Raw genomic sequence first — 56,062 nt, forward strand, 5'->3', positions numbered from 1 at the left:
TCGACCATGATCGCGCTCGCCCGGCGGATCGACATGTTCGTGCCGACGCTCGAAGCCTTCGTCGAAGGCGATCCGGCGGCGCTGCTCCTCGTCGAATTCGCCGACGAGGCGGACGAGAACGAACGCAGCATCGAGGCGCTGCGGGACGTCATGAGCGATCTCGGCTACGGCTTCGGCAAGGGAGGCGAACAAGAAGGCGGCGTCGTTGCGGTCAAGGACGCCAAGCTGCAGGCCGCTATCGCCGACCTGCGCGCCTCGGGCCTCAACATCATGATGTCGATGAAGGAAGCGGGCAAACCGGTCTCCTTCGTCGAGGATTGCGCGGTGCCGCTGGAACATCTCGCCGATTATACCGATCGGCTGACGGCGATCTTCGAGCGCCATGGCACGCGCGGCACCTGGTACGCCCATGCCTCCGAGGGCTGCCTGCATGTGCGGCCGGTGCTCAACGTCAAGCTGGACAAGGACGTCGCCACCATGCGGGCGATCGCCGAAGAGGCCTTCGCGATGGTGCGCGAATACAAGGGCTCGCATTCCGGCGAACACGGCGACGGCATCGTCCGCTCCGAGTTCCACGAGGTCATGTTCGGCTCGCGCATCGTGCGCGCCTTCGAGGAGGTGAAGACCGCTTTCGACCCGTCTGGGCTGCTCAATCCCGGCAAGATCGTCCATCCGCCGAAGATGGATGACCGCGGCCTGATGCGATACCCGCCGGGCTACGCGGTTGAGGACATCACGACGGCCTTTGACTGGTCGGCCTGGCCCGGAGCGGCCGGCGGTTTCCAGGGCGCCGTCGAGATGTGCAACAACAACGGCGCCTGCCGGAAGATGGCTGGGGCCGTCATGTGCGCGAGCTACCGCGTCACCCGGAACGAGAACGACGTGACGCGCGGGCGTGCCAACACCCTGCGCCTGGCGCTGTCGGGGCAACTCGGCCCCGATGCGTTGGCCTCCGACGACATGGCCGAGACGCTCAAGCTCTGTGTTTCCTGCAAGGCCTGCCGCCGCGAATGTCCGACCGGCGTCGACATGGCCAAAATGAAAGCGGAAGTGCTCTACCAGCGCGGGAAGGCCAAGGGCTTTTCGCTGAAGGATCGATTGATCGCCGAGCTACCGCGTTATGCGCCGGTGGCTGCGCGGCTGACGGGATTGCTGGCGCTGCGCGATCGCATTCCCGGGTTTGCCGCGCTGTCGGAGCGCTTGTTCGGTTTCTCCCGCCGCAGGACGCTTCCGATCTTTCGGCGCGATTGGTTCCGCGACGGGGAGGGGGATCGGGGCGAGCCGCTGCCGCGAGCGGGCGAACGTGGTGTGGTTCTTTTCGCCGACACCTTCGGCCGCTGGTTCGACCCCGAGACGCTGCGTGCTGCAGTGAAGGTCCTCGAAGCAGGCGGCTACAGCGTTGCGACCGCCAGTCTCGGCATTGGCGAGCGGCCGCTGTGCTGCGGCCGGACCTACCTCGCGGCGGGCATGGCGGATCGAGCCAGGGAGGAGGCGCGGCGTACGATCGCAGCGCTGCTACCGCATGTGCGGGCGGGGCGGACGATTGTCGGTCTCGAGCCGTCCTGCATCCTGACGCTGCGCGACGAATTCTTGGCGCTGGTGCCCGGAGAGGACGCCGAATCCGTTGCCGCCGGCGCGATGCTGTTCGAGGAGTTTCTGGTCCGCGAAAACCGGGCTGGCCGCCTGTCCTTGCCGCTCGGACTGCTGGACCGAAAGGCCTACCTGCACGGACACTGCCACCAAAAGGCGTTCGGCGCGATGTCGGCGGTCGAAGGCGCGTTGCGGCTGATTCCGAACCTCGATCTTGAGGTGATCGAATCTTCATGTTGCGGCATGGCCGGCGCTTTCGGCTACGATGCCAAGACGATCGACGTGTCGTTGGCGATGGGCGAGTTGTCCTTGTTGCCAGCCGTGCGAAGTGCGTCGGAGGATGCGATCATCGTCGCGGACGGCACCTCCTGTCGCCACCAGATCACCGACGGTGCAGGCCGAAAGGCGGTTCATGTCGCCGAGGTTCTCGCCGGCGCGCTGGACCGGCCGCTCGCGGCGGCGTAGCAGCAGACATCCCGTCCGCCGTGGGCTGCGGTGGGACCGAGATCAAGCGCGACGGCCTGTTGGCGGATCGCTATACTGACGCAGGACAATGAGACATGAGCCTTGCCGACCTGAACCCCGAAGGCTTCCTGACGCGTCCCGCGCTGGCGGTCGAACTGACCGACCGGATGCGGCGGATGATCATGGAAGGCGAGCTGAAGGGCGGCGAGAAAGTGCCTGAGAAAGCACTGACCGAACGTTTTGGCGTGTCGCGCACGCCGGTTCGTGAGGCCTTGAAGGTTTTGGCGCACGAGGGGTTCGTGCAACTCGTCCCGAACCGGGGTGCCGTCGTGGCGCGGCAGACCCTGTCGGAACTGGCGGAACTGTTCCCGTTGATCGCGGTGCTGGAAGGCCTGGCCGGCGAACTGGCGGCCGAACGAGCCTCGGATGAGGATATTGCGGCGATCGGCGAACTGACACGCCGTCTTCGCGAAAGCCACGAAATGCAGGATCGCCCCACCTATTTCGAGATCAACCAGGCGATCCACGCGGCCATACTCACGGCCGCCGGCAACCCCACTCTCATCCAGCATCACGCCATGGTGGCGCGGCGTGTCTACCGGGCGCGCTATCAAGCCAATCTGACACCCGAGCGCTGGCTCGCCGCGACGCGGGAACACGAGGTCATCCATGCCGCGCTTGCGAGGCGGGACGCCCCTCTTCTCGGCCGTTTGATGAAGGAGCACCTTCAGTTCAAGCTCCAGACCCTGGTGGCGATAATCGACGAATGAACCACCTCGGTCAGCTGCTCGCCCGAGCGGGTGGTGGCTGTGATACGGCCGACTTGGCGCCGAGCCGAATTCTAGCCATGAAGCATGCTATGCTGATCTCGTCTGGGGTTGGGGGGGCTCAGCCTATCCCTCGACGGATTTTTTGGGTAAGAAACTCTTAATCCTTTAAATTTCCACTGCGGGTGGATGGTTGTTATGGCAAGTTCAAGTCACGTCTCTCGAATGCTTTTCATTCGAGGTATAGCCTTAGTCCATGATGCCGTCATGGGAGGCGCGGCGCTGTTTCTGGCTCTGGTCCTGAGGCTGGATCTGGATAGGGTCCTTTCCAACCTGCTGGAATATGGCCTTGCGACGCTTGTTTTTGGCGCAGTCGTTGGCATCGTCGGATTCGTGCTCGGGATGAACCGGGGGGTCTGGCGCTACGCCTCGCTCCCGGATCTCGTGGCGATCATCAAGGCGGCTACAATCTCGGTTGCGATTTTCATCGTCGCGCATTTCCTGCTGGTGCGGCTGGAGGCGATCCCGCGCTCGTCGATGATTATCGCATGGGCGTTTCTGATCGTCTTGCTGGCGACGCCACGCGCCGTCTATCGGGTCTATCGCAACTGGCGGGATACGCGCCGCGCCCGGGACAGGGACGGCGGCTCGGCCAAGCGCGTTTTGCTGATCGGCGCCGGCGATAACACCGAGACATTCTTGAAGACCATCGCGGAACGAAGCGGACAATCCTTCGATGTTCTGGCGATCATCGACGAGCGGGGACGCCGCACCGGCCGGTTCATTCGCGGCGTTCCGGTACTGGGGGGGATGGAGAAACTGCCGCAGATCATCCGGCGGTTCGATCGACGGGGGCGCCGGCCCGAAGCCTTGATCCTGACGCGAACGCGCGAGGACTTCGAGCGCCACGCGCGGATTCAGGATTTGATCGACATCGCCAGCGAGCATCGTCTGGAGATGCTGCGCTTGCCCAAGGTTCTCGACCTGCGCGAAGTCGGCGCGGAAGTGGAAGTCCGCCCGATCAAGCTGGAGGATTTGTTGCAGCGCAAGCCGCTACGCCTGGACGTTCCGAAAATGGCGACGATGATCAAGGGCCAGAAGATATTGATCACCGGAGCGGGCGGTTCGATCGGATCGGAACTCGTCCGTCAGATCGTCGCCCTGGAACCGGCCAGCCTGATCCTTGTGGATGCCAGTGAGTACCTGCTTTACGCGATCGACGGCGAACTGCGTCGAGGCAACCCCCAATACGCCCTGCATCCGCTGTTGTGCAACGTGCGTGAGAAGGAGGCGATCGCCCGCATTGTCGATGCGCACCGGCCGGACGTCATTTTTCACGCCGCGGCACTGAAGCATGTTCCGATCGTCGAAGCGCAGCCGCTCGAAGGACTGTTCACCAATACCATCGGGACCCGCAACGTGGCGGAGGCCGCGATGCGCGCCAAGGTGGGCGCGGTGGTCATGGTCTCGACTGACAAGGCCGTCAATCCGGCGAATGTCATGGGCGCCAGCAAGCGCATGGCGGAGATGTTCTGCCAGGCGATGGATCTGGGTTCCGATAAGGCCGGAACGCGTTTCATCACCGTCCGCTTCGGCAATGTCCTTGGCTCGGCCGGCTCGGTCGTTCCGCTTTTCGAAAAGCAATTGAAGGCCGGTGGGCCGCTGACGGTCACCCATCCGGAGATCGAACGTTACTTCATGACGATACCGGAAGCCTGCCTTCTGGTGCTGCAATCGGCCGCCCATAGCCTGGAGGACCCCGAGGAACGGGGGCGGATCTTCGTGGTCGACATGGGTGCCGCGGTGAAGATCGCCGATCTCGCGCGCAATGTCATTCGTCTCTCCGGCTTGCGGCCGGATATCGACGTCAACATCGTCTATACGGGCTTGCGGCCGGGCGAAAAGCTTTATGAGGAGCTGTTCGATTCCCGCGAGACGTTGGCGCAGACGGATATCGACGGAATTCTCGTGGCGTTCCCGCGCGCAATCGAGCGCGGCGTCATCGTGCGTATCTTCGACGAGATGCGGCGTCTGATCGACGTCAATGACGTCGCGGGAGCCCTGCGTCTATTGAAGGCGACCGTCACCGAATTCAGCCCCGGCAAGGAGGTGCTCGCCATGATGCAGGGCGGTCCGCAGGTGCACCCGGCCGAACACGTCGCTCTCACCGCTGCCGGTTACGACAAATCCGACCTTCACGATCGTTGAGGCCGGGTTCATCGCCGGGGGGCCGCCGAGACCTGCGCGGTTCTCTCTACTCCCGGCGGGCGACGGGATTTCGTCCGATATCGAAATAGGCAAGCCCGGCGGCATCGGTCACGCTACGCTCGTACATGTTGCGTCCGTCGAAGATCACCTTGTCCTTCAACAGCGACGCGATTTCGCCGAAATCGGGGCTGCGGAACTCGCGCCATTCGGTCACGATGGCAAGGGCATCGCTCCCCTCCAGAGCATCGGCGGCGCTGGGACACAGGGTGAGCCGCGAAGCATCCGCGAAAATCTGCCGTGTCTGTGTCATCGCCGCTGGATCGTAGGCGCGCACCTGAGCGCCATGGGACAGCAAGTCCGCCACCAGTACGCGACTGGGCGCTTCGCGCATGTCATCCGTATCGGGCTTGAATGACAGCCCCCAGAGCGCGATCGTCTTGCCTTGCAGATTCGTCTCGCCGCCGTAAAAGGCGGCGAGCTTTTCGAACAGCGCGTGCTTCTGGCGTTCGTTGGCCTCTTCTACCGCCCGCATGACGCGCAGCGGCACGTCACGGTCCGTGCCCATGCTGATCAGCGCGCGCGCGTCCTTGGGGAAGCAGCTACCACCATATCCGCAGCCGGGATAAAGGAACCGAAGGCCGATGCGGGGATCGCTTCCGATGCCGCGCCGCACCGCTTCGATGTCCGCTCCCACGGCTTCCGCAAGGTGCGCCAGTTCGTTCATGAAGCTGATGCGCGTCGCCAACATCGCATTCGCCGCGTATTTGGTCAGTTCCGCACTCCGCGGATCCATGACGATGATCTTGTCCTGGCGACGATTGAGAGGCGCGTACAGGTTGCGCATGATCTCGGTCGCCCACGCATCGGAACTCCCGATGATGATGCGATCCGGACGGGTGAAATCCGCGATGGCAGCCCCTTCCTTGAGGAATTCAGGGTTGCTCACCACCGAGAACTCCACATCGACGCCACGGGACCGGAGCCTCGCGGCGATCACCGCCTCGACCTTCGCCGCGGTCTCCACCGGAACCGTCGATTTGTTGACGATCACCGCTTTTTGCGTCAGCCGATCGCCGATCGCCGCGGCGGCGGACAGGACATGGCGCAAATCGGCGCTGCCGTCTTCGTCGGGAGGCGTCCCGACGGCTATCAGGAAGATGTTGCTGCGGCCGACGGCTAGGTCGTAATCGGTGGTAAATTCCAGCCGTCCGGACTGTCGGCCGCGCTGCAGCAGCGGCTCCAGACCCGGCTCGAAAATCGGCACCTGGCCGCGTCGCAGCATGTCGATCTTGGCGGGGTCGGTGTCGACGCAAATGACCTCGTTGCCGAGATCGGCAAAACAGGCGCCGGCCACCAGCCCGACATAGCCGCTACCAATCACCGTGATCATCATGCGCTATGTCCAAGTCCAGGGTTCAAGGCGAGCCGAAAAAAGAGCCTCCCGGATAAACAGCCCGAAGGCTCGAAGGGCAACAGAAAACATACTTCCGGCCGGACGTCCCGGAGTCTCGAATGAGCCCATTCATCGCGATGCGACGAAGGGATTGCAGTGGGTAATACCAACCTGCGGGACCAGCCTGCCGTGTCTCGACCATCGGCGCCACATATGGCAGCGCCGGGCCGGCGGACTGGCCGTGCCGGCTTCCTTGCAGCGGAGGTGGCAACAGGTTAGTCCTCCGCCTGGGTGTTCGGACTTGCCAAGGTTGGTGAGGACAGCGCTTGGCTCATTCGTTTTCGCGCTTTACAGGCCGCGTTGCGTGAATTAGAGCGGCTTTGAATAAATAGCGCAGCGGAATTTCCCTCACGATAGCGCCCAGTGGCCGTTTCGATGGAAAAGCCTGAGAGCGCTCATAGCCGCAGACCAAGGTCGATGAAGGGAAATGAACGGCGCCGTTCGTGCCAGGTCGGCCGAGGCGGAATGTTTGGTTCTTTGGGGCCATGTCCTGCTTGTCCGCCATCTCATTTTTGAATTATCCAGGTCCGTTTTGAGAGGCGTAGGCTTTTAGGCCCGTCTTTTCTTGTCCAATACCGAAGAAGGTTCGAAAGCTGGCATGACTTCGCGTGACTTCCTGAATCCCGTCCCCGACCTCGACGGAAAATCCATTTTGATCACGGGTGGAACGGGCTCGTTTGGCAAGAGCTTCGTGAAGACCGTGTTGGCGCGCTACAAGCCGCGCCGTATCGTCGTTTTTTTCGCGCGACGAGCTCAAACAATACGAGATGAATCTCGAGATCAGCGACCAGGAATATCCGTGTCTTCGCTACTTCATCGGCGATGTGCGTGATCAGCCGCGTCTCGAAATGGCGATGTCTGATATCGACTATGTCGTCCACGCCGCCGCGCTGAAGCATGTGCCGATCGCCGAATACAACCCATTCGAATGTGTGCAGACGAACATCATCGGCGCGGAGAACGTCGTTCGCGCGGCGATCAACAAGAACGTCAAACGGATCGTCGCGCTGTCGACCGACAAGGCCGCCAACCCGATCAATTTGTATGGGGCGTCCAAGCTCGCCTCCGACAAGATTTTCATTGCGGCGAACAACATCGCCGGCTCGTCCGGGCTTCGACTTTCAGTCGTTCGCTACGGGAACGTCATGGGATCGCGCGGCAGCGTGTTGCCGTTCTTCCGCAAGCTCGTCGCCGACGGAGCCGATTTCATCCCGATCACGCACCCGGACATGACGCGGTTCTGGATCACCCTCGAGCAGGGGATCAACATGGTCCTTTCCTCCTTCGAGATGATGAAGGGCGGCGAGATTTTCGTGCCCAAGATCCCGTCGATGAAGGTCACGGATCTGGCCAAGGCGATTGCGCCTGGGCTGCCGCAAAAGATCGTCGGCATCCGGCCCGGCGAAAAGCTGCACGAAGTGATGGTCACCGGCGATGATGCCCGGATGACGGTCGATCTGGGCGATCGCTACGCGATCCTGCCGACCTACCGTTTCTGGGCCGGCGACGAGCAACTCTATCCCGACGCCGACAAGGTCGCCGAGGATTTTGCCTATTCCAGCGACATCAACGACGTGTGGCTCGACGAGGCGGGCTTCAACGAGGTCGTTGCGAAGGCCGGAATCTGACCTGATGGCGGAGGCGTTTCTTCCCTACGGGCGGCATTGGGTCGACGACGAGGACATTGCCGCGGTCGCAGATTGCCTGAGAAGCGACTGGCTGACGACGGGGCCTCGGGTCGAAGCCTTCGAAAAGAGCTTTGCCGAGGCCGTCGGCTCCCGTTTCGCACTGGTCTGCGCCAACGGAACTGCGGCGCTGCATCTGGCGGCCCTGGCTGGCGGCGTAGATAGCGACGACCTCGGCATTGCGCCGACGATGTCGTTCCTCGCCTCGGCCAACGGGATGCGATACGCGGGCGCCGAGATCGTCTTCGCCGATGCCGATCCGGATACCGGACTGGTCACGCCTGAGAGTCCGTTTCGAAACTCACTGCGGCGGGTTCAAAGGCCCCTCGGATGGTCGCTCCGCAATGACATGATACCCGATTTCCGCGGGTTTGGGCGTCCCGGGTGAACCATGGAGGCTGGTCTTGGCAGGGTTTCGAAACGGCCTCTAAGACCTTCCGCGTAGCTATCGACAAAGCCGGAAAGCCGGTCAAGATGGCGGTCGTCGTACATCTCAACGGCCAACCGGTGGATATGCCCGAGATTGGCCGGATCGCCAACGAAAACGGCATCATGCTGGTTGAGGACGCCTGTCACGCCCTCGGCGGAAGTTACCGCGAGGAGAATGGTTCTGCGGCATTGATCGGCGCCTGCCGACATTCGGCGATGGCGGTGTTTTCGCTTCATCCGGTCAAGACGATCACCATGGGCGAGGGCGGGGTGATCACCACCAACGACGAGGCGCTCATCGAGCGGCTGCGCCTGCTGCGTGGCCATGGGATGGTACGCGAGCCGTCCCAGTTCAAGAATGCCGACATGGCATTCGGGCACGGCGGCGCACCGAACCCCTGGTATTACGAGATGCAGGAGTTGGGTTACAATTTCCGCGCGCCCGACTTCGCCTGCGCGCTGGCGCAATCGCAGCTCGCCAAGCTCCCGATGTTTGCCGAACGCCGGGCGGCAATCAAGGCGGAATATGATCGTCTGTTTGACGGTTTCGGGGATCTGGTGCGCCCGCTTGCGATCGCATCCTCTGTCGATCCTGTCCTGCATCTCTACCCGCTGTTGATCAACTTCGAGGCACTCGGAAAAGATCGCGGACAGATCATGGGCGAGTTGCGCCAGCAGGGCATCGGAACCCAGGTCCACTATATCCCGATCCATCGGCAGCCCTATTACGCCGAGCGCTATGGCGCTCTCGATCTGCCGGGGGCCGATAGCTACTATGCCAGGGCCCTCTCGATTCCATACTATCCGATGATGGAGGTTGAGGATGCCCGGCGCGTGGCGGAGGCTGTGAGGAATGTTCTCCGACTCAACAGCTGACCATAGCGATCCTCAAGCGAACGGCGCATCGCGGCTCGGTCTGGGAACCGTTCAGTTCGGCGTCGACTATGGCATCACCAATGCGGCCGGCAGGGTAGCCATCGACGAAGCGCGCGCGATCATGAGAACCGCCGCGTCCTGCGGTATCGGCCTGATCGACACCGCCGCGCTCTATGGCGATAGCGAGACCGTCATCGGTGCCGCCACGGAAACGCGTTCCTTCGCGATTGTCACCAAGACGAGCAAGGTGGCGGATGCGGCAGGTCCGGATGCGGCGGCCGATAGCATCGCGCGCCGTTTCATCCAATCCCTGGAGAACCTGAAGGTTGAGCAGGTGCATGGTCTTCTCATTCACGACCCCGCCGACCTTCTCGGCCCCTTCGGCGATGCCGTGTGGCGTCGCATGGACGAGATCAGGCAGAGCGGCCGGGCGATGAAGATCGGAGTTTCGGTCTATGATGGGGTCGAGATCGACCGGATACTCCAGCGCTATGACCCCGACATCGTGCAACTGCCGATCAATGCGGTCGATGGTCGCCTGGACGAGGGCGGTCAGCTTGACGCGCTGGCCCGTCGCGGCGTTGAGGTCCACGCCCGATCGATTTTTCTGCAAGGCTTGTTGTTGCAGAAGCCGGAGGATATCCCGGCCAAGTTCGGGCCGCTCCGTGACGCCGTTACGGGACTGCGCGCAACCTTTGCCGAAGCGGGGTTCGGTCTGAGAGTCCGTTTCGAAACTCACTGCGGCGGGTTCAAAGGCCCCTCGGATGGTCGCTCCGCAATGACATGATACCCGATTTCCGCGGGTTTGGGCGTCCCGGGTGAACCATGGAGGCTGGTCTTGGCAGGGTTTCGAAACGGCCTCTGATAGAGGGACTGATCGCCGGTGTGCTCTCGCATCCGGCCATCAGCCGGGCGATCGTGGGAACGACGAGCCGGCGCGAACTGCTTGAGATCGCTGCCGCCGCTTCAGGAGTCACGCTCGAACGCGCCGATCTGGGTCCCTTGGCGGATCACCGATCCGCGTGTCCTTAATCCTGCCATGTGGGCCGCGCTTTAGGGCGCCCGACAATGCCGAATGGAGTTGAAATGACCGAATTGCGGAAATGCGGCAGCTGCCTTCTGCCAGAGACCTACGAGACGATCGAATTTGATACGAAGGGCGTGTGCAACGTCTGCCGCGGCAAGGAGCATCGCGACGAAAAGATCGACTGGACCGCGCGCAAGCATCAGCTGGACGAACTGATCGAGCGGCATCGCGGCAAGTACGACTACGACTGCATCATTCCGTTCTCGGGCGGCAAGGATTCGACCTATACGCTCTGGTATTTGATGAAGGAATACAAGATCAAGCCGCTGGTCGTCCGCTTTGACCATGGCTTCATGCGCGAGACGCTGATCGAGAACAACACCCGCACCTTCAAGAAGCTCGGCGTCGACGTCCTGAACTTCACACCAAACTGGCGCGTGGTGAAGCGGTTGATGCTGGAATCGCTCCGCCGCAAGGGCGATTTCTGCTGGCACTGCCACACCGGCATCTTCTCCTACCCGATGCATATGGCCATCAAGTTCAACGTGCCGCTGGTCTTCTGGGGCGAGCCCTCGTCGGAATACACCCAGTATTACGACTATGCCGAGGACGAGATCGAGCAGGTCGACGAGACGCGGTTCAACCGCTTCGTCAATCTCGGCATCACCGCCGAGGACATGTACGGCATGATCAAGGGCGATTTCGATCTCGATCCGCGTGACCTGCTTCCCTACACCTATCCGAAGTTGCGCGATCTTAAGCGGCTTCGTTACGAATCCGTCTGCCTGGGCTCCTACATTCCCTGGGATGTGAAGAAGAATGTCGGGCTAATCCAAGAAGAACTCGGCTGGAAGGGCGATCAGGTCGAGGGCATGCCGTGGGAGGAATATCCTTACGAGAAGATCGAATGCTTCATGCAGGGCATGCGCGACTACATCAAATATCTCAAGCGCGGCTATAGCCGGGTCAGCCAGATGGTCGCCCTCGACCTGCGCAACGGCCGCATCACCAAGGAGCGCGGCCAGGAACTCGTCGACAAGTTCGAAGGCCGCAAACCGCCGTCGCTGGACATTTTCCTCGAATATGTCGGCCTGGATCAGAAGGAATTCGACGAGATCGTGTCGCACACTGTGGTGGCGCCGCACGAGCCCAATTTCGGCCAGAACGAATGGGCGCCGAAGACCTGGGACTACGACAAGTGGTATCGCGAGGGCTGAGGCCAGAGCGAGGATACCATCTTCTGAAAGCTCGCAGTCTGACAACGGCCACTTTTCGATGAAATCCATCCGTTCCGACAAATCCTCGGAACGGATGTCATGCCGACGTGCTTGCAACACGGCATCGAGATGTCTCTCCAAATCTATTCAAGATTTCAGGATCGACGGATTATGCTGAAGTTGTTACCGGGAAGAGCATGACGCGATCGACGAACCCGCAGCGAGCGACCATCAGACTGCTGACCGCGGTCCTGGTGACGCTGACGGTTTTGTTGTCGCAGTTCGCACCTGCGGGAGCGGCTCCGACCTATCGTCACGTTGCCTCCTGGAGCGCCGCCCTTTCCATCGACGGCGATCAAGGACACGGCGTGACCAACTCGGCGGTGTCCCTCGCCGGCGAGCATGGCGCGACGGACAGTTCATGTAGTAGCGACTGTCCGGTCAAGTACGTTGCTATGGCTTATGGAGCGACGGGCGCCGAGCGGCCCAAGGCTCGCATTCCCTCTCATGTCGCGGTGCTGATCGGACAGCCGGTCGACACGGGCGTCGGACCTCCACGCGCCTGACATCTCGATGCCGCCTCCTGTGGCCATGTCGCATCCGATCGCTTCCGATGACTCTCGGTTTCAAAGCCGATCTTCCTGAACGCGGTCCGACGCTGGATTCCGGTCGGCATCCCTGAACCTTCGACTATCAGCACTCCTTCCAGATCCGCGCGGTGCAGACACCGCGTGGCGGAAAATGCTTCGGCCGATAACGGCCGCAGATCGGAAGGGCACATCCCAAGTGAGTAACGAGGAACGACCTATGTTGAACAAACTGATCATCGCCGCCGCTTTCGCATCCACGGTCATTGCCGCCCCGGCGTTTGCCGGCGGAACGCATGCCGGCGGTGACAACAAGGAAATGGCCGTCGGCAAGCCCGGCAAGGTCGACGCTGTCGACCGGACCATCGAAATCACCATGCTGGAGACCGAGGACGGCGACATGATCTTCGAGCCCTCCAGGATCGAAGTGACGAAGGGTCGGACGATCCGCTTCACGATCGAGAACGAAGGCGTGCTCGAGCACGAGTTCGTCATCGGTACGCCGAAGGCGAACCAGAAGCACAAGGGCGAGATGGCCATGTCCGCGGACATGAAACATGCCGACCCCAACGCCATCCGGTTGGACGAGGGCGAGGACGGCGATATCGTCTGGACCTTCACCAAGACCGGCAAGTTCGAGTTCGCCTGCCTGATTCCGGGGCATTACGAAATGGGCATGCACGGTCCGTTGATCGTCGCGGCGAAATAGGCTCGCGCCCGCTTCGGCGTTGCGCGGCCCAGGCCGGCCGACGCCGGACGCCGCGCAAGAAATACCGCGGGCCCGGTGGATTCTCCGGCGGGCCCGCGGTTCAAAAGGATCGCCAGTCTGCAGCGGTCGCCGAATTATCACGCAGCGTTGTATTTCCGCGCCTTCAATTCGACGGGATGATGAATTAGACACTGGCTATGATGCGGTTCTTGTTGACGCTCCTTTTGATTTTGCCGATCTTGCTGACGCCCGCCTATGGCATGGTGCAGGCACCGGCGATCGATATCTCGATCCCGGAGGCGAGCGGCGCGACGGCGCGCGCGTGGAGCAATGCGGGCAAGCGTTGCGGCATGGCGGCGAAAGGCCAGCAGTCCAGCCGCTGTGTCGTCGATCTGATCGCTATTCTCTCGCCCGCCGTCTTGGCCGCCGGCAGCGATCGCGCCTTTCACAAGCGAACTGTCGATCTCCAGGGGCGATCACGGACGCCGCGTCCCCTGACGAAACCGCCTAGAGCCTGATTCTCGCCGTCTCCGGCCGATCGTACTCGGCCGCAAATTCTATTGAATCAGGATTATCCCTATGCTTACACGACGCGCTATCCTCGGCGCCGGCCTGTCCGCGACGGCATTGGCTGTCAGCGGCTGTGTCACCTCGCCGCCACCGGTTGCGCCGGCCCCGAAACCCGCCCCGGTTCCGGCCTATCCGCTTTCCTACGGGCCAATCTCCACCGAGCCCTATCCGATCCCGGCGGTTCCACCGGGTGTGGTCGCGCCGCAATATTGGCGTCAGCTCGTCGACGACCCCACGGGAGAGGTTCCCGGAACCCTCGTCGTCGATCCAGGCGAGCGCTTCCTCTACCTCGTCCAGGAGGGCGGGAAGGCTTTGCGCTACGGGGTTGGCATTGGGCGTGCCGGCTTTGCCTGGTCGGGCAAGGCGACGATCCAGTACAAGCGCCACTGGCCGACCTGGACGCCGCCGACGGAGATGATCGCCCGCCAGCCGGAACTGGAGAAATATTCCGCCGCAAATGGCGGCCAGCAACCCGGGCTGGACAATCCGCTCGGCGCGCGGGCGCTCTATCTCTTCCAGAACGGCAGGGACACGCTGTACCGCATCCACGGTTCGCCGGAGGCCAATTCGATCGGTCGCGCCGTGTCTTCCGGCTGCGTCCGGCTGCTGAACCACGAGATCATCGATCTCTACGACCGCGTGCCCGAAGGTACGACGGTGCTGGTTCGCGCGGCGAAGGAACCGGAAGGGCTGGTGTGATGGCGCACCTGCTCCCATGGCATGGCGCCGAAGCGGTCGGCCGCTTTGTCTGGTGGTTTGCCCGATGATGCGGTGGGGGCTCATTCTAGCCGTGATCATTGCGGCGGGAGTCGGCTTGTGGACCGTCATGGCGCTTCCTGGCGTCGGGGAGGCGGGGCTGTTGCGCCCTGCTGACGCGGCCGTGGTGGCGCAAGGGCAGTCGCTCTACGCGGCGAACTGCGCCTCCTGCCATGGGGAGAATCTGAAGGGGCAGCCGGACTGGCGCTCTCCCGATCCCGACGGCCTGATGCCGGCGCCGCCGCATGACGACAGCGGTCATACCTGGCACCATGACGACGAGACCCTGTTCCGGCTGACCAAGCTGGGGCCGGCGGCTATCGTCGGGGGTGACTATGAGTCGGCGATGCCGGCCTATGAGGACATGCTGAGCGATGAGGAGATCATCGCGGTGCTCTCCTATCTCAAGTCGACCTGGCCCGAAGAAATCCGCACGCGGCACGATTCGTTGAACGCCGCGCGGGCGAAAAGTAAATGATCGACGGTGGGCATCCCCGACTGGGGTGCCCGCAGTTCATGTTATAATTTGCGCCGCTCTCCTGGGCGCCGCGCCGCTCCGGCCGATTTCTTATGCCGCAACGGCCTGAATCTTCGAGGATACCCATGATCTCCCGACGCCGCTTCATGCTGGGTACGGCTGCTCTCGCCGGATCGGCACTCACGCCGGCCGCGATCCGTGCTGCGTCCGCGGCCGAACCCTTGCCGGAACTGCGCGCGGCTCCTGGAGTGGCGCAGCTTCTGCCCGCCGACTCGTTCGGTCCGACCAAGGTCTGGGCCTATAATGGCGCCACACCGGGCGAGGCGATCCGCGTCAAGGCCGGCGAGCGGGTCCGACGCAGCCTTGTCAACGACCTGCCGCAATCGACGGCCGTGCACTGGCATGGCATCCGGATCGACAACGCTATGGACGGCGCCGCTGGCCTGACCCAGGATGCGGTCCCGGCGGGTGCCCGCTTCGACTATGACTTCGTCGCGCCGGACGCCGGTACCTTCTGGTATCACAGCCATGACCGTTCCTGGGAGCAGATGGCGCGTGGCCTGAGCGGCCCGCTGATCGTCGAGGAGCCGGAGCCCTGGCGCGGCGCCGATCGCGAATTGACGTTGTTCATCGATGACTGGCGACTGACCAAGGACGGCATGTTCGACGAGGAAAGCCTCGGCAGCCTCATGGATTGGGGGCATAGCGGGCGCGTCGGCAATGTGGTGACGGTCAATGGCACCGTCGGACCCGAATTGCCTGTCAGGGCCGGCGAGCGCATCCGGCTGCGCCTGATCAACGGTGCCAATGCCCGCATCCTGGGGGTCTCGCTCGAAGGGTTTGCCCCACGCCTGATCGCCGTCGACGGTCATCCTGTCGCGCCACGCGGGCTCAAGGACGACGTGGTTGTCCTCGCTCCGGCCCAGCGGGCCGACGTGGTCATCGATTGTCAGGCCGAACCCGGCGCGCGCGTTCCCATCAAGGTCTATGCGGACCGGGCCTGGATCGATGCCGCCGATCTCGTCTATGGCGATCAGGCGGCGCTGCCCGCAAAACCGGGCGACATCCAGCCGCTGGCGGAAACCATGCGCCACGCGCTGGACATGGACAAAGCCCTCGACGTCCGGCTCGACATGTCAGGCGGCGCCATGGGCTCGATGGAACGGGCGATGGTCGGGGGACGTGAGCGCGGTTTCGAGGAGCTGGTGAAGCTGCGACGCGTCTGGGCCTTCAATGGCGTGGCCGGCGACATGGACGAACCGCTGTTTCGCGCCTCGGCAGGGCAGACGGTCAAGCTGACGATCTTCAACGACACACGCTGGCCGCATGCGATGCATCTGCACGGTCACCACTTCAAGGTGCTGACCCGCGACGGCAAGGCCGATCCGAATGGCGATTGGCGCGATACCGTGCTCAACGCGCCGATGGAGACGATTGAGATCGCGCTTGAGGCGTCCAATCCGGGCAAATGGCTTTTGCATTGTCACATGCTCGAACACCAGGTCGCCGGCATGAAGACCTGGTTCGAGGTGGCATAGACGCTTGCCCCGCCATCGGCTCGGAGAGCGCCGCGCCGGCTTCCGGCAAGGGGCCGCGCGCGTTGAATCCGCCGCTTCACCCGACTGATGAACGGCCGATCGAGAAGGTTGCGCGGTTCTCGATCGGGTTTTCCGCGCTGATCAACGGCCGAGTTTTGCCCGCGCCTTCTCGGCGACGGCGGCCGCGGTGATGTTGAAGTGTTCGTAGACGTCGGGGCCGGGCGCTGATGCGCCGAAAGTCGTCATGCCGACGACATCATCCTCGCTCTCCACATAGCGCGCCCAGCCGAACGGGCTGGCGGCTTCGACGGCGACGCGGGGCGCCGAACCGAGCACCTCGTCGCGATAGGCTTTGGGCTGCGCCTGGAACAACTCCCAGGAAGGCATCGACACGACGGCGGCGTTGATGCCGCTGTCGGCGAGAAGCGCCTTGGCCTCCACGGCCAGACCCACTTCGGAGCCGGTGGCGAGGATCGTCACGTCGCGCTTGCCGTCAGCCGCGGCGATGACATAGGCGCCCTTGGCCGAGCGGTTCTCCTTGGCCCCGTCCGCCCGCAGCGTCGGCACGCCCTGGCGCGTCAGCACGAGAGTCGAGGGCGTGGCCTTCGCGGTCAGCGCCAATTCCCAGCACTCGGCCGTCTCGACCCCGTCGGCGGGGCGGAAGACATTCATGTTCGGCATCGCCCGCAGCGAAGCCAGATGCTCGATCGGCTGGTGCGTCGGGCCGTCCTCGCCCTGGCCGATCGAATCATGGGTCATGACATAGATCACCGGCCGGCCCATCAGCGCCGACAAGCGCATCGCTGGGCGGGCGTAGTCGGTGAAGCAGAGGAAGGTGCCGCCGAAGGGCACGAAGCCGCCGTGTAGCGACAGGCCGTTCATCAGCGCGGCCATGCCGTGCTCGCGCACACCGTAATAGATGTAGTTGCCGGTGTAATCCTCGGCCGAGATCGGCTTGGCCGCTCCGGCCTTGGTCAGGTTTGAGCCCGACAGATCCGCTGAGCCGCCAATCAGCTTCATCGATTTCGCGGTCAGGGCGTCGATCACCGTCTGGCTGGCCTTGCGGGTGGCGACGCTCTTTTCCCCGGCAAGCTGGATCTTGACCTCGGCGAGGATCGCGGCCGCGTCGCCGTCGAACCCGTCCGCCATCACGCGCTTCCAGTCGGCGGCCTTTTGCGATTCCGCCTTGGCCAGACGATCGGCCCAGGCGTCGGCCTCGGACGCACCGCGCCCGCCGACCGCTTTCCAGAAATCGGTGACGTCGTCGGGCAGGACGAACGGTTCGTGGTTCCAGGACAGGGTGTCGCGGGCATAAGCGATGCCCTCGGCGCCGACCGGCGAGCCGTGGATGCCTGAGGTGCCGGCCTTCTTGCCGGCGCCGTAGCCGATCGTCGTGCGGCAGGCGATGAGTGTCGGGCGATCCGACGTCCGCGCCGCCTCGATGGCTTCCGCGACGGCGTCCGGATCCTGGCCGTCGGCGGCCAGCGTGTTCCAGCCGGCGGCCTCGAAACGCTTCTGCATGTCCTCGGAGGTCGACAGGTCGGTGGAGCCGTCGATGGTGATGTGGTTGTCGTCCCACAAGACGATCAGCTTGTTCAGCTTGAGGTGGCCGGCGAGCGAGATCGCCTCCTGGCTGACACCCTCCATCAGGCAGCCGTCGCCGGCGATCGTGTAGGTGTAGTGCTCGCAGAGGTCCGACCCGAAGCGGGCGTTGAGGATGCGCTCGCCGAGCGCCATGCCGACAGCGGTGGCCAGGCCCTGGCCGAGCGGTCCGGTGGTCGTCTCGATACCGGCGCCGTGGCCGAATTCGGGATGGCCGGCGGTCTTCGAGCCGATCTGGCGAAAGCGCTTCAATTCGTCGATGGGAAAGTCTGCGTAGCCGGTCAGATGCAGGACCGAATAGAGCAGCATCGAGCCGTGGCCGGCGGAAAGGACGAAGCGGTCGCGATCCGGCCAGTCGGGGCGGGCGGGATCGAATTTCATGAACCGGCTGAACAGCACCGTGGCTGCGTCCGCCATGCCCATTGGCATGCCGGGATGGCCGGATTTGGCTGCCTCCACCGCATCCATCGACAGGAACCGGATAGCATTCGCCATGTGGCGGAGGGTGGTGGCGTCCGTGGCCGCGGCCATCTCGGCTGAATCCTGCATCGGTCTCTCCTTGTGGAATCCGCTGGAGCGGCTTCGCGGCTCGTTCGTCCGGCCGGGGGGCTTCGCATGCACACCGCAGCCTTGCTGCATCTCAAGAGCGCCAGCAGGTGAGGGGGTTGAGACATCGGCCCGCCGGCGACAGCCTGCCTCCGCCACCAGAGCGCAGAAGACCTAATGCACGGCCTGCGCCCGTTTTTCAATTCCAGGTGCCGCTAAATATTGATCATGCGAACACTAAAAAAACTTGTGATTACATGCCCTCTGCGCCTCGGCGGCTTGCGATCGAACAGGTCGGCGCGACCGATGGCGAACGGAATTCCGATCGACAATCGAGGGGCCGGTCGCGATGTTTTCACGCCATCGCAGGCGGCGCTTCGGCGGTTCGCCAGAAGCCCTCTACGCATCGGCCCATGTGCCCAATCGGTGGCTGCGCGGTCGGACGTCAAATCGGCTTTCGCACCTCCGAACCACCCAACCAAAACGTAGCCGGCTATATTTGTTGAAACCGAATGCCCGCTCGTGCGTTAGTGCAGACTGGGAGCTTCCGGGGGCGGCGCCTTTTCTGAGTTTGGCGGGCGTCCGTGTCGAATAAATCGTACGATCACCGCGTGATGATCTTGGGAAAAATCGATCTGCGTGAGTGAAGCGCAAACTATGGTGCCGCGTAAGGGGGTCTGCCGACGACGGGGCGGAAACAACGCGAGCGCCGTGGGCGGCAGAGTATATCGCTGAATGAAATCTTTGGAATTTGAACGCCTCTTCGAGGCCCTCCCCAGTCCTTATATGGTGCTGGATTCAGACTTGCGTTACGTGGCCGTTAACCGCGCCTACGAGAACGCCGTCATGCGAACGCGCGCGGATTTGGTCGGAGAGAAGCTCTTCGACATGTTTCCCAATGAAGGCGAAGGCGGGCGCCGATTGACGGCCTCCTTTGATGAGGTGCTCAAGAGTGGGGCGCCCGATACGATCGCCTTTATTCCCTATGAAATTCCCCGCCCGGCGGAAGCCGGGGGTGAATTCGAGCAGCGCTACTGGACGGCGACGCATACGCCGCTGAAGAACGTTGAGGGCAAGGTCGAATTCATCATCCAGAATACGATCGACGTGACCGAGATCGTTCGTCTCAAGGAGGCCAGTTCTGTGCCGTTCCGGGCGGTTCCCAGCGAATTGGCACTGCTCAAGCACGCACAAAACGTCGAGGAAGCCTATCAGACATCGGTCTCTCAGGCCGAGGAATTCCGGGGCTTGTTCCGGCAGGCGCCGGGCATGATCGCGGTGCTGCAGGGACCCGATCACGTCTTTACCTTCGTCAATGACAGCTACTCCCGCTTCATCGGCGGGCGCGACACCATCGGTCGCTCGGTCCGCGCCGCCATCCCGGAAATCGAAGGGCAGGGCTTCTTCGAAATGCTGGATGAGGTCTACAGCAAAGGCCGCAGCTTTTCCGGCGAGGGCGTCAGGGTGATGATCCGCTCCCAAGAGCAGGCTGAACCCATAGAGTCCTTCATCGACTTTTCCTACAACCCGATCCGCGATGCTGCCGGAGAGATATCCGGTGTCTTTGTTCAGGGCTTCGACCGGACTGAATCGATCCGCGCGGCGCAACGCCAACGGGTTTTGATCGACGAACTGAACCACCGTGTGAAGAACACATTGTCGACCGTGCAGGCGATGGCGCGGCAGAGTTTTCGAAATATCACCGACCCGGAGGAGGCTCGTTATGCCTTCGAGGCGCGGATCATGGCGTTGAGCCAGGCGCACGACGTCCTTTCGGCGCGTCGCTGGGAGGCTGCGGGCCTGTCTGTGCTGCTGCGCCAGGAACTCGCCGGCTTCGATCCCGCGCGGGTTCGTATGGTGGGGCCTGAAGTCCATTTGACGTCGAAATCAGCCATCGCCCTTGCCATGGTCTTTCACGAGCTTGCCACGAACGCCAACCGTCACGGGGCGATGGCGACCGCCGCCGGCACGCTGGAGGTGGAATGGACTGTGTCGGAGCGAGGAGCGAGGCGTCATCTCGCCGTGACCTGGCGGGAAGCCCTGGAAGACGCACCGGAGCGCGAACTGACCTCCGGCTTCGGCGTCCGCATGCTGAGGCGGATTATCGAGGGCGAACTCGCTGGTACGCTTTCTCTTGACCTTGGCAATTCCAGCCTCATTTGTCGCTTCGATGTCGCCCTCTCCGAGGTGGACGAATTTGAAATCTCAGCCGCGTAATGGATCTCGTGACATGAAGGGCCTGAAGATCTTCGTCGTCGAAGACGAGAGCCTCGTTGCCATGCAACTGGAAGACATGCTGTTCGACCTGGGTTGTGAGGTTGTCGGTCTCGCGATGCGCCTCAACGGCGCCCATGAGATGATCGACTCCGGCATAAAGGTCGACCTGGCGATCCTGGACGTCAACGTGGCGGGAGAAAAAGTCTATCCTGTCGCCGCACGCTTCCGCCAGGCCGGGGTGCCGATCGTCTTTGCCACCGGCTATGGCCGCGCCGGCATCGAGGAGGAATGGCAGAGCTGCCCCGTGTTGCAGAAGCCCTATACCGAGCAGCAGATCGAAACGTCGATCGGCTCGGCGCTGGCGTAACGGCCAAATGGCCTCTCTATTCGTCGCTCGTCCCGGTCAGGAACATCACCAATTGCCGCTCGCTCATCCCGAGACTGGCGACGCGCGCATTGGGCCTGGCCTTGCGGGTGGCCTCGCGCCGTTCGGCGTCGACCATAAGCAGCAGCTTCGTGCCGCTCGTCGCAAGCGCCCCCGACAGCGTGGCGTCGAGTTCGCCTTGACCTTCCAGAACGACGACGGCGAGGGCGAAATCGCGGCGGGACATGCGGTCGAGCGCGACCCTCTGGCTCTCCGCGATGGTCGCGCGGGCGCCGGCGCGCTCCAGCGCGTTCGCGGTCTTCAGCGCCCGGTCCGCGTCGCCATCGCAGATCAGCACGTCGCGGCCGGCCAAAAGGCTGGCCCAGGAGAAGTTGTCGAAGCTCTGAAGTCCTGTCGTCATCGCTCCATAAGCGCATCGACCGCCGACAGCCGCAAGCCAGCGGCACGGCCCGGTGCCGGCCGCATCGGGATTATTTCCTCTCGCACCGGATCGATGCGCGTCGCTATTCGTTGATCGGCGGCGCGCTGGTCTCAACCGCCGTCGAACAGGGACAGCCCCGGAAGCCACGGATTTTCGCATGGACGTTTTCGTCAAGACCCTGATGGACAGCCTCGGTGCCTTCGGCATCGCCCTGTTGATGTTCCTGGAGAACGTCTTTCCGCCGATTCCGTCCGAGTTGATCATGCCCTTGGCCGGCTATCAGGCCGCGATCGGCCAGATGTCGATGGTCACCGTCATCCTCGCCGGGACGATCGGATCGCTCCTCGGCATCATTCCTTGGTACTACGCCGGCAAACTGATTGGCAAACGCCGACTGAAACGTCTCGCGGCGCGTCACGGTCGCTGGCTGACATTGTCGCCCGAGGACGTCGACTCCGCCGACGCCTGGTTTCGTCGTCACGGCTATTCGGCCGTCCTGTTCGGCCGCCTGATCCCCACCGTCCGCACGCTGATATCGGTGCCCGCCGGGATCGCAAAGATGTCGCTGCCGATCTTTCTCCTGCTGTCCGCGATCGGCAGCGCCGTCTGGACCAGCCTGCTGGCGGGCGCGGGCTATCTGCTGGGAAAAAACTACGAGGCGGTCGAAGCCTATGTAGGTCCCGTGTCCAATGTCGTATTGGGTCTGATCGTGATCGTTTACATCTACCGGGTCGTGACCTTCGAGTCGAAGGACGAACCGGATGCAAGCGAGCGGTCGGAGGCGGAGGGGTAGGGCGGCGCGGACTGCCGGAGGAAGAGCGGAGACCGGTTTTCCACCTGATCCCCCGCAAATTGTCTGGATTGGATTCGAGTTCATCGTGATTCAGGGTCCATTATCCTATCATCGACGGCCGGTGCGAAGAGGGGGAGGGCATCCATGCTACGAACGCGCGCGAAAAAGCAGGCCGGCACGGTCACGGGGCTGTTTCGCACGGGCGACGGTGGCTTCGAAACGGCACCGGTCCCGTTCCTCGATCTCGGCTTCGATGGCATCGCCGGCGATCGCCATGGCGGAACCACACGCCGGTCGAGCGGACGCGAGCCTTGGTATCCGCGTGGCACGGAAGTCCGTAACGAGCGGCAGCTTTCGCTGCTGGCCGCCGACGAACTCGCCGAGACCGCCGCACGCCTCGACATTCCCGAGATCCGGCCGGAATGGATCGGCGGCAATTTGCTCGTTGAAGGCATTGCCGACCTCTCGTGGCTGCCGCCCCGCACGATCCTGATGTTTAACGGCGGCGTCACCTTGCGGATCGACGGCGACAACGGCCCGTGTCGGCTCTCGGGTCGGGCGATCGCCAGGCGGTATGAGGGTCGCGGCGACATCGAACTCGGCTTCGTTTCGGCGGCAAAGCACCGACGCGGCCTCGTGGCGTGGGTCGAAAAGCCGGGCAGGATCGTCGTGAACGAGGCGTTTGAGGCCCGCATTCCGGAGCAGTGGATCTACGAATAAGGTTCGTCTCTGCCCGTCGTTGCTCCGCTCCGCAGGTCTTCCGCCATCGCTTCGCCGTTGTCCGCCTCCGGATCGAGCCGCCGCGTCGCGCCCCAGCGATCGAGCACGGCGTTGATGGCGTCGATGACGAAGAAGCGGGCGGCGTCCCGGTCGTAACCCTCATCCATCAAGGCGTCGTAATCGGTATGGGCATGTCGGATATGCGCCACGGTCGCCAGCCAGACGGCGCTCTGGGGCGACAGCGCCCGCATGTGGCGTGCACGCGCCGCCGCGCGGATCGCCTCGGCGTCGAGGAAAGGCGCGCGCGGGATCGTCGCGGTCAGCGCGCGGGCAACGCGCTTTTGCCGGTCGGACGGCATCCTTTACTCCGGCGGCGCATCGATGGGCGCGAGATACGGCTTGATGTCGACGAGCGGCGTGCCGTCGCGTACGTCGATGGCGTCGATGGTGAGAATTCCGGCATCAAGATCGACACTAAGCAGCCGAACGAGGTGCAGCCCGATCGGGTTCGGGCGCACCGGAGAACGCAGCGTGAAGGTGCCGCGCGGGCCGTCGGCATGACGCGGCGCCTGTAGGGCAAGGTCCCGCTCGGCGCCATCGAGCCACGTCAGCAGGAACACCCAGCGATCCGCGTCGAGCCCGGTCAGCGCGCCCCGCCAGCGCGCGTCGATCTCGACCCGGGCGGGTTGCCCACGCTCGCGGGCGTCGGACAGGTTTTTCGGACACTCGTCCCGGCTCGCCCAGGGCGACCGAACGAGGCCGATGAAGACCAACCCCGCATCGTCATAGTTGGGCTCGGGCCCGTCAAAGCGAACCTCGCCAGGACGAACGGCCGGCGCGCATTGCTCGGACGCGGTCATCGCCGTTTCTCCGAGCGCCGGCAGCACCTGTCCGCGAACGGTTTTCGCGAAAGCGCCGCGCTCGCCGAAAATCGCTTGCATCGAATAGGCTCTTCATATAAAGATATCTTTATATCGTAATCGAGATGCGTCATGCTGGACATCCAAAAGCTTTCCTTCGATCGACTCGTCGACGCCCTCAAGGCGGTCGCCGAGCCGACGCGCCTCCGCCTCGTTCTGCTGCTTGCCCGGAGCGATCTGACGGTGAGCGAGCTTACGACGATTCTCGGACAATCCCAGCCGCGTATTTCGCGGCATTTGAAGCTGCTGGTGGAGTCGGGCGTACTGGCACGATATCAGGAGGGCGCTTGGGCCTATTTCCGTGTCAGCGACGACGCGTCGGTGGTTGGGCTGGTGCGCTCGCTTTTATCCTGGGCGGACGAGGCCGACCCGATGATCGAACGCGACGCCGAGAGGCTGGAAGCGGTGCGGGCCGAACGGGCGCGTCGCGCCGCCGATTATTTCGCACGCAATGCCGGCCGTTGGGATCGCATCCGCGCGCTGCATGCAGCCGACGCCGAGGTCGAGCGGGCGCTTCTCGCCGCCTTGGGGACCAAGCGGATCGGAACCCTCCTCGACATTGGCACGGGTACGGGGCGAATTCTCGAGCTCCTGGCGCCGCGCTGCGAACGGGCGGTCGGCATCGACGCCTCGCGTGAGATGCTGGCGATCGCCCGCGCCAAGCTCGATGCGGCACAGATCGTCAACGCCCAGGTGCGCCAGGGCGATGCCTATCATCTGCCGGTCGAGCGCGAGGCCTTCGATCTCGTGACCCTCCATCAGGTGCTGCACTATCTCGACGATCCGCAAGCCGCGATCGCGGAGGCGGCACGGGCCGTCGCGCCGGGCGGCCGTTTGGCGATCATCGATTTCGCTCCCCACGAGCTGGAATTCCTGCGCGCCGAGCACGCGCATCTGCGCCTCGGCTTTTCCGAGGCAGCGCTGGTCGGTTATCTGGAAGAAGCAGGTCTTGAGCAGGTCAGCATCGACCACCTCGTCTCCAGCGGCGGCGAGACCGGGGAACTCACCGTGACGATCTGCATTGCGAAGGACCCGCGCATCCTGGTCGCGGCAACCGCCTCCGCCCGTCAAACCCTTGTCAGCTGAGAAGAGAAAGTCGTCATGAGCCGCCCCAATCCTCTTTCTACGTCCGGCATCGATGTCTCCTTCGAGTTCTTTCCGCCGAAGACCGAGAAGATGGAGGAGAATCTCTGGCGCGCGATCGAGCGGTTGGCGCCGCTCGGCCCCAGCTTCGTCTCGGTGACCTACGGCGCCGGCGGTTCGACCCGCGAGCGTACCCATCAGACGATCGAGCGCATCCTGAAGGAGACGCAGTTGACGCCGGCGGCGCATCTGACCTGTGTCGACGCCACCAAGGAAGAGGTGGACGCTGTCGTCCGGCAATATTGGGAAACAGGCGTTCGTCATTTCGTCGCGCTGCGCGGCGACAGCCAGGCCGGCGTCGGCGGCGAATATGTCGCCCACAAGGACGGCTATCGCAACGCGGTCGAACTGGTCGCGGGCCTGAAAGCCTTCGCCGATTTCGAGATTTCGGTCGCCGCCTATCCCGAGAAGCATCCCGAGAGCCCGGATTTCGTTACCGACATCGACCTGTTGAAGCGCAAGGTCGACAACGGCGCCACCCGTGCCATCACCCAGTTCTTCTTCGACAACGATACCTTCGAACGTTACGTCGAGCGGGTCCGTCGCGCCGGCATCTACATTCCGATCGTGCCCGGCATCGTGCCGATCCACGACTTCACCAAAGTCGCCCGCTTCTCCCAGGCAACCGGCGCCACTATCCCGGCCTGGCTCGCGGCGCGCTTCGAGGGGTTGGAGGACGACGAGCAGACGCGCAGCCACGTCGCCGCGGCGGTCTGCGCCGATCAGGTGCTGGATTTGCAGAAGCGCGGTATCTCCGACTTCCACTTCTACACCATGAACCGCGCCGATCTGGTCTATTCGATCTGCCACATTCTGGGGCTTCGCGCCGACGAGGCGTCGGCGCCGGCAGGCTCCGCCAGCGAGGCGGCAGCCGCCTGAATTGCCGGCGGCGCAGATATCTCACCATGACGCAAAAAAAAAGCCGGGATGACCCGGCTTTTTCGAATTGGGGCCGCTAGAAACGCGGCGTCGGATCTCATCCGATATCAGGGCACGACACCCATGACCATGGCGCCGACAAAAACGAATGCGGCCAGGATCATCACCAAATTCACCGAACGCGTCAGTTCCATGTGCATCGCCTCCTCGTTGACGAGATGTGCCCAGAAGGTAACGAACCTGAATCGATCGTAAACCCCAATTCGTCGCTGCGCCGCACTGACGGTTCGAGCGAACTGCCGCAAACCACTGCAATGACTCGGGATGCAGGCGCGAAGAACGTCCGATATTTTTTTCACGCGCTGGCTTTCGTGATCGAAAGCTAGCCGAAACCGCTATGGGGTAAGGCCAAGCGTCCCGCTGGGCCTGCTTGGCGTTACGCCTTGAAATGTCTGGTGATCTCCACTTGCGCGCTGGGTGGAACCGCGAAACCGCGGCGCCGGGGGCACCGAGGTGCGTTCCCGATCGCCCCCGCCGCATTCCCGCCGCATTGACCGGCGTCGCTTTATCCCGCTTGCAGGCGTTCTTCGAGCAGCCTGGCGATAGACAGCGTCGTCCGGTCGCGGCCGAAGCGGGTGACGATCGTCAGGCCGAGCGGCAGGCCCTCCGGCGTCGCCAGCCCCGGCACGTTGACACAAGGGTTGCCGGTCAGCGTCCACAGCTTGTTGAGCGCCGGGTCGCCGGTGGTGGCGAGTCCCTTCGGGGCCGGCCCGAAGGCGGAGGGCGCCAGCAGCGCGTCGCAGGTGTCGAACAGCGCCGCCGCCGCCTTCCGGCCGATCCGGGCCGTGCGCCGTCCCGCATCGTATGCCTCGGCCGTGACCGCCGCGCCTTCATCGAGCTGCGCCAGCACCTTCGGTCCCATCCGGCCCCGATGCTTCGTCCGCTCGTGTAGAAGCGCCTGGGCCGCCTCGAAATTCTGAATGTCGCCATGCGCCGCGCGCGCCGCTTCCAGCGCTGCCGGCTCGGGGAGGTCGACGAGCTTGGCGCCGGCCGCTTCGAGCGCCTTGGCCGCCGTCTCCCAAGCCGCCGCCATCGCCGGGTCGAGCTGTTCATCCAGCGCCGTGCGATAGAGCCCGATCGTCAGCCCCGACGCGTCGGCGAGCGGCGGCGCCGTCAACTCCCGCCCGCTGAGGCATTCCGCCAGCAGCGCCACGTCGGCGACGCCCGCGGCGAACAGGCCGGCGGTGTCGAGGGTCCAGGAAAACACCTTCATGCCGACGGTCGGCAACAGCCGGAAGCTCGGCTTGTAGCCGGCGATGCCGCAGAACGAGGCGGGCCGGATCACCGAGCCGCCGGTCTGCGAGCCGCAGGCGGCCGCCAGCATCCCCGCCGCGATGCCGGCCGCCGAGCCAGAGGAAGAGCCGCCGGGCGTGTGCGCCAAATCATGCGGGTTGCGGGTCGCCGCCGGGTCCATCGAGGCGAATTCGGTCGTCGCGGTCTTGCCGAGGATCGCCGCGCCCTGCAGCCGGGCGGCGGCGACCAGCGCCGCATCGGCCAGCGGTTGGTGGCCTTTATAGATCGGCGAGCCGTGCTCCGTCGCCATGTCGAACGTGTCGAAGATGTCCTTGACGCCGAAGGGCACGCCGCGAAGCGGCCCGGTGGCGGCGCTCGCCGCGGCAATGCTTTCCGCCGGCGCCCGGCGGACGAAGGCGCCGATCACCCCGTCCAGGCTGTCGATGCGCGCGTTCGCTTCCCGGATCACGGCCTCCGGCGTGGTGCGTCCGGCCTCGATGTCGGCGGTGATGCGGGTGACGCTCAGTGGCGCAAGCTTCACGGGGATGGGCGAGGGAAGGGACATGGGCGGTCGATCCTGTTGCGGTGCCCGCCTGTTTAGAGGTCGGGTGGCGGGGCCCGCAAGCGCCTGTCACCCGAAGGCGCGCCGAATCGGCTAAGCTGCCCATTCGCGTCCGGTGCTCTAGTTGCGGACGAGCCGGACGGCCATCGGTCGCGAGCCCAGCGGAGAGACGCCTTGCAGAGTTTTCCAACGGCCAAGGACGCCGCCCTCACGCTGCGCCCCGACGTGCCGGTCTATTGCTTCCGCCCCGACGTTCTGACCGCCGACGCGCAGCGCTTCATGGCGGCGTTTCCGGGCGACACCGCCTATGCGGTCAAGACCAATGGCGAGCCAATGGTGCTCGAAACCCTGAGCAAGGCGGGGATCAAAATCTTCGACGTCGCCTCGCCGGGCGAGTTCGCCGCGGTTAAGGCCGCCCAGCCCGGCGCCGAGATGCTTTACATGCACCCGGTCAAGGCGCAGTCGGATATCCGCCTGGCGCTGGAGACCTACAACATCCGCGTCATGTCGCTCGACCATGAGGACGAGGTCGCCAAGATCCTGCGCATCGTCCGCGCCCTCGATCTCGACCCCGGCACCATCACCCTGTTCGTGCGGCTGCAGACCAAGGGCAGCGCGGCTTACGAACTGTCGAAGAAGTTCGGCGCCGCGCCCGCTCACGCGGTGGAGCTTTTGCAGCGCTGCCACAAGATCGGCTTCAAGGTGGGCCTCTGCTTCCACGTGGGCTCGCAGATCGAGGACCCGGAGACCTACGAGCGGGCGCTGGCCTCGGCCGACTGGGTGCGCAACCGCGCCGACGTGCCGCTCGCCGGGCTCGATGTCGGCGGTGGCTTTCCGGCCGAATACGGCCACGACCCCCGCCGCAAGAAGCGCGAGATGCCGGGGCAGGACGAGATCATGGCACGCTTGCGCGCCGATCTGGCCGAATGGGCCTTCGACGATCTGCCGCTGGTCGCCGAGCCGGGGCGGGTGATCGTCGCCAGAGCCTTCTCACTGATCGTCCGCGTGCTCCTGCGCAAGGGCAAGCGGCTCTACATCAATGACGGCATCTGGGCGTCGCTGTCGGATTCATGGACCGGCAAGATCACCCTGCCGGCGCGCTTCATCCCCGATCCAGCGCGCACGCGCCGCAATGGCGATCCGAAGAACATCCAGGCCTTCAAGGTCTGCGGCGCGACCTGCGACAGCGTCGACATCCTGTCGCGGCCGTTCTGGCTGCCGGAGACGGTCGACACCGGCGACTGGATCGAGATCGGCCATATCGGCGCCTATTCGCTGTCGCTGCGAACCCGCTTCAACGGCTTTTACCCCGACAGCTTCGTCGAGGTGACGACCCCCTTCGACGCCGGCGCCGCGGCCGAGGGCTATGCCAGCCTGGAGACGATGGCGGATTGAGAGGGAATCGCTTGGGCAAATCGGGCGCGGGCGGTTGGTTGCGATGAGCGACGAACCGCCCCGACCGCCGGGTCCTCTTCAATTATTGATCGCGATGATCCGCCAGCGGGCGCTGTTGCAGGCATTGTCGTCGCAGACCGCGGACAGCCACAATTCGCCCGCGCCGATCATGACGCCCTCGCTGTTGACCATCAGATCCCCGACATCCTGGTTGGCGACGCGGGTCTGGGTGTCCGGTGCGATCAGGCTGTCGAAATTGTCGATGAGATCCTGCGCTTCGAGGACGTCGTAGACCTCGCCATTCGCCCGGACGGTCAGCGGATAGGAGCCGAATTCCGCCACCGTCGCCGCGTCGCCGTCGGCCATCGCCTGCTGCAGCACGTCGAACGCGGCGCTGAAGCCATCGGCGTCGCCGTGCAGGGCTTCGATCTGGCTGAGGACGTCCTCGGCCGATTGCGCCATGGCCGACGGCGCGGCGAGAAAACCGCATGTCAACAGCAGGATAGCGGACGCAAGTCGGAACATGGAGGAGCACCGTCGTTTGGGAGAGGTCCAAGCGGGAAGGCAGCATCACCATCGGTGACCCGGCCTTCCCGTCGTCATGCTTCAGGGCTTCACTGCGGCGTCCATTCCTCGGTGCCGAGCGTCTTGGCGCCGAGATAGGTCCACACGCCTTTCCACTTGTCGTCCTCCGAGAACATCAGAGCGACGCCGGTGTCGTCTTTCTCGGCATAGCCGATCGCCAAGACGTCGTCGTCGCCGATGGCGGTGCCGGAAACCTTGCTGCCGTTGCCCAGCGTGTAAGTCAGCGTGAACGCATCGCCGATCTTGGCGACCAGCACGCTGGCCTCGTACTGGGTGCCGTCCGGGTTGACGCCGCTGATATCATAGCTGCCGGACGGGTCGGCGAGGGCAGGGCCGGCGATGCCGATGCCGGCCATGGCGACCAGGGCCGCGAAAAACGATGTTTTCATGAACTCTCTCCCTTTGCTCAATCGGTGAAATCGAACTGCGAGATCTCGCAGACATTGACGTTGCCCATGACGGCGCTGGACCCGTCTTCGAAGGTCGCCTTGAAGTCGAAGACGCAATCGCCGCTGCCGTCGTCGATATTCACGTCGACCGCTTCGCCGACCGCCAGCACGTCGACGCCGAGAATGTCCTCTTCCCAGTTGTTCGTGCCGGTGTTCGACGCGAAGAACTCGATCATCGCGGCGCTGCTGGCGTTGGTGACGGTGACTTCGCGATTTTCGGCGGAGGCAGCGCTCCCCAGCGACACGATGAGAGCCACGGCGAGGGGCAGGCGAGAGAGCGACGAAAGCGACATAAGGCAGTCCTTGCTGAAGGTGAAGGCGGGACGTAGCCCGGTCGCAGGAAGGCATTGCCGTCGACGCGACAGTCGATTTTATCCAGTCGCCGAGAATCCGAATATATCCATCTGTCCAGACTTCTTGGCTGCCGGTCCGGCCGTAACGGCAAATTTGGCGACGGTGCTCGCAAACCGATGGCGACGCCTGCGATATCTGCTAGAATGGAGATCTCGTCGGGGCCCCATTCCCCCGGCGGCTCCGCATTGGATGTGTCCATCTATCGTAGAAATGAAGATGATCGCGGATCTTGTCTCGCAAGCGGCAGACGCTCTTCCTCCGCTCGACAGTATTGCCGAGACATCGGTCGATCGGTCCGCAATCTATCGGGCGCTGCTTGGCGATTTGTCCGACACCATCGTCGCCGGCCCGGAGTCGTTCGCTCAGGTGGAAACCCGACGACTGGGATCGCTCGTTCTATATGAATGCCGGCTTCATGACATGAGCCACGAGCGGCACGGGTTGTCCTCCAACGCCAACGGATACGTGTTTCTTCAGTTGGCCGTTTCCGGGACCCTGCGGGTCGAGCTGCCGGATCGCCAAATCGAAATCCGCGATGGCGAAATCGCCCTGTTCGATCCCGGTCGGCCGCTGCGCATGTCGGCTGACCGCATCCATCTCATGACAGTCCGCCTGACGCCTGCGCTCCTCGAAGCGGCGGCGCCCCATGCGGCTAACCTGCATGGGACCGTGATCGAGGCGGCCCAGGCCAGCCTGCTCGCGGATGTCACGGTCGCGCTGATGCGACACGCCCATGCCATTCCCGTCGCCGCGGGGGCCGGGGTAGTGCGTGCCTTCGGCGAACTCCTGGCCATCGCACTGCAAGCTCCGGCAGCTGCGTCGAATGGCGACGGGCCGGGCGGCAAGAAGCTCGCGAGGGCGCGCGCGCTGGTGGAAGCCAAGCTGACGGCGAAACATCTCAGCCCGACCATGATCGCGGCGGAATCCGGCCTCAGCCGCTCGACGCTCTATGAATTGTTCAAGCCGCTTGGCGGCGTCTCACACTATGTTCAGGCGCGACGCGCCGACCGCTTGCGGATGCTTCTTAGCCAACCCGGGGAAGTGCGAAGCATCGCCGAACTCGCCTTCGAGGCGGGCTTTGCCTCGGACAGCCACGCCAGCCGGACCTTCCGCGACCTGTTCGGCGTGTCGCCGGGCCGCTTTCGCCGCGACCACTTCGCCGTTGCGGCACAAGCGGACCTGCGCGCCGCAACCGCGTCGATGACGGCTATTCGTCCGACCTGATGCCGAAATCGGCACGCCCGGCCCTGGACTTGCCCGAGGGTTAGGCGGGCAAGGTGGCGCTCCGCGCGATCCTCGTCCTATTGTCTCCGCCCGACCCCGATCGACGCAAGGATCGACCATGGCGATGCCCCGTGACTTTCCCGATTTGCCGCCGGTCTGGGCGCTGGGGGCGATCCTCGCCGAATGGCTCGCCGCGTGGTGGCTACCGCTCTGGCGCTTTGCCTCGCCGCCGGCCCACGGAACGAGCGCGAATGATCACCGGAATCGTTCGGGGGCCGGCGGGCTATGTCCGCGACGGAGCTTCTTCCGGAGAAGGCCCGGCCCGGACGGCCCTTAGCCCCACTCCACCGCCCGCCGTCAACGCGGCGCAAGGGTTGCGATGAGTTCGTTCGTCACGGTCGCCATCGCGATCGAGGCGGAGAAGTTGAACTGGTTGATCGAGATGAATACGCCGACGCCCCGCGACGGCGCGAAGGCGATGTAGCTGAACACGCCGTTGGTGCCGCCCGCCTTCTGGAGGATGAGCGGGCGGTCGTCCTCCGGCATCATGACGACCCAGCCGAGGCCCATCGCATCCATATGGCCCGACTCGTCCATGCCGTAGACCGGATTGAGGCCATCGCGGACCAGATAGGCGGCGTGGCTCAGCGTCCGGGCCTCCATGCCCTCGCCGAAGCGGTCGAGATTCCACTTGAGATACCGGATCATGTCGTTCGCCGTGGTGTGGAGGCCGGACGCGCCGGACCGGTTGGGGATGGGCTCGCCCGGGTCCATTTCCTCGCCGTTCCAGTCATAGCCGGTCATGACGTTGTCGCCCTCCGGTCGCGCGTAGCCGGTCGCATCCAGCCCGAGCGGGTCGAGGACGGTTTCTTGCAAAAGATCGCGGTAGGGCCGGTTCGCGGCGCCGGACAACGCCATCGCCAGAAGGTCGAAGCCGATGTTGGAATAAAGGATGCCGGTGCCGGGCGTAAAAAGCAGGGGATCGCCGCCGAGGTTCCCGGCGAAGGAGGCGTCGCTGTATTTCTCCGCGCCGTCCACAGGCTGGAGCTCACGGCCGAGCCCGCTCGAATGGGTGGCGAGGTCGAGCAGGCGGATCGGGTGCCGCCGCTCCGGCAATGTGTCGATGCCGTCCACATACGGTCCGGCCGCGTCGGTCAGATCCACCGTGCCAGCGGCGGCGAGATGGGCGAGCGTCAGTCCGGTGAAGGTCTTGGTGATCGACCCGACGCCGATGCGTGTGTCTCCGTCGGGCTGTCGGCCCGAGCCCTTGGCGGTCTCCCCGAAGCCGAACACGGCGCTTTCGCCGCCGCGAACCGCCGCGATGACGAGCCCCGGCACGGCGGTATCGAGGTGGAAGATCTGGCCGGTGAAGCTGACCGCGTCGTCCAGCAGCGGGTCGTCCGCGTAAGCCGGGGCGCTGCCCGTCAACGCCACAATTAACAGGCAAAGCGGCACTCTCAGGCCGATCGCGCGTTGCATGGCGGTACCTCCAAAGCTCACCGTGAGGTCGGATGATACACCGACCAAACGTTGCGGCAAGATCGCGGCGGCGGGAGGGGTGGCACAGGCCCACTGCCGCGACCTATGTTGGCTTAAGATCCACCACCAAAGGAGCCGTCATGGCAATGCCCCGTGACTTTCCCGATCTGCCGCCGGTCTGGGCGCTCGGGGCGATCCTCGCCGAATGGCTCGCCGCCTGGTGGCTCCCGCTCTGGCGCTTCGCCTCGCCGGTGACGACGGCGATCGGCATCGCGCTTTTCGTCGGCGGTATCGCGATCATCCTATGGTCGGCGCTGTGGTTCCGGCGCAAGAAGACGCCGATCGAGCCACGCAATGTGCCGAAAGCGCTGATCGTCGAGGGACCGTACCGGCTCAATCGCAATCCGATCTACACCGGCATGACGCTGGCCCTCTTCGGCGCGGCGCTCTGGTTCGGGGCGCTGTCGGCGCTGATCGTCGCGGCAGTCTTCCCGTTCGTGATCACCCACCGCTTCATCAAGGGCGAGGAAACGGGGCTCCGCCAAACCTTCGGCGCCGAGGCGGAGGCTTATTTCCGCCGCACCCGCCGCTGGTGAGCCTCAATTTCGCTTCGGCGTGATGTCCTTCATCGCCTCCGGGTCGATGTCGCCCTGCGCCGACAGGTCGCCCTCGCCGAAATGGTCGAGGATCATGTCGAGGTTGCGCCGGTGCGCCTTGAACACGACGTCGAAGACGTCGCCGACCAGCGGCACCGAACCGACGGCGAAGTCGATCCCCAGATTGCCGGCCATCTTGATGAGCTTGTGCGTCGGCAGGCCGAGCCGGCGCGCCTCGTTGATGATGTAGATGCCGATCAGCCCGCCGGCGGCGTCGCCGACGCCGGGGATCAGCCCCATGATCGAATCGCCGCCGAAGCGGATGCCGGTGCCGGGAATGCGGATCGCCGTGTCCATCAGCCGCGCGACGCGGGCGACCCGCTTCAGGCGGCGCCGGTGGTCGGCGAGATGCGTCGGGTCGGCTGTCGGCATGGATGGTTCCTCGGTGATGTCAGCCTGCGCGGCCTGGTAGGCGAGGGATATGGTGCCGAGGGCTCTGCTTGAACAGATGGCGCAAGGCGATCTCCGTTACGGCCAGGGCCGGCTCGCGAGCGAAGCGGTGTTGGCCGCGTCGGCCGGACCGCGCCGCTGCGTCGGCCCGACCCGCAAAACCGGGGGCCCGGTCAAGGATTTTGCCGCCCCGCGACACACCTGCGCCAAGGTTACTCTATCATTTGTGCGGCTAAGCGATTCGCCGGGAATACGAGGAGACACGCGTGGAAGAAGCCGTCGTCGATGCCCATGGCACGGGATTGACCGAAATCGCCTTCGTCATCGTGGTGGCGGTCACCGTCGGCCTCGGGCTGATGCGGCTGAAGCAACCGCCGCTGGTCGGCTTCATCCTGGCGGGCGTACTGCTTGGGCCGTCGGGCCTCGAAATCATCTCTACCTCGAACGAAAACGTCACCATGCTCGCCGAGATGGGCGTCTTGATGCTGCTGTTCTTCATTGGCATGGAGCTGTCGCTGAAGGCCTTCGTCGCGTCGCTGAAACCGGCGGTGCAGATCGCCGGCGGTCAGCTTCTCGCCGCGATGGCGATTTCGTTCGGGCTGATGCTCATTTCCAAGGCGACGCTCGCCGAGGCGATCATTCTCGGTTTCATCATCGCGCTGTCGTCGACCGTGGTCGCCATGAAGGTGCTGGAGGATCTCGGCGAACTGCGCGCCGAGCCGGGCCGCATCGCCGTCGCGGTGCTGATCGCCCAGGATATCGCCGTGGTGCCGATGCTGATCATCGCCTCATCGCTCGGTGGTGAGGAGGCGGTCGGCTGGGGCGTGCTGGTGGTCAAGATCGCCGTCGCCGTCGCGGTGCTCGCGGCGCTGTTGTGGTTTCTCGGGCGCGGCCCGAAGCTGAAGCCGTCCTTCGCGTCGGCGGTGGAAAACAATGTCGAGATCCTGGCGCTCGGCTCGCTCGCCTTCTGCTTCGCGGCGGCGTCGCTGTCGGGCCTCCTCGGCCTGTCGCCCGCTTATGGCGCGTTCATCGCCGGGCTCGTCGTCGGCTCCTCGACCCTGCGCTCGCCGGTCATTCATGTGGTCGAGCCGATCCAGGCGATCCTGCTCGTGGTGTTCTTCCTGTCGATCGGGCTCTTGATCGACCTCGATTACATCATCGCGAACTGGACCCTGGTGCTGATCGCCTCGGTGTTCGTCATCATCGCCAAGAGCGTCGTCAATGTGATGCTGATCCGGATGGCCGGGTTGCCGCACAAGACGGCGGTCGAGGCCGGCCTGTCGATGGCGCAGATCGGCGAATTCTCTTTCGTGCTGGCGGCGGTCGCCTTCGCCTCGGGCGCGATCGGCGGCGACGTCTATCGCCTGGCGCTGGCCGTGACGGCGGTCTCGCTGCTGGTTTCGCCGGCCTGGATGATCGTTATGCGCCAGCTCGAGGGCGAGGCCCGCTTCGGCTATGCCGAGTTCCGGCACGCTTTGGCCGAGCTTTACGGTGACCGGGTCGAGCGGGTGGAGGATGTCGGCGTTTGGCTGAAAACCCGGGGCCGGGCGGTTCGGCGGGCGCTGCGGCGGCGCAAGGCGGCGCGCAACAGTCGGGGCCGGGCCCGGGCGAAGCCGCCAGCCGAGCAGGCGGCCCCCGGCGAGTGAGGCCCATCCTAAGCGCGGCGCGGCGCGCCGGGCCAAGGACCAGCGCCGCGCTAGCCGCTTGCCGGATACTCCCAGCTTTGCTTACCTCCCGCAGTGACGGGGGAAGCCGATTCCATGGACGAGCGCGCGAGTGACACCGAGACGGCCGAGATCGACCGCTTTATCGCGAGATGGGCGGAGACCGGCGGGGCCGAAATGGCCAATGCCCAGAGCTTCATCAACGAGCTGTGCGATCTTTTGGGCGTGCCCCGCCCGGACGGCGCCCGCCCGAACGAGGCGTTCAACGACTACGTCTTTGAAAAGCGCGTCGACCATCGCATTCGCGGCCTGACCACCGCCCACCGCATCGACTGCTACAGGCGCGACAGCTTCATCCTCGAAGCCAAGCAGTCCTCCACCGAGGCGCGCCGCGCCGCCGCCGATCCGGGTCAGGCCGAGTTGTTGCCGGCGCATGCCGCGCCGGTGCGCGGCGGCACCGCCCGGCGCGGCACCGCCGCCTGGGACAAGGCGATGCGCGCCGCCTACAACCAGGCGGTCTCCTATGTCGGCGACCTGCCGGCCGGCCATCGTCCGCCGCCCTTCGTCCTTCTCGTCGATGTCGGCCACGTCATCGAGCTCTACGCCAATTTCGCCGGCCAGGGCCGCAACTATACGCAGTTCCCGGACCGCCGCTCCTTCCAGATCCCCTTGGCCGGTTTGCACGACCCGGACATCCGCGCGCGCCTGCGCGCCGTCTGGCTCGACCCGCATTCCCTCGATCCGGCGAAGAAATCGGCCGAGGTCACCCGCGACATCGCCGAGCGGTTGGCCCGCATCGCCCGCGGCCTGGAAACCGCGCACGATCCCCGCGACGTCGCCGAATTCCTGATGCGCTGCCTGTTCACCATGTTCGCCGAGGATGTCGGGCTTTTGCCGAAGGACTCCTTCGTCGCGCTTCTGGAGCGCATGAAGGAAACGCCGCAACATTTTGTCCCCGCCCTCGAATCGCTGTGGGCGGTGATGGACACCGGCGGCTACGCGCCGCATCTCAATGCCACCGTCAAGCGCTTCAACGGCGCGCTGTTCAAGCGCCGCGCGGCGCTGCCGCTCGACGGCGAGGCGATCCATGAAATGTAGGTCGCCGCCCGGCGCGACTGGAGCGAGGTCGAGCCGGCGATCTTCGGCACGCTCTTGGAACGCGCCCTCGACAAGCGCGAGCGCTCCAAGCTCGGCGCCCATTACACGCCGCGCGCCTATGTCGAGCGGCTGGTCGTGCCGACCATCATCGAGCCGCTGCGCGAGGAGTGGCGCACCGTCCAGGCCGTCGCCGAGAGCGACCGCGAGGCCGGCCGCGACGAGCGGGCGCTGCGCCGCGTCAGCGATTTCCACCACCGGCTCTGCACCACCCGCATCCTCGATCCGGCCTGCGGCACCGGCAATTTCCTCTACGTCTCGCTGGAGCTGATGAAGCGGCTGGAAGGCGAGGTGCTGGACGTGATGGAAGCCCTTGGCCGCTCCGAGGGGCTGTCGATCGGCTCCGAGACCGTCGAGCCGAGCCAGTTCTACGGGCTGGAGATCAACCCGCGCGCCGCCGCCATCGCCGATCTGGTCCTGTGGATCGGCTATCTCAAATGGCAGCTTCGCACCGTCGATCCGCGCTATCTGCAGGAGCCGGTGCTGCACGCCTATGGCACCATCCGCCATCAGGACGCGATCCTGACCCATGACGGCGAGGAGCTCTTGCGCGGCGCGGACGGCGCACCGCTGTCGCGCTGGGATGGAGTGACCAGGAAGCGGCACCCGATCACCGGCGAGGACGTGCCCGACCCCGACGCCACCGTGCCGCTTTACACCTATCGCAACCCGCGCGCCGCCGAATGGCCGGCGGCCGAGTTCATCGTCGGCAACCCGCCCTTCATCGGCGGCAAGGACATGCGCGCCGAGCTGGGCGACGGCTATGCCGAGGCGGTGTGGAAGGCGCGGCCGCATCTGCCGGGCGGCGCCGATTTCGTCATGCATTTCTGGGACCAGGCGGCGACTTATCTGCGCGAGGGGTTCAAGCCGCGACAAGGATCGAAGGCGCCGACGACATTCCCCCACCGCTTCGGCTTCATCACGACGAATTCGATCACCCAGACCTTTTCGCGCCGGGTGATCGAGCGGCACCTGTCGGCCAAACAGCCGCTCAGCCTGGTCTTCGCCGTCGCCGACCATCCCTGGATGAAGGCGGCGGACAAGGCCGCCGTGCGCATCGCCATGACCGTCGCCGAAAAGGGCGAGCACGAGGGTGTTTTGGCGGAGGTCGTCGGCGAGGCGGGGCTGAACACCGACACGCCGCAAGTGACGCTCGCCGAACGCGAGGGGAAGATCACGGGGAAGTTCACGATCGGCGCGGATTTGTCCTTGGCAAACGGTCTGCAGGCGAATGACATAATTTCGAGTAGGGGGGTCGCGCTCCATGGCGCAGGGTTCATTGTAACGCCTACAGAGGCAACCTCGTTGGGACTTGGACGCGCGCCTGGAGTTGAGAACCATATCCTGGATTATCGACACGGGCGCGATATCGCCCAGCGGCCGCGCGGCGTTAAAGTGATCGATTTATATCCATTAAAGGAGGAGGAAGTTCGCGAGCGATTTCCGCCGATTTTCCAGCACGTTCTGACAAAAGTAAAACCCGAACGTGGGTCAAACCGAGAAGCGTTCCGGCGCGAATATTGGTGGTGGTTTGGACGCAGGCACTCTGATCTTCGAGAATTTCTCGCCGAGCTTCCTCGCTACGTCACCACGGTCGAGACCTCGCGCCACCGCTTCTTCCAATTTCTCGATGCCAGCATCCGTCCCGACAACAAACTCGTCAACATCGGTGTAGATCGGGCCGAGACGATCGCGGCTTTATCATCCCGAGCCCATATCTCGTGGGCACTCGCCGCCGGCGGCTTTCTCGGCGTTGGCAACGACCCTGTCTACGTCAAAACGCGTACCTTCGACCCCTTTCCCTTTCCCGGCTGCGTCGCCGAGGTGCCGCCCGCTCTGCGCGGGCCGGAGGATGCCGGCAATGCCGCGCGTCGCGCGCATCTCGCCGAGCTGGGCGAGCGGCTCGATGCCTTCCGTAAACAGCGCCTCGCCGAGCACGATTTTCTGACCATGACCGGGCTGTACAACGTGCTGGAGCGCGTCCGCGCGCTGGAATGGGTCGGGCGTGCCGGGCAGGGCGCCCATTCCTCTCCCCTCGGGGGAGAGGGTGGTTCGCGAAGCGAACCGGGTGAGGGACAAGGCGGTGGCAAGACCCCTCATCCGGCGCCTGCGGCGCCACCTTCTCCCCGCCGGGGAGAAGAACCGGGCGCAACCGCAGAGCCCGCCGCCGTTCCGCCGCTGAGCGAGGCGGAACGCGCCATCTACGATGCCGGGCTGATCGCCGTCCTGAAGGAGATTCACGACGACATCGACCGCGCCGTCTTCGCCGCTTATGGCTGGGAGGATCTTGGCGATCGCCTCGTCGGCCGGCCCGGCGCCACGATGCCCTCGCCATTCAAGAGCGAGGACCAGGAGGCCGCCGAGGAGGAGCTTTTGAGCCGTCTCGTCGCGCTCAATCTGGAGCGTCAGGCCGAGGAAAAGCGCGGCTATGTCCGCTGGCTGCGGCCGGACTACCAGATCCCCAAACTCGGTCACAAGGTCGCCGAGCCGGCCGCCGCGACGCAGATCGAGGCCGAAATCGCGGTGGTGGCGGCCGGCGTCAAACCGCCGGCGCTACCAGCCGACGCCTTCGAGCAGATCCGCCTCGTGCGCGATGCGCTGGCGCGCGCCCCCGAGCCGGTCCTGCCCAATCAGCTCGCCGCCGCCTTCGCCGGCAAGGTGACGAAAAAGAAGCTGGCGAATGTCGAGGAGGTGCTGCGCAATCTCGCCGAACTCGGCCTTGCCCGCACCGGCATCGGCGAGGACGGCGCCACCCGTTATTTCGCCCCGCGCGGATAGGCGTGCGTTGCGAGGCGGGCTACAGCATCGAGCCGAGGTCGGAGCCGACGGACGGGTAGGCGGCGATCATCGATTTCAGATCGCGGGTCTTCAGTCCCAGCCGCATGGCGAGGCCGCAGAAATTGACGATCTCGGCATATTCCGGTCCGAGCAGATGCGCGCCGAGGATCTCGTCGCTGTCGGCGTCGATCAGGATCTTGGTGGCGGCATGGGTCTCGCCGACCCGCAGATTGGAGTACCAGCCGCTGGTGTCGTTGAAGGCCACGCGGACATTGCGGCCTTGCTCCCGTGCCTCCGATTCCAGCATGCCGACGCGGGCAAGCTCGGGAATCGTGAAGACGACGCTCGGCACTCCGCGATAGTCGACGGTGGCGTGATCGCCCTTCAGCATGTTCGAGGCGGCGACCTTGCCCTCGGCAACCGCCACCGGCGTCAGCGGCGGCCCGTCCGTGTCGGCGGCATCGCCCGCGGCAAAGACCGCCGGGTTGGAAACGCTCTTGAGATGACGGTCGACGCGGATGCCGGCCTCGCTCGCCTCGACCCCCGCCGCAGCAAGGTCGAGCCGGTCGATCGCCGCCACGCGGCCGGCGCCGTGGACGACGAGATCGGCGGCGAATGTCGTGGGCTTGCCGTCGGTCTCGGCATGGACGGTGTAGCCGTCGCCGCTCCGTTCCACCGATGTGAGGTCCGTCATGGTGGTGACGGCGACGCCCGCCTCACGGCCGCGCGCGACCAGTCTGTCGACGAGGTCGGGGTCAAAACCCTTCAGCGGCCGTTCGCCCCGTTGGACGATCTGGACCGCGCTGCCGGCCCGCGCCGCGATATGGGCGAACTCGAAGGAGATGTAGCCGCCGCCGACGAAGACGATGCGGCGCGGCAGCGTTTCCAGCTCCAGAAACGCCGTGCTGTCGATGACGTGTTCGGCGCCCGGAAATTCCAGCGGCCGGGGCTCGGCGCCGGTGGTGATCAGGATGTGGCGGCCCTGCAGCCGGGTCTCTCCACCGATTTCGACCGTGTTGTCGTTCAGGAACCGCGCCGGGCCGTGAAACGTGCTGACGCCGTTCTTGTCGAGACCGCCCTCGATCTTGTCCGGCATCGCGTCGGTAAAGCTGCGCTTGAACGCCATCAGATCGGCCCAGTCGATCTTAAGGTCGCCGGCTTCGACGCCCTTGCCGCGCATCAGTCGCGCCGCGTCGATGATCTCGGCGCCCCGGCGCAGCATCTTCTTCGGGTCGCAGCCGCGCAGTGCGCAGGTGCCGCCATAGGGCAGTTCGTCGACGACGGCGACCGACCAGCCGGCGGCGGCGCATTTGTTGGCGGCGCTGACGGCGGCCATGCCGACGCCGAGCACGATGAGGTCGAAATTCTGGGTCATGGGCTAACTCTAGCTCGCGCAGCAGGCGGCGGTTTCGCCGCTCGCCCGCGCTTCCTGGATCGGCGGACAGGGCACGCTGCCGAAGGAGCAATAGACGCAGCAATCCCCGGTATTCGGCCTGAGCAGCGCGCCACAGCCCTTGCAGTCATAAAAGAACTGGCAGGCGTCGGTCGGCATGGTTTCGGTTTCCTGGTGTCCGCATTGCGGGCAGGTGAGGGTGGAGCGAGGTTCCATCAGCAGGCGGCTTTCTTGTGGCGGTGGCGTAGCAGGAGGGCGTAGGCGGTGATGCCGACAAACAGGAACAGCAGCGGAAACAGCACATAGTCGGCGAAGGCCAGCCAGGCGGAGACCCCGGCGAAGGCGAAGAGGATCACCAGCGCCGGAGTGAAGCAGCAGATCGCCGCGATCACCGAGCCGACAATGCCGGTCTTGAGAAGCGTCCTGTCTTTCATGGCGGATCAGCTTCCGGTGATTGTCGCCGGGTAGCCGGCGTTGGTCGAGGCTTCGGCGAGGTCGCCCGGCGTGACTATCGCCGGATCGAACACCACCGTGGCCGTCTGGGCGTCGAGATCGACCGCGACCGAAGTAACACCGTCGAGCCCGCTCATCGCCAGTTTGACGGTGATCGGACAGGTCGGGCAGGTCATGTTCTCGATCGTGAAGGTTTGGGTCTGAAGCGCCGGAGCGGCTTCCGTCTGCGTTTGCGCGATCGCCGCCGGGGCAAGCAGGGCCGCGCCAAGTCCGGCGACGCTCAGCATCGCAGCGGCCACGGAAAGGGTCGACAGGCGTTTCATGCGTGGTCTCCTAATAGAATAACGGTGCCCACCAGGCGTTGGTCATCGACAGGATGACCAGGACGGTGGCGATCCAAAGGGCGCTCTGGGTGATCAGCGAGGCAATGGGGCGGGCGCAGGCGGCGCCGACCGCGCAAGCCGCTTTCGGCCGGAAATAGACCTGCCAAAAGCCGAGCCCGAGAAACACCAGCGTCAGGGCGACGAAATACGGCTGGTAGGGGGTCAGCACCGTCAGATTGCCGATCCAGGCTCCGCTGATCCCCAGCGTGACCAGAACCAGCGGCGCGATGCAGCAGGACGAGGCGAGCACCGCGCCGACGACACCGCCGCCTGCGAACCACCCCTCGCGCCGTTCCGGGGCGGCAGGCATCGCGTCTTTTCGTCCGATCTCGGCTGCTGTGTCGCTCATATTGATTGGCCCTCGCTTTCGCGTCGAGCAACATCTACGGTCTGTAGCGACTACAGGTTCAAGAGGTTTTTTCCGCTATGGCGATCACGGCTGCGAGAGCGGTCCTCAAGCGCGGCGAACTGGCCAAGCGCATGAGCTGCAACAGCGAGACGATCCGCTACTACGAGAAAATCGGGCTGCTCGGCGTTCCGGACCGCTCAGAGGGCGGTCACCGGCTCTATGCGCCGGATGATCAGGCGCGGCTCGGCTTCATCCTGCGCGGCCGCGAACTCGGCTTCTCGATCGAGGAATTGCGGGGATTGCTGGGTCTCACCGATGCGCGCGACACGACGTGCGGCGAGGTTCTGGCGCTGACCCGTCGCCATATCGACGGCATCCGCGCCAAGATCGCCGACCTTGAGCGCCTGGAGCGTACGCTCGTGGCGGTCTCGGCGGAATGCGAGGGCGGCAATGTGCCCGAGTGCCCGATCCTGGATACGCTGCTGGATTCCGGCAACCGCTGATCGCCGTGCTGGCACAGGAGATAAGTGTTCGGCGAAAGGCCGGCCGCATGGGTGCGCGCCCGGCCTCCTGGATTGTTTCGCGTTACGCCGCTTCCGCGAGCGCGACGGCCTGCGGAAACATCTGTTCGAGGTTGAGGAAGCAGATCATGCCGTCCGAATGCGCGATGATCCCCTGGGCGTAGCTCTTCTCGTAAGCTCCGCTCATTTCGGGGACGGGCTGGATGCTGGAATGATCGACGGTCATGATGTCGGACAGGCGGTCGACCAAAAGGCCGAGCGTCTTGCCTTGAACCTCGACCACCACTATGGCGCTGCGCGGATTGGGGTCCGTGGCGGTCATTCCGAGCTTGCGGGCCATGCTGACCACTGGAATGATGGTGCCGCGCAGGTTGATCAAGCCCAGGATGTCCGGCGGGGAGTTCGGCAAGGGAGTCGATTGCGACCACCCTCTGATTTCGCGGACCGAGATGGTCCGGACGCAAAACTCCTGCTCGTTGATGCGGAAGGCGACGATTTCGAGCGGTCCGCCGTCCTCTCCGATGTCGGGAGCCATCAAAATTCCTCCCATGTGTTGGCGTCGACTGCCGCGTTGCCATTGGTCGCGAAGGCGCGGGAGACTTTCCCGACGAGCTGCCGGGCTGGAGAATCCGGCATCCTCGAGACTTTTCGGCCGGCGGGCTGCGCTCCCTGCCGTTCGTCGCTGAGGTCGAAATGGCCCAACAGTTCGGTCAAGGCCGCGGCTTGCTGGCTGAGACCGTGACAGGCCGCGGAGGACTCCTCCACCATGCTGGCATTCTGCTGCGTGCCCTGGTCGATCGAAGCGACGGCCTTGTTGATCTCCTGAAGCCCGACCATTTGTTCGCGCGCGGCCTCGACGATCGCCGTGACGTGCTGGTCGATCTCCTTCACCTCGCTGACGATGGTCTCGAGCGCGGCACCCGTCTCGCCGACCAGCCCCACACCCAGCTTGACGTTCTCGCCCGAGGTGTTGATCAGACTCTTGATCTCCTTCGCCGCTTTCGCCGAGCGTTGGGCGAGTTCGCGCACTTCCTGGGCGACGACCGCGAAGCCCCGGCCGGCTTCGCCGGCGCGCGCCGCCTCCACCCCAGCGTTGAGAGCCAGGAGATTGGTTTGGAAGGCGATCTCGTCGATCACCCCGATGATGTTGACGATCTGGCCGGACGAGGCCTCGATTTCGCCCATTGCGGCGACGGCACGCCGCACGACCTCGCCGGACTTCTCCGCTCCCGCCCTGGTCTGGGTGACCAGTTGCCCGGCCCCTTCGGCCCGCTCGGTGGAACTCTTCACGGTCGCCGTCATCTCTTCGATCGCGGCGGCGGTCTCCTCGACGGACGCAGCCTGCTGTTCCGTCCGCTTCGCCAGATCGTCGGACGCGGTCTGGATTTCGGCGCTGGCGCTATGAATGGCGGACGCATTCTCTCCAACCTTCTGCAGGGCCGCCTCCAAAGTGCCGACGGACTCGTTGAAGTCTTCGCGCAACTTGTCGAGTGACGGAATGAAGGGTCGAGTGATACGCTGACGCACGTCGCCATCGGCCATCCGGCCGAGTCCGTGGGCGAGCTCGTTGACGGCTTCGACGCGCCCGGTGATGTCGGTCGCGAATTTGACCACCTTCATCACCTTGCCGCTCATGTCGAAGATCGGGTTGTAGGACGCCTGGATCCAGATTTCCTTGCCGCCCTTGCCGATCCGCTTGAATTCCTCGGACACAAACTCGCCGCTGCCGAGCCGCGTCCAGAAATTGCGGTAGTCCGGTGATTGGGCATAGGCCGGTTCGACGAACATCGAATGGTGTCGTCCGGCGACCTCGTCTAGCCCATAGCCCATCGCGTTCAGGAAATTGTCGTTCGCGGTGAGGATCTTGCCGTCGACGGTGAACTCGATCACCGCCTGCGCCCGACCGATGGCTTCGAGCTTGCCGGAATTTTCGGCCGAAACCAGCTTGGCGGCGGTAATGTCCGTCGCGATCTTGAGGACTTTTTGAACCTTCCCGCCGGAACCGAGGATCGGATTATAGGTGGCCTGGATCCAGATTTCCTTGCCGCCCTTGCCGAAGCGCTTGTATTCGCGCGCATCGAATTCGCCGCGTCCGAGCTTGGCCCAGAACTCCTTGTATTCGGCGCTCTGGGCGTAGGCCGGTTCGACGAACATCGAATGATGCCGTCCGGCGATCTCGCTGACGTCGTAGCCGATCGCGCTGCAGAAGTTCTCATTGGCCGTGATGATAGTGCCATCTGGCTTGAACTCGATCGTTGCGAGCGACTTGCTGAGCGCCGCGAGAATGGCCTTTGAATCGCCACTCCCAAATCCTGCCGGTAGAATACCCATCAAACCTATCTCCTCACCCTCACTGCCGACTTTCCGGTCGGACTCAATTGAACTCGCGCCAAAATGAAGGCGCGTCTCTCGTCGGACCGCCGGGCACGCTTTCGCGACGCTCAGGCATACGCTTGGCATCCGGCAAGCGAGCTTAATGGGGTTGTTAGACGGCTATCTGTTAACAACTGATTTCATTCGTAAGTATTGGGCATCACGCATCGGTGAGGAAGGTGCGATGTAAAAAGAGTACGGATGATAATTGTTATTGCCGGCGCACGGCCCAATGGCATCCGATGCAAACCTGAAATGCCTTTGTCGCGTTTCGCGTAACGAGCTCTGAAATAACCGGAATTCGCGCCTGCCACTTGATCGCGGCGTTGGTACCTCGATCGAGGGCCGAGGGCGAACACCGAAGGTGCCGCCGTTAGTTGGCGGCGGCCCCCGGCTCCCCTTGCGGCATTACGCCGCGGCAGCCAATTTTGCGACGTCGGGAAACATGTGGTCGAGGTTGAGGAAGCAGATCATGCCGTCGGCGTGCGCGATGATGCCTTCGGTATAGCTCTTGTCGTAGCCGCCGGTCATTTCCGGAACCGGCTGGATAGTGGAGCCGTCGAAGGTCAGGAGGTCGGAGAGACCGTCCACGAGCAGGCCCAGAATCGTGTCTTGAACCTCGACGACGACAATGGCGCTGCGAGGATTCGGCGGCGCGGCGGTCATGCCGAGCTTCTGCGCCATGCTGACCACGGGAATGACCGTCCCGCGCAGATTGATCATGCCCAGGATGTCGGGCGAGGAATTGGGCAAGGGGGTCGATTGCGACCACCCCCGGATTTCGCGCACCGAAATCGTGCGGACGCAGAATTCTTGCTCGTTGACACGGAAGGCGACGACCTCCACAGGGCCGCCATCGTGATAGTCCGGGGTCTTCATCGCCATCCTCATCCACGCGTCGCGGCAAGGTTTGGCCGAGCGACGAATTCGATGTGGTGACTAAACGGCATCCAGATTAATAATCTGGCGGCGGACGAGGGTTAAAATTCTGTAAACGACGCCACGATATCTCGCCCGGTCGCGCGCCATACGGCGCTCGTCCGCGCATTCGGGCGGTTGGATGGTGCGTGTCGGTCCCTTGTTGGCGATCGTGCGGTAGCCGGAACGCGGCGGAATCAACCGCCGCCGAGGTGCTGCTTCAGGAACGCGACCGTCTGCTCCCAGGCGCTGTCCGCCGCCGCCTTGTCGTAGCGCGCCGCCGATGTGTCGTTGTTGAAGGCGTGGTTGACGCCCTCATGGACGACGATCGCATGCTCCACCCCGGCCGCCTCCAGCGCCGCCTTGTAGGCGTCGATGCCGGCATTGATGCGCTCGTCGAGCCCGGCATAGTGCAGGAGCATCGGCGCCTTGATTTTTGCGACATCGGCCGCGTCCGGCTGGCGGCCGTAATAGGCGACGCCGGCGCCGAGCTCCGGATCGGTGACCGCCAGGCTGTTGACCAGCCCGCCGCCCCAGCAAAAGCCGACCGCCCCGACTTGGCCGGTGGTGCCGGCCTCGCTCGTCGCCCATTCGCGCGCCGCGACGGCGCTCTCCACCGTCTTGGCGCCGTCGAGCGCGCCGATCATCTCGCGCGCCTTGTCCTCGTCCGGCGGCGTGCCGCCATCGGTGGACAGGAAGTCTGGCGCGACCGCGACGAAGCCCTCCAGCGCCAACCGCCGCGCGACGTCCTGGATATGGGCGTTGAGACCGCGATTTTCGTGGATCACGAGGACCCCGGGGAGCGTCCCCTCGGCGTCGGTCGGCTTGGCGACATAGGCCTTCATCTCGGCGCCGGCGGCCAGGAATTTCGCCCACACTGTCGTCACCCGCTCGTCCTGCGGGTCGACGATCTGGGCGCTCGCCTTGGACGCGCCGATCAGCGGCGCGATCGCGGCGGCGGCCGTCGCCGAGCCGGCAAGCGCCGTCAGCTTGGCCATGAAGCCGCGCCGGTCCAGCGTCAGATGGGTGTATTCGTCATAGGCGTCGATCATCGCCTGGGTGATCTTCGGCTTCCGGGGTGTCTCGTCGGCCATTGCGCTTGCTCCCTTGCTCCATCATTGGGAATACTAATGCGGTAGCCTCCGCCCGCAAGGCGACCGCGTTCCCCTAGTGTTCCGCGCCCGAACCATTACATTGCGGGCGATGACCGATTCCCATGATCCTTCCGGCCCCGCCGCTCCCCGGGCCGGCTCCATCGCGGCCCGCGCCATGGCCGCCCGTGGCTCGCGCGCGCCCGACTATCTCGCCGGCCTCAACGCCGAGCAGCGCGCCGCCGTCGAGACCACCGAGGGTCCCGTTCTGGTGCTGGCCGGCGCCGGTACCGGCAAGACGCGGGTGCTGACGACGCGCATCGCCCATATCCTCGCCACCGGCCGCGCCTTTCCGTCGCAGATTCTCGCCGTCACCTTCACCAACAAGGCGGCGCGCGAGATGAAGAACCGCGTCGGCTTTTTGGTCGGCGAACAGGTCGAGGGCATGCCCTGGCTCGGCACCTTCCACTCGATCGGCGTCAAGATCCTGCGCCGCCACGCCGAGCTGGTCGGGCTGAAATCCAACTTCACCATCCTCGACACGGACGACCAGATCCGGCTGATCAAGCAGCTGATCCAGGCGGAAAACCTCGACGACAAGCGCTGGCCGGCGCGCGGCTTCGCCCAGATGCTCGATTCCTGGAAGAACAAGGGTCTGACCCCGAAGGACATTCCCGAGGGCGACGCGCGCGCCTTCGCCAATGGCAAGGGCCGCGAGCTCTACGCCGCCTATCAGGCGCGGCTGAAATCGCTCAACGCCTGCGATTTCGGCGATCTCTTGCTGCATCCGATCGCCATTTTCCGCGCCCATCCGGATGTCCTCGCCGAATATCACAAGCGCTTCCGCTACATCCTGGTCGACGAGTATCAGGACACCAACGTCGCGCAATATCTCTGGCTGCGGCTCCTGGCGCAAAGGCCGACGCGGCGGGCCCCCTCATCCGGCCCTTCGGGCCACCTTCTCCCCGCAGGGGAGAAGAATGGTGCGAGCTCGCCGACGGCCGCGGAAGAGCGCCATTCCTCTCCCCCTTGGGGAGAGGGTGGTTCGCGCAGCGAACCGGGTGAGGGGTTTACTCCCATCAACATCTGCTGTGTGGGCGACGACGATCAGTCGATCTATGGCTGGCGTGGCGCCGAGGTCGACAACATCCTACGCTTCGACAAAGACTTTCCCGGCGCCACCGTCATCCGGCTGGAACGCAACTACCGGTCCACCGCCCACATCCTCGGCGCCGCCTCCCACCTCATCGCCCATAATGAGGACCGGCTTGGCAAGACGCTGTTCACCGACTTTTCCGACCCCGAGCACCAGAAGGTCGAGGTCAATGCCGGCTGGGATTCGGAGGAGGAGGCGCGCGCCATCGGCGAGTCGATCGAGGATCTGCAGCGCCGCGACAATCACGACCTCAACGACATGGCGATCCTGGTCCGCGCCTCCTTCCAGATGCGCACCTTCGAGGACCGCTTCGTCACCATGGGGCTCAACTACCGGGTCATCGGCGGCCCGCGCTTTTACGAGCGCATGGAGGTGCGCGACGCGCTCGCCTATTTCCGCTGCGTCGTCCAACCCGCCGACGATCTGGCCTTCGAGCGCATCGTCAACACGCCGAAGCGCGGCCTCGGCGATGCCACCATTCGCCTGCTGCACGACTACGCCCGCTCCCGCAAAATCCCGCTGATCGCGGCCGCCGGCGAGATGGTCGAGACCGAGGAGCTGAAGCCGAAGCCGCGCAACGCGCTGCGCCGCGTCGTCACCGACCTTGTCCGCTGGGCCGGGCTGCTGGATTCCACCAAGCACACCGAGCTGGCCGAGCAGATCCTGGAGGAATCCGGTTACACGGCGATGTGGCAGGCCGACCGCTCGGCCGAGGCGCCGGGCCGGCTGGAAAACCTGAAGGAGCTGATCCGCTCCATGGAGGAGTACGAGGGGCTTGCCTCCTTCCTCGAACATGTCGCGCTGGTCATGGACACCGAGCAGAACGCCGATCTCGACGCCGTCTCGATCATGACGCTGCACGCGGCCAAAGGGCTGGAATTCGAGACCGTGTTCCTGCCCGGATGGGAGGAGGGGCTGTTTCCCCATCAGCGCGCCCTCGACGAGGGCGGCCGCTCGGGCCTGGAGGAAGAGCGCCGGCTCGCCTATGTCGGCATCACCCGCGCCAAGCGCCGGGCCAAGATCTGGTTCGTCTCCAATCGCCGCATTCACGGCCTGTGGCAATCGACCATCCCCTCGCGCTTTCTCGACGAGCTGCCCGAGGCGCATGTCGAGGTGATGGAGGCCAACACCAGCCAATACGGCGGCTACGGCGCCTCGCGCTGGGACGGCGCCGCCGCCTTTCAGGAAAACGCCTATCAGACGCCGGGCTGGCGCCGGGCCCAGGCGGCCGCGCAAAATGGTCAGAGCGGGGCCGGCTTTGCCGGGGGCAAAGGAAGTTCGGCCGGCGACGGCTGGTCCGGCGGCCGCACGCGCCAGATCGACTATGGCGGCGGCAGATCGAATGCGCGGTCCGGACGCCACGGGGGCAGGGGCCACAACCAGCCGCCGAAACAGGGGTTCGGCCTTTACGCCTCGGCCAAAAAGGGCGGCCCGCGCGAGATCGAGGGCGAGCTGGTAGCCAAATCCGTCATCGCCGAGGACAGCCGCTTTGCCAGCGGCGACCGGGTCTTCCACCAGAAATTCGGCAACGGCACCGTCGCCTCCGTCGAGGGCAACAAGCTCACCGTCGACTTCGACAAGGCCGGCCAGAAGCGCGTGCTGGAGGGGTTTGTGGAAGGGGTTTGAGGGGGGCAGCGCTGAGGTGGATTATGATCAGCGCGTCGTCATCCCGGCCTTGAGCCGGGATCCATTCCAAGCCGCTTGAGCCGCCAATCCGTCGCCGGACAGGATGGGAAAATGTCGCGGCATGGGTCCCGGCTCAAGGCCGGGATGACGAAGCTCGAAGGCCTGCGTCCATCCTGCGGAGTCGCACCGGCGCCCATCCTGCAAGCATCGCACCGGCGCCCACCTGTCCCTCACCAACTGCCGCGATAAAGTTCGTTCCAGTCCGGGTTCATCACTTCGATCAGTTCGATCTTCCAGCGGCGCGGCCAGCGCTTGATGGTTTTCTCCCGCGTGATCGCATCGCGGATATCGAAATGCTCCTCGTACCAGACGAGGCGCCGGCAGCCGTGGCGGCTCGCAAAGCCGGGCGTCAGACCATTCTTGTGCTCGAAGACCCGCTGGGCGAGGTCGCTGGTGACGCCGGCGTAGAGCGTGCCGTTGCGTCGGTTCGCCATGATGTAGACGTGGCCCGCCACCGCGCTGCCTTTCCCGCTCGATCGCCCGCAGGCTACCGGACGAAGCTCGGGCAACGCCAGAGCGTCCAGGTCGTGCCCGACTAGCCGCGACGTTCAATACGGTCGTCATTTCGACTTCGGCGATCGGCGAGACCGTCCCACGCGGGCGTCATCCCGGCCTTGAGCCGGGACCCACTCCAAGCCGCCCGAGCCGCCAATCCGTTGACGGACAGGATGGGAAAATGTCGCGGCATGGATCCCGGCTCAAGGCCGGGATGACGAAGCTCGAAGGCTGGCGCCTCATGTTTCTGCGGGGGATGGTGGGCCGCATTCATCTACGCGATCGTCGGCGAGTAGTCGCGACCGCCCAATACGGTCGTCATCCCGGCCTTGAGCCGGGATCCATTCCAAGCCGCTTGAGCCGCAACTCCGTCGCCGGACAAGATGGAATAAAAGTCGCGGCATGGGTCCCGGCTCAAGGCCGGGATGACGAAGCTCGAAGGCCGGCGCCCTCATCTTCGACGGCGTAAGAAGGGTCCGCGTGTGTCCGAGACAATCGCGCCGGGAAAAAATTTATCCCCACCCCTTTCACTCTCCCGCACAATCACGTCACCGCCGGCCCATCCTGAGCCAGTCGAAGGAACGGGCGCGGACGATCGCCGGGATCGTTCGTTGGGCCAAAGGGGAGCGATCCCTGGCGGGCGGTGCCGGTTTCGGCCGCTTCCGGAGCGGCGGGAACCGGGCCTGGTGACGGCCGCGCCTGCCTTCCGTTCTGCGGGGAAGGCGGCATGCCGCCGGCCTGGAGGTCGTGCTCCTCCCGGCGGCATCCCACAGCCCGTCCGGTCCTCGCCGAAAGGTTGGGCCGGCAGGCGAATGGTGCGGCGACGCACGGGAATCGAGAGCCCGTGCGTGTCCTTGGCACCCATCGCGCNCGCCGAAAGGTTGGGCCGGCAGGCGAATGGTGCGGCGACGCACGGGAATCGAGAGCCCGTGCGTGTCCTTGGCACCCATCGCGCGGGATGCCGGAGGCGGACCGTATTGACGTAAAACAGTCGGAGGGTTCGCCTCCGGCGTTCCGTCGCTTGTTGGGAGCGGCATCAGGGACCCGTCAGTGAGCGGCGAAGCCGCAAAACTTAAGGACGGGACAGAGAACCCACTCCGGCCCGATCGGGTGCGGAGGCGTTGTCGCGTGCCCGGTGGATTTTTGCGGAAAGCCCCCCGCGCGCCGGCGATGGTTGATCGATTGTTAAGTCGCTGATTCTAGGGTGGCTCCCGGTATGCGAGATGGCGCGACTCGTCTATCCTGACGGTTGGATCGCGGAGGACAAACGGTCTTGGTCGAAAGGCGGACAGGCAAGGCTGGACGGGGGTTGCGAGGCGTGCGAATCAGCGCCGCGGCGATCGCCTGTGCCGTTCTCCTGCCGTTTCCGTCCGGCGCGCAGCCGGATGCGGTTCGAACCGAAGCCAAACCCGTCGAATCCGCCATCGATTCGATGCAGGTCGCCTCGATCCAGACGGCCCGCTCGACTATCTTGGAAAAACAGCGCCGCCAGACCGCTGCCGATCTCGTGGCCGTTGCCAACACCATCGCGTTGTCGCGGGAGACGATCAGTTCGCTCGACGAAGAGATCGACGCGCTGGCCAAGGACCGGGACCGGATTCGCCAGGCGATGATCGATGCCGCCGCCGCCCAGAAGGCGGTCAGCGAGGAATTGGCGGCGACCGAGGTGCGCGTCGACGAACTGGCGAGTGAGGAGGGGCTGATCAAGGCCTCGCTCAACGAGCGCCGCGGCGTCCTCGCCGAAGTGCTCGGGGCGCTGCAGCGCATGGGCCGCAAGCCGCCGCCGGCGCTGCTGGTCAAGCCGCGCGATGCGCTGGGTTCGGTCCGCAGCGCCATTCTTCTCGGTGCCGTCGTTCCCGCCATTCGCGAGGAAACCGACCGGCTTGTCGCCGATCTGGAACGTCTGGGAACGGTTCGTCTCGCCATCGTCTCCGAGACGCAACGCTTTGCCGGCCAGGTCGCCCGGCACCGCGAGGAGGAAGCGCGCCTTGCGCGGCTGTTCGCCGAGAAGGAAAAGCTCGAAGCGACCAATCGCGAGCGGCGAACAAGCGAAGCCGCGCGGGCGGCCGACCTCGCCGGAAAGGCGACGGACCTGAAAGACCTGATCGCTTCGTTGCAGAACGAGGTCGACAGCGCCAAGGCCGCCGAGGACGCGGCGCGCCTTGCGGAGATGCGCCGCCAGGCCGACGAAAAGGCGCAGGCGGTAGAAATCCGGCGCTTGGCGGAGGCCCGGCGCATGGAAGCGGAGCGCCTGACGCGCGAGGCACGCGTCATCGCGCAGCGCGCGGCTGAGGCAACGCTGCTGGCCGAGGCCCGTGACGCCGAAGCGGCGCGGACGCGGGAGGCCGCGATCGAGGACGTTCCGGAGACGGTCGTCGCCACGGCCGAGCCACCGGCGGCCGAGACAGCCGCGCCAGATGATAGGGCGGTTGAGAGCGAACCGGCAGCCGAGGCGGCGGTCGAAATCGCCGCGTTGCAACCAGCCGACGCGCCGTCCGCCGACGCAACGCCCGAATACGATATTGCCTCACTTCGTCGTGAGGCGGCGCGGCTCGAACCGGCCGCCGCATTTTCGACAATGAAAGGCCGTTTGTCGAAGCCGGTGGCTGGCATGCAGCTGATCGGATTCGGCGGGAAAGACGATATTGGGCGGGAGACGACGGGAGCATCCTTCGCGGCGCGGCCAGGTGACGCCGTCACGGCGCCTGCGGACGGTCGGGTTTTGTATTCCGGGCCGTTCCGGTCCTATGGTCAGCTCTTGATCCTGGACGCCGGCGACGGCTATCATGTCGTGCTCGCCGGTATGGAGCGGATCGACGTCGAGACCGGCCAATTCGTTTCGGCGGGCGAGCCCGTCGCGGTCATGGGCGCAAGACGTGTTGCCAGCATCGCGGTGGCGGAATTCGGTGCGACCCGTCCCGCGCTTTATGTCGAATTCCGCAAGGACGGAAAACCGGTCGATCCGTCTGCCTGGTGGATGGACGAACCCTCTGGAAGGACGACGAATGATTCGTAAGCTCTCGATACTCTTCGCCGGGGCGCTGATGGGGGCGACGGCGATGACCGTCGTCAGTCAGAACGCCGGCACCGCCAACGCGGCGGGCTCCGATACCTACCGCCAGCTTGCGATCTTCGGCGACGTATTCGAACGCGTTCGCGCGCAATATGTCGACGAGCCCGACGACCAGAAGCTGATCGAGACGGCCATCAACGGCATGCTGACGTCGCTCGATCCGCATTCGAGCTACATGAACGCCAAGGAAGCGGCGGACATGCGGACCGAGACCCGCGGCCAGTTCGGCGGTCTCGGCATCGAGGTCACCATGGAGGACGAACTCGTCAAGGTGGTTTCGCCCTTCGAGGGCACGCCGGCCGACAAGGCCGGCGTCATGGCCGGCGATCTGATCGCCGAGATCGATGGCGAGCAGGTTCGCGGCCTCACCCTCGGCGAGGCCGTCGAGAAGATGAAGGGCGATATCGGCACCAGCGTCAGCCTGACGATCATCCGCGAAGGCGCGACCAAGCCGGTGCGGCTGACGGTCACGCGTGACGAGATCAAGGTGCCCTCGGTCCGTCATTCGGTCGAGGGAGATATCGGCTACATCAAGCTGTTGAAGTTCAACGAGCAGACCACGATCGGTCTGGAAGCGGCGGTCGCCGACATCAAGGAACAGGTCGGTGAGGACAAGCTCAAGGGCTACATCCTCGACCTTCGCCGCAATCCGGGCGGGCTTCTCGACGAGGCGGTGTCGGTCTCCGACGCCTTCCTCGACAATGGCGAGATCGTCTCCACCCGCGGTCGCAACTCCGACGAGACCCGGCGCTACAATGCCCGGACTGGCGATGAGATCGACGGCAAGCCGCTCGTTGTCCTCGTCAATGGCGGCTCGGCCTCGGCGTCCGAGATCGTCGCCGGCGCGTTGCAGGATCAGCGCCGCGCGACCGTCGTCGGCTCGCGTTCCTTCGGCAAGGGCTCGGTGCAGACGATCATCCCGCTCGGCGCCAACGGCGCGCTGCGCCTGACGACGGCGCTCTACTACACGCCTTCCGGCCGTTCCATTCAGGGCCGCGGCATCGATCCCGACATCGGCGTCGAGCAGCCGCTGCCGCAGGAGATCCGCGAGCAGATGGGCCTCGATCCACAGGAGGATATCTCTCGTGGCGAATCCTCGCTGCGCGGTCACATCACCGGCAACGAGGAAGACGACCAGGGCTCCGGCTCGCTCGACTATGTGCCGCCGGAGAAGAAGGACGATCTGCAGATGCAGTACGCAATCGACCTCCTGAACGGCGTCAAGACCAACGCCATGTTCCCGCCGAAGCAGGAAGCCAACGCCGCCAACTGATCCCTTCGCGCGGCCGGCCTATAGCTGGCGATGAACAACCAAGGCCCGGCCATCTTCGGATGGCCGGGCCTTTTTCGTGAGTGAGACCGCCGTCGCCTGTCCCTCGCTCGCGAGCCACGATCCAGCTTCGCCGGATAGACGGGAAGAATGCACGGCGAACTCTATGAGCCCCTGGGTCTCGATCGCGACGACGGCGAAGCCCGCCGTCGACCGTCGGCGTCGACGCTCGGCGGTCTGACCTTGGCTGCGCTCGTCGTCGCCGGCTCGCTCACGACCGCACTCCTCGGGCAGCCGGAACGTCGGGTCACCGACTATTTTACCGAAGCATCGCAGTCGATCGCCGCCGAACAAATCGCTGCCACGACGGTCATCGCCGCACCGGCTCCGGTGGCGAAGAGGCCGCTGCCCATCGTCATCTCGGGCCCGGACGATCCGGCGCTGCATGAAGGCGGCGGGATCGGCTTCCGCATCGAGGATCCCGTCACCTATCGCCAACGCCCCTCGGACGCGCATCTGCCCGACCCGGATCTCATCGAGGAAAGCGCCTACGGCCCGCTGCCGACGCGCGGGGCGGATGGCAGGCGGCCGTTCGACGTCTATGCCGGATCCTCGAGCGGCACACCGGGCGCCCGCATCGCCATTGTCGTTGGTGGTCTCGGCATCAGCCAGACCGGGACGTTGAACGCCCTGAACGCCTTGCCGGGCTCGGTGACGCTCGGCTTCGCGCCGGCGGGCAACAGTCTCGACCGCTGGATGCAGGACGCGCGGCGGGGAGGGCACGAGCTTTTGCTGCAGGTGCCGCTCGAGCCGATCGGCTATCCGCAGATCGATCCCGGCAAGAATACCGTGACGGTCGCCGACGCGGCGGCCGGCCGCTTTGATGCGCTGTACGCCTCGCTTGGCCGGATCACCAACTATGTCGGCATCATGAAC

Annotated in this window: 53 protein-coding genes (2 of these 53 only partly in view); 32 read left to right on the plus strand and 21 right to left on the minus strand. The window is 64.8% G+C overall.

Going from position 1 to position 56,062, the window contains the following annotated elements; all coding sequences use genetic code 11:
* The 3 genes from VQ044_RS07665 to VQ044_RS07675 all read left to right on the plus strand — a co-directional run.
* A protein-coding gene (locus VQ044_RS07665; protein WP_327646322.1) for an FAD-binding and (Fe-S)-binding domain-containing protein crosses the window boundary here: on the plus strand, positions 1-2,055 show its 3' portion. 885 nt of this gene lie to the left of the window's left edge; 2,055 of the gene's 2,940 nt are visible here — the last part of the coding sequence; its start codon lies beyond the left edge, outside the window; the stop codon is at positions 2,053-2,055.
* A gap of 95 nt (positions 2,056-2,150) precedes the next feature.
* On the plus strand, positions 2,151-2,825 hold the full coding sequence (locus VQ044_RS07670; RefSeq protein ID WP_327624549.1) for a GntR family transcriptional regulator: 675 nt from the start codon (positions 2,151-2,153) through the stop codon (positions 2,823-2,825).
* 264 nt (positions 2,826-3,089) lie between these two features.
* Entirely contained in the window at positions 3,090-5,030 is a 1,941-nt protein-coding gene (locus VQ044_RS07675) for a polysaccharide biosynthesis protein (RefSeq protein WP_327646259.1), read from the plus strand.
* 46 nt (positions 5,031-5,076) lie between these two features.
* On the opposite strand, the gene VQ044_RS07680 is transcribed toward VQ044_RS07675, so the two are convergent.
* Positions 5,077-6,423: a UDP-glucose dehydrogenase family protein gene (locus VQ044_RS07680; RefSeq protein WP_327646260.1), complete on the minus strand. Its 1,347-nt coding sequence runs from the start codon at positions 6,421-6,423 to the stop codon at positions 5,077-5,079.
* A 658-nt stretch (positions 6,424-7,081) separates the two neighbouring features.
* Here VQ044_RS07680 and VQ044_RS07685 point away from each other — a divergent pair.
* The 12 genes from VQ044_RS07685 to VQ044_RS07740 all read left to right on the plus strand — a co-directional run bounded on the left by VQ044_RS07685 (position 7,082) and on the right by VQ044_RS07740 (position 16,355).
* The gene (locus VQ044_RS07685; RefSeq protein WP_327646323.1) at positions 7,082-7,315 is read left to right on the plus strand and encodes a polysaccharide biosynthesis protein; all 234 of its coding nucleotides are present in this window, start codon (positions 7,082-7,084) and stop codon (positions 7,313-7,315) included.
* The gene (pseB, locus tag VQ044_RS07690) at positions 7,251-8,111 is read left to right on the plus strand and encodes a UDP-N-acetylglucosamine 4,6-dehydratase (inverting) (RefSeq protein WP_327646261.1); all 861 of its coding nucleotides are present in this window, start codon (positions 7,251-7,253) and stop codon (positions 8,109-8,111) included. Before VQ044_RS07685 ends, pseB begins: the two co-directional genes overlap by 65 nt.
* Positions 8,112-8,115: 4 nt before the next feature.
* A complete protein-coding gene (locus VQ044_RS07695; RefSeq protein WP_327646262.1) occupies positions 8,116-8,556 on the plus strand; it encodes a DegT/DnrJ/EryC1/StrS family aminotransferase in 441 nt (146 codons plus the stop codon).
* An 86-nt stretch (positions 8,557-8,642) separates the two neighbouring features.
* A complete protein-coding gene (locus VQ044_RS07700) occupies positions 8,643-9,473 on the plus strand; it encodes a DegT/DnrJ/EryC1/StrS family aminotransferase (protein ID WP_327646263.1) in 831 nt (276 codons plus the stop codon).
* On the plus strand, positions 9,451-10,260 hold the full coding sequence (locus tag VQ044_RS07705; protein ID WP_327650892.1) for an aldo/keto reductase: 810 nt from the start codon (positions 9,451-9,453) through the stop codon (positions 10,258-10,260). Before VQ044_RS07700 ends, VQ044_RS07705 begins: the two co-directional genes overlap by 23 nt.
* 299 nt (positions 10,261-10,559) lie before the next feature.
* Positions 10,560-11,717: an N-acetyl sugar amidotransferase gene (locus VQ044_RS07710; RefSeq protein WP_327646266.1), complete on the plus strand. Its 1,158-nt coding sequence runs from the start codon at positions 10,560-10,562 to the stop codon at positions 11,715-11,717.
* 197 nt (positions 11,718-11,914) lie between these two features.
* On the plus strand, positions 11,915-12,283 hold the full coding sequence (locus VQ044_RS07715) for a hypothetical protein (protein ID WP_327646268.1): 369 nt from the start codon (positions 11,915-11,917) through the stop codon (positions 12,281-12,283).
* A gap of 241 nt (positions 12,284-12,524) precedes the next feature.
* Entirely contained in the window at positions 12,525-13,013 is a 489-nt protein-coding gene (locus VQ044_RS07720) for a cupredoxin domain-containing protein (RefSeq protein WP_327646269.1), read from the plus strand.
* A gap of 197 nt (positions 13,014-13,210) precedes the next feature.
* Positions 13,211-13,531 (plus strand): hypothetical protein, encoded by a 321-nt coding sequence (locus VQ044_RS07725; RefSeq protein WP_331827658.1) that lies wholly within the window; start codon positions 13,211-13,213, stop codon positions 13,529-13,531.
* A gap of 61 nt (positions 13,532-13,592) precedes the next feature.
* Positions 13,593-14,282: a L,D-transpeptidase gene (locus VQ044_RS07730; protein ID WP_327646272.1), complete on the plus strand. Its 690-nt coding sequence runs from the start codon at positions 13,593-13,595 to the stop codon at positions 14,280-14,282.
* Positions 14,283-14,397: 115 nt separating this feature from the next.
* Positions 14,398-14,817, plus strand: coding sequence for a c-type cytochrome (locus tag VQ044_RS07735; protein ID WP_327646274.1), 420 nt, complete (start codon positions 14,398-14,400; stop codon positions 14,815-14,817).
* 125 nt (positions 14,818-14,942) lie between these two features.
* Positions 14,943-16,355 (plus strand): multicopper oxidase family protein, encoded by a 1,413-nt coding sequence (locus VQ044_RS07740; protein ID WP_327646275.1) that lies wholly within the window; start codon positions 14,943-14,945, stop codon positions 16,353-16,355.
* Positions 16,356-16,496: 141 nt separating this feature from the next.
* On the opposite strand, the gene tkt is transcribed toward VQ044_RS07740, so the two are convergent.
* Positions 16,497-18,506 (minus strand): transketolase, encoded by a 2,010-nt coding sequence (tkt, locus tag VQ044_RS07745; RefSeq protein ID WP_327646276.1) that lies wholly within the window; start codon positions 18,504-18,506, stop codon positions 16,497-16,499.
* Positions 18,507-19,238: 732 nt separating this feature from the next.
* Here tkt and VQ044_RS07750 point away from each other — a divergent pair.
* Both VQ044_RS07750 and VQ044_RS07755 read left to right on the plus strand, forming a co-directional pair.
* Positions 19,239-20,720 carry a sensor histidine kinase gene (locus tag VQ044_RS07750; RefSeq protein ID WP_327646277.1) on the plus strand — a complete coding sequence of 494 codons (1,482 nt, stop codon included), beginning with the start codon at positions 19,239-19,241 and terminating at the stop codon, positions 20,718-20,720.
* Between the two features lie 13 nt (positions 20,721-20,733).
* Positions 20,734-21,087 carry a response regulator gene (locus tag VQ044_RS07755; RefSeq protein ID WP_327624561.1) on the plus strand — a complete coding sequence of 118 codons (354 nt, stop codon included), beginning with the start codon at positions 20,734-20,736 and terminating at the stop codon, positions 21,085-21,087.
* A gap of 16 nt (positions 21,088-21,103) precedes the next feature.
* Here the strand turns inward: VQ044_RS07755 and VQ044_RS07760 are convergent, their stop codons facing one another.
* Entirely contained in the window at positions 21,104-21,505 is a 402-nt protein-coding gene (locus VQ044_RS07760) for a hypothetical protein (protein WP_327646279.1), read from the minus strand.
* Positions 21,506-21,683: 178 nt separating this feature from the next.
* Between VQ044_RS07760 and VQ044_RS07765 the strand changes: the two genes are divergently transcribed.
* A complete protein-coding gene (locus tag VQ044_RS07765; RefSeq protein ID WP_327624563.1) occupies positions 21,684-22,319 on the plus strand; it encodes a DedA family protein in 636 nt (211 codons plus the stop codon).
* A gap of 144 nt (positions 22,320-22,463) precedes the next feature.
* Positions 22,464-23,039 (plus strand): MOSC domain-containing protein, encoded by a 576-nt coding sequence (locus VQ044_RS07770; protein ID WP_327624564.1) that lies wholly within the window; start codon positions 22,464-22,466, stop codon positions 23,037-23,039.
* Here VQ044_RS07770 and VQ044_RS07775 read toward each other — a convergent pair.
* Positions 23,030-23,398, minus strand: coding sequence for a DUF2293 domain-containing protein (locus VQ044_RS07775; RefSeq protein ID WP_327646280.1), 369 nt, complete (start codon positions 23,396-23,398; stop codon positions 23,030-23,032). The two genes, VQ044_RS07770 and VQ044_RS07775, sit on opposite strands and share 10 nt — an antisense overlap.
* Positions 23,399-23,401: 3 nt before the next feature.
* Positions 23,402-23,980: a tRNA (N6-threonylcarbamoyladenosine(37)-N6)-methyltransferase TrmO gene (gene tsaA / locus VQ044_RS07780; protein ID WP_327646281.1), complete on the minus strand. Its 579-nt coding sequence runs from the start codon at positions 23,978-23,980 to the stop codon at positions 23,402-23,404.
* A 51-nt stretch (positions 23,981-24,031) separates the two neighbouring features.
* On the opposite strand from tsaA, the gene VQ044_RS07785 reads away from it, so the two are divergent.
* Together VQ044_RS07785 and metF are read left to right on the plus strand one after the other, a co-directional pair.
* Positions 24,032-25,045, plus strand: a complete 1,014-nt coding sequence (locus VQ044_RS07785; protein WP_327646283.1) for an ArsR/SmtB family transcription factor — start codon at positions 24,032-24,034, stop codon at positions 25,043-25,045.
* Between the two features lie 15 nt (positions 25,046-25,060).
* Positions 25,061-25,981 carry a methylenetetrahydrofolate reductase [NAD(P)H] gene (gene metF / locus VQ044_RS07790; protein WP_327646284.1) on the plus strand — a complete coding sequence of 307 codons (921 nt, stop codon included), beginning with the start codon at positions 25,061-25,063 and terminating at the stop codon, positions 25,979-25,981.
* Between the two features lie 565 nt (positions 25,982-26,546).
* On the opposite strand, the gene VQ044_RS07795 is transcribed toward metF, so the two are convergent.
* A complete protein-coding gene (locus VQ044_RS07795; RefSeq protein ID WP_327646285.1) occupies positions 26,547-27,839 on the minus strand; it encodes an amidase in 1,293 nt (430 codons plus the stop codon).
* Between the two features lie 171 nt (positions 27,840-28,010).
* On the opposite strand from VQ044_RS07795, the gene VQ044_RS07800 reads away from it, so the two are divergent.
* Positions 28,011-29,231, plus strand: a complete 1,221-nt coding sequence (locus VQ044_RS07800; RefSeq protein WP_327646287.1) for an alanine racemase — start codon at positions 28,011-28,013, stop codon at positions 29,229-29,231.
* Between the two features lie 78 nt (positions 29,232-29,309).
* Here the strand turns inward: VQ044_RS07800 and VQ044_RS07805 are convergent, their stop codons facing one another.
* The 3 genes from VQ044_RS07805 to VQ044_RS07815 form a co-directional block, all read right to left on the minus strand.
* Entirely contained in the window at positions 29,310-29,756 is a 447-nt protein-coding gene (locus VQ044_RS07805) for a hypothetical protein (RefSeq protein WP_327646289.1), read from the minus strand.
* Positions 29,757-29,845: 89 nt separating this feature from the next.
* Positions 29,846-30,205: a hypothetical protein gene (locus tag VQ044_RS07810; RefSeq protein ID WP_327626372.1), complete on the minus strand. Its 360-nt coding sequence runs from the start codon at positions 30,203-30,205 to the stop codon at positions 29,846-29,848.
* 17 nt (positions 30,206-30,222) lie between these two features.
* A complete protein-coding gene (locus VQ044_RS07815) occupies positions 30,223-30,558 on the minus strand; it encodes a hypothetical protein (protein WP_327646290.1) in 336 nt (111 codons plus the stop codon).
* 277 nt (positions 30,559-30,835) lie between these two features.
* On the opposite strand from VQ044_RS07815, the gene VQ044_RS07820 reads away from it, so the two are divergent.
* Complete coding sequence (locus VQ044_RS07820) at positions 30,836-31,843, plus strand: helix-turn-helix domain-containing protein (RefSeq protein WP_327646291.1); 1,008 nt, start codon at positions 30,836-30,838, stop codon at positions 31,841-31,843.
* 357 nt (positions 31,844-32,200) lie between these two features.
* Here VQ044_RS07820 and ampH read toward each other — a convergent pair whose 3' ends face one another.
* A complete protein-coding gene (gene ampH / locus VQ044_RS07825) occupies positions 32,201-33,322 on the minus strand; it encodes a D-alanyl-D-alanine-carboxypeptidase/endopeptidase AmpH (protein ID WP_327646293.1) in 1,122 nt (373 codons plus the stop codon).
* Positions 33,323-33,462: 140 nt separating this feature from the next.
* Here ampH and VQ044_RS07830 point away from each other — a divergent pair, with 140 nt between their 5' ends.
* Positions 33,463-33,918, plus strand: a complete 456-nt coding sequence (locus tag VQ044_RS07830) for a methyltransferase family protein (RefSeq protein WP_327646295.1) — start codon at positions 33,463-33,465, stop codon at positions 33,916-33,918.
* Positions 33,919-33,921: 3 nt separating this feature from the next.
* Here VQ044_RS07830 and VQ044_RS07835 read toward each other — a convergent pair whose 3' ends face one another.
* Complete coding sequence (locus VQ044_RS07835) at positions 33,922-34,350, minus strand: DUF4112 domain-containing protein (RefSeq protein WP_327646296.1); 429 nt, start codon at positions 34,348-34,350, stop codon at positions 33,922-33,924.
* A gap of 284 nt (positions 34,351-34,634) precedes the next feature.
* On the opposite strand from VQ044_RS07835, the gene VQ044_RS07840 reads away from it, so the two are divergent.
* The 3 genes from VQ044_RS07840 (at position 34,635) to VQ044_RS07850 (ending at position 39,965) form a co-directional block, all read left to right on the plus strand.
* A complete protein-coding gene (locus tag VQ044_RS07840) occupies positions 34,635-36,014 on the plus strand; it encodes a cation:proton antiporter (protein ID WP_327626317.1) in 1,380 nt (459 codons plus the stop codon).
* 114 nt (positions 36,015-36,128) lie between these two features.
* The gene (locus VQ044_RS07845) at positions 36,129-37,130 is read left to right on the plus strand and encodes a type IIL restriction-modification enzyme MmeI (RefSeq protein ID WP_327646298.1); all 1,002 of its coding nucleotides are present in this window, start codon (positions 36,129-36,131) and stop codon (positions 37,128-37,130) included.
* 54 nt (positions 37,131-37,184) lie between these two features.
* The gene (locus VQ044_RS07850; RefSeq protein ID WP_327650891.1) at positions 37,185-39,965 is read left to right on the plus strand and encodes a class I SAM-dependent DNA methyltransferase; all 2,781 of its coding nucleotides are present in this window, start codon (positions 37,185-37,187) and stop codon (positions 39,963-39,965) included.
* A 19-nt stretch (positions 39,966-39,984) separates the two neighbouring features.
* Here VQ044_RS07850 and VQ044_RS07855 read toward each other — a convergent pair whose 3' ends face one another.
* Genes VQ044_RS07855 through VQ044_RS07875 form a run of 5 tightly spaced genes read right to left on the minus strand, consistent with a single transcriptional unit; the run spans position 39,985 to position 42,543 of the window.
* On the minus strand, positions 39,985-41,340 hold the full coding sequence (locus tag VQ044_RS07855; RefSeq protein WP_327646301.1) for a dihydrolipoyl dehydrogenase family protein: 1,356 nt from the start codon (positions 41,338-41,340) through the stop codon (positions 39,985-39,987).
* 9 nt (positions 41,341-41,349) lie between these two features.
* A complete protein-coding gene (locus VQ044_RS07860) occupies positions 41,350-41,574 on the minus strand; it encodes a GDCCVxC domain-containing (seleno)protein (protein ID WP_327646302.1) in 225 nt (74 codons plus the stop codon).
* Positions 41,574-41,792: a mercury resistance system transport protein MerF gene (merF, locus tag VQ044_RS07865; protein WP_206454502.1), complete on the minus strand. Its 219-nt coding sequence runs from the start codon at positions 41,790-41,792 to the stop codon at positions 41,574-41,576. The genes VQ044_RS07860 and merF overlap by 1 nt, the downstream gene beginning before the upstream one ends.
* Before the next feature lie 6 nt (positions 41,793-41,798).
* Positions 41,799-42,134 carry a heavy-metal-associated domain-containing protein gene (locus VQ044_RS07870; RefSeq protein ID WP_327646304.1) on the minus strand — a complete coding sequence of 112 codons (336 nt, stop codon included), beginning with the start codon at positions 42,132-42,134 and terminating at the stop codon, positions 41,799-41,801.
* A 10-nt stretch (positions 42,135-42,144) separates the two neighbouring features.
* A complete protein-coding gene (locus VQ044_RS07875) occupies positions 42,145-42,543 on the minus strand; it encodes a mercuric transporter MerT family protein (RefSeq protein ID WP_327646306.1) in 399 nt (132 codons plus the stop codon).
* A gap of 77 nt (positions 42,544-42,620) precedes the next feature.
* Here VQ044_RS07875 and VQ044_RS07880 point away from each other — a divergent pair, with 77 nt between their 5' ends.
* On the plus strand, positions 42,621-43,046 hold the full coding sequence (locus VQ044_RS07880; protein WP_327646308.1) for a MerR family transcriptional regulator: 426 nt from the start codon (positions 42,621-42,623) through the stop codon (positions 43,044-43,046).
* An 82-nt stretch (positions 43,047-43,128) separates the two neighbouring features.
* On the opposite strand, the gene VQ044_RS07885 is transcribed toward VQ044_RS07880, so the two are convergent.
* The 4 genes from VQ044_RS07885 to VQ044_RS07900 all read right to left on the minus strand — a co-directional run bounded on the left by VQ044_RS07885 (position 43,129) and on the right by VQ044_RS07900 (position 47,449).
* The gene (locus VQ044_RS07885) at positions 43,129-43,599 is read right to left on the minus strand and encodes a chemotaxis protein CheW (protein ID WP_327622973.1); all 471 of its coding nucleotides are present in this window, start codon (positions 43,597-43,599) and stop codon (positions 43,129-43,131) included.
* Positions 43,599-45,395 (minus strand): methyl-accepting chemotaxis protein, encoded by a 1,797-nt coding sequence (locus tag VQ044_RS07890; RefSeq protein ID WP_327646309.1) that lies wholly within the window; start codon positions 45,393-45,395, stop codon positions 43,599-43,601. The genes VQ044_RS07885 and VQ044_RS07890 overlap by 1 nt, the downstream gene beginning before the upstream one ends.
* Before the next feature lie 450 nt (positions 45,396-45,845).
* Positions 45,846-46,322 carry a chemotaxis protein CheW gene (locus VQ044_RS07895; protein ID WP_442872879.1) on the minus strand — a complete coding sequence of 159 codons (477 nt, stop codon included), beginning with the start codon at positions 46,320-46,322 and terminating at the stop codon, positions 45,846-45,848.
* 230 nt (positions 46,323-46,552) lie between these two features.
* Complete coding sequence (locus tag VQ044_RS07900; RefSeq protein ID WP_327646311.1) at positions 46,553-47,449, minus strand: dienelactone hydrolase family protein; 897 nt, start codon at positions 47,447-47,449, stop codon at positions 46,553-46,555.
* Positions 47,450-47,558: 109 nt separating this feature from the next.
* Here VQ044_RS07900 and VQ044_RS07905 point away from each other — a divergent pair, with 109 nt between their 5' ends.
* The gene (locus tag VQ044_RS07905) at positions 47,559-50,228 is read left to right on the plus strand and encodes an ATP-dependent helicase (protein WP_327646313.1); all 2,670 of its coding nucleotides are present in this window, start codon (positions 47,559-47,561) and stop codon (positions 50,226-50,228) included.
* Between the two features lie 230 nt (positions 50,229-50,458).
* Here the strand turns inward: VQ044_RS07905 and VQ044_RS07910 are convergent, their stop codons facing one another.
* Positions 50,459-50,743 carry a GIY-YIG nuclease family protein gene (locus tag VQ044_RS07910; protein ID WP_327646315.1) on the minus strand — a complete coding sequence of 95 codons (285 nt, stop codon included), beginning with the start codon at positions 50,741-50,743 and terminating at the stop codon, positions 50,459-50,461.
* Positions 50,744-52,101: 1,358 nt separating this feature from the next.
* Between VQ044_RS07910 and VQ044_RS07915 the strand changes: the two genes are divergently transcribed.
* From VQ044_RS07915 to VQ044_RS07925, 3 genes are all read left to right on the plus strand, one after another.
* Positions 52,102-53,799 (plus strand): murein hydrolase activator EnvC family protein, encoded by a 1,698-nt coding sequence (locus VQ044_RS07915; RefSeq protein ID WP_327649980.1) that lies wholly within the window; start codon positions 52,102-52,104, stop codon positions 53,797-53,799.
* Positions 53,789-55,129 carry a S41 family peptidase gene (locus tag VQ044_RS07920; RefSeq protein ID WP_327649982.1) on the plus strand — a complete coding sequence of 447 codons (1,341 nt, stop codon included), beginning with the start codon at positions 53,789-53,791 and terminating at the stop codon, positions 55,127-55,129. The genes VQ044_RS07915 and VQ044_RS07920 overlap by 11 nt, the downstream gene beginning before the upstream one ends.
* A 147-nt stretch (positions 55,130-55,276) precedes the next feature.
* A protein-coding gene (locus VQ044_RS07925) for a divergent polysaccharide deacetylase family protein (protein WP_327651386.1) crosses the window boundary here: on the plus strand, positions 55,277-56,062 show its 5' portion. Its footprint extends 372 nt past the window's final position; 786 of the gene's 1,158 nt are visible here — the first part of the coding sequence; its start codon is at positions 55,277-55,279; its stop codon lies beyond the right edge, outside the window.

This window comes from Aurantimonas sp. C2-5-R2 (genome assembly GCF_036549495.1).
Classification (GTDB): Bacteria; Pseudomonadota; Alphaproteobacteria; order Rhizobiales; family Rhizobiaceae; genus Aurantimonas; species Aurantimonas coralicida_A.

Bases quoted from the DNA above. Each gene is read 5' to 3' on its own strand.
- VQ044_RS07750 (WP_327646277.1), top strand. From the start codon at position 19,239: ATGAAATCTTTGGAATTTGAACGCCTCTTCGAGGCCCTCCCCAGTCCT.
- VQ044_RS07845 (WP_327646298.1), top strand. From the start codon at position 36,129: ATGGACGAGCGCGCGAGTGACACCGAGACGGCCGAGATCGACCGCTTT.
- tsaA (WP_327646281.1), bottom strand. From the start codon at position 23,980: ATGCAAGCGATTTTCGGCGAGCGCGGCGCTTTCGCGAAAACCGTTCGC.
- VQ044_RS07710 (WP_327646266.1), top strand. From the start codon at position 10,560: ATGACCGAATTGCGGAAATGCGGCAGCTGCCTTCTGCCAGAGACCTAC.
- VQ044_RS07795 (WP_327646285.1), bottom strand. From the start codon at position 27,839: ATGTCCCTTCCCTCGCCCATCCCCGTGAAGCTTGCGCCACTGAGCGTC.
- VQ044_RS07740 (WP_327646275.1), top strand. From the start codon at position 14,943: ATGATCTCCCGACGCCGCTTCATGCTGGGTACGGCTGCTCTCGCCGGA.
- VQ044_RS07705 (WP_327650892.1), top strand. From the start codon at position 9,451: ATGTTCTCCGACTCAACAGCTGACCATAGCGATCCTCAAGCGAACGGC.
- VQ044_RS07830 (WP_327646295.1), top strand. From the start codon at position 33,463: ATGGCAATGCCCCGTGACTTTCCCGATCTGCCGCCGGTCTGGGCGCTC.
- VQ044_RS07675 (WP_327646259.1), top strand. From the start codon at position 3,090: ATGGGAGGCGCGGCGCTGTTTCTGGCTCTGGTCCTGAGGCTGGATCTG.
- metF (WP_327646284.1), top strand. From the start codon at position 25,061: ATGAGCCGCCCCAATCCTCTTTCTACGTCCGGCATCGATGTCTCCTTC.
- VQ044_RS07715 (WP_327646268.1), top strand. From the start codon at position 11,915: ATGACGCGATCGACGAACCCGCAGCGAGCGACCATCAGACTGCTGACC.
- VQ044_RS07820 (WP_327646291.1), top strand. From the start codon at position 30,836: ATGATCGCGGATCTTGTCTCGCAAGCGGCAGACGCTCTTCCTCCGCTC.
- VQ044_RS07855 (WP_327646301.1), bottom strand. From the start codon at position 41,340: ATGACCCAGAATTTCGACCTCATCGTGCTCGGCGTCGGCATGGCCGCC.
- VQ044_RS07835 (WP_327646296.1), bottom strand. From the start codon at position 34,350: ATGCCGACAGCCGACCCGACGCATCTCGCCGACCACCGGCGCCGCCTG.
- VQ044_RS07730 (WP_327646272.1), top strand. From the start codon at position 13,593: ATGCTTACACGACGCGCTATCCTCGGCGCCGGCCTGTCCGCGACGGCA.
- VQ044_RS07685 (WP_327646323.1), top strand. From the start codon at position 7,082: ATGACTTCGCGTGACTTCCTGAATCCCGTCCCCGACCTCGACGGAAAA.
- VQ044_RS07760 (WP_327646279.1), bottom strand. From the start codon at position 21,505: ATGACGACAGGACTTCAGAGCTTCGACAACTTCTCCTGGGCCAGCCTT.
- VQ044_RS07860 (WP_327646302.1), bottom strand. From the start codon at position 41,574: ATGGAACCTCGCTCCACCCTCACCTGCCCGCAATGCGGACACCAGGAA.
- VQ044_RS07725 (WP_331827658.1), top strand. From the start codon at position 13,211: ATGATGCGGTTCTTGTTGACGCTCCTTTTGATTTTGCCGATCTTGCTG.
- VQ044_RS07810 (WP_327626372.1), bottom strand. From the start codon at position 30,205: ATGAAAACATCGTTTTTCGCGGCCCTGGTCGCCATGGCCGGCATCGGC.
- VQ044_RS07895 (WP_442872879.1), bottom strand. From the start codon at position 46,322: ATGGCGATGAAGACCCCGGACTATCACGATGGCGGCCCTGTGGAGGTC.
- merF (WP_206454502.1), bottom strand. From the start codon at position 41,792: ATGAAAGACAGGACGCTTCTCAAGACCGGCATTGTCGGCTCGGTGATC.
- VQ044_RS07890 (WP_327646309.1), bottom strand. From the start codon at position 45,395: ATGGGTATTCTACCGGCAGGATTTGGGAGTGGCGATTCAAAGGCCATT.
- VQ044_RS07770 (WP_327624564.1), top strand. From the start codon at position 22,464: ATGCTACGAACGCGCGCGAAAAAGCAGGCCGGCACGGTCACGGGGCTG.
- VQ044_RS07900 (WP_327646311.1), bottom strand. From the start codon at position 47,449: ATGGCCGACGAGACACCCCGGAAGCCGAAGATCACCCAGGCGATGATC.
- ampH (WP_327646293.1), bottom strand. From the start codon at position 33,322: ATGCAACGCGCGATCGGCCTGAGAGTGCCGCTTTGCCTGTTAATTGTG.
- VQ044_RS07875 (WP_327646306.1), bottom strand. From the start codon at position 42,543: ATGAGCGACACAGCAGCCGAGATCGGACGAAAAGACGCGATGCCTGCC.
- VQ044_RS07765 (WP_327624563.1), top strand. From the start codon at position 21,684: ATGGACGTTTTCGTCAAGACCCTGATGGACAGCCTCGGTGCCTTCGGC.
- VQ044_RS07775 (WP_327646280.1), bottom strand. From the start codon at position 23,398: ATGCCGTCCGACCGGCAAAAGCGCGTTGCCCGCGCGCTGACCGCGACG.
- tkt (WP_327646276.1), bottom strand. From the start codon at position 18,506: ATGCAGGATTCAGCCGAGATGGCCGCGGCCACGGACGCCACCACCCTC.
- VQ044_RS07885 (WP_327622973.1), bottom strand. From the start codon at position 43,599: ATGGCTCCCGACATCGGAGAGGACGGCGGACCGCTCGAAATCGTCGCC.
- VQ044_RS07755 (WP_327624561.1), top strand. From the start codon at position 20,734: ATGAAGGGCCTGAAGATCTTCGTCGTCGAAGACGAGAGCCTCGTTGCC.
- VQ044_RS07680 (WP_327646260.1), bottom strand. From the start codon at position 6,423: ATGATGATCACGGTGATTGGTAGCGGCTATGTCGGGCTGGTGGCCGGC.
- VQ044_RS07920 (WP_327649982.1), top strand. From the start codon at position 53,789: ATGATTCGTAAGCTCTCGATACTCTTCGCCGGGGCGCTGATGGGGGCG.
- VQ044_RS07905 (WP_327646313.1), top strand. From the start codon at position 47,559: ATGACCGATTCCCATGATCCTTCCGGCCCCGCCGCTCCCCGGGCCGGC.
- pseB (WP_327646261.1), top strand. From the start codon at position 7,251: ATGAATCTCGAGATCAGCGACCAGGAATATCCGTGTCTTCGCTACTTC.
- VQ044_RS07700 (WP_327646263.1), top strand. From the start codon at position 8,643: ATGGCGGTCGTCGTACATCTCAACGGCCAACCGGTGGATATGCCCGAG.
- VQ044_RS07670 (WP_327624549.1), top strand. From the start codon at position 2,151: ATGAGCCTTGCCGACCTGAACCCCGAAGGCTTCCTGACGCGTCCCGCG.
- VQ044_RS07880 (WP_327646308.1), top strand. From the start codon at position 42,621: ATGGCGATCACGGCTGCGAGAGCGGTCCTCAAGCGCGGCGAACTGGCC.
- VQ044_RS07695 (WP_327646262.1), top strand. From the start codon at position 8,116: ATGGCGGAGGCGTTTCTTCCCTACGGGCGGCATTGGGTCGACGACGAG.
- VQ044_RS07815 (WP_327646290.1), bottom strand. From the start codon at position 30,558: ATGTCGCTTTCGTCGCTCTCTCGCCTGCCCCTCGCCGTGGCTCTCATC.
- VQ044_RS07870 (WP_327646304.1), bottom strand. From the start codon at position 42,134: ATGAAACGCCTGTCGACCCTTTCCGTGGCCGCTGCGATGCTGAGCGTC.
- VQ044_RS07805 (WP_327646289.1), bottom strand. From the start codon at position 29,756: ATGTTCCGACTTGCGTCCGCTATCCTGCTGTTGACATGCGGTTTTCTC.
- VQ044_RS07785 (WP_327646283.1), top strand. From the start codon at position 24,032: ATGCTGGACATCCAAAAGCTTTCCTTCGATCGACTCGTCGACGCCCTC.
- VQ044_RS07720 (WP_327646269.1), top strand. From the start codon at position 12,525: ATGTTGAACAAACTGATCATCGCCGCCGCTTTCGCATCCACGGTCATT.